The 57,671-nt window shown below is 68.4% G+C and carries 43 protein-coding genes, 1 tRNA gene and 1 pseudogene (1 of these 45 running past the window's edge); 17 read left to right on the top strand and 28 right to left on the bottom strand.

All coding sequences use genetic code 11. The features are described from left to right. From G4D83_RS22835 to G4D83_RS22820, 4 genes are all read right to left on the bottom strand, one after another. A protein-coding gene (locus tag G4D83_RS22835; protein ID WP_163866929.1) for an RHS repeat-associated core domain-containing protein crosses the window boundary here: on the bottom strand, positions 1 to 507 show its start. The gene continues 14,952 nt to the left of window position 1, outside the view; only the first 507 of its 15,459 coding nucleotides appear in the window; it begins with the start codon at positions 505 to 507; its stop codon lies beyond the left edge, outside the window. 114 nt (positions 508 to 621) lie between these two features. After that, positions 622 to 1,461, bottom strand: a complete 840-nt coding sequence (locus G4D83_RS22830) for a peptidylprolyl isomerase (RefSeq protein ID WP_163866928.1) — start codon at positions 1,459 to 1,461, stop codon at positions 622 to 624. A gap of 155 nt (positions 1,462 to 1,616) precedes the next feature. Beyond that, positions 1,617 to 2,516 (bottom strand): peptidylprolyl isomerase, encoded by a 900-nt coding sequence (locus tag G4D83_RS22825; protein ID WP_163866927.1) that lies wholly within the window; start codon positions 2,514 to 2,516, stop codon positions 1,617 to 1,619. A 381-nt stretch (positions 2,517 to 2,897) separates the two neighbouring features. Further along, positions 2,898 to 4,100, bottom strand: a complete 1,203-nt coding sequence (locus G4D83_RS22820) for an aminotransferase-like domain-containing protein (RefSeq protein ID WP_163866926.1) — start codon at positions 4,098 to 4,100, stop codon at positions 2,898 to 2,900. Between the two features lie 225 nt (positions 4,101 to 4,325). On the opposite strand from G4D83_RS22820, the gene G4D83_RS22815 reads away from it, so the two are divergent. Then, the gene (locus tag G4D83_RS22815; protein WP_163866925.1) at positions 4,326 to 5,912 is read left to right on the top strand and encodes an MBL fold metallo-hydrolase; all 1,587 of its coding nucleotides are present in this window, start codon (positions 4,326 to 4,328) and stop codon (positions 5,910 to 5,912) included. Here G4D83_RS22815 and cysC read toward each other — a convergent pair. The 3 genes from cysC to cysD are packed head-to-tail and all read right to left on the bottom strand — an operon-like array spanning position 5,909 to position 8,635. Continuing rightward, complete coding sequence (gene cysC / locus G4D83_RS22810) at positions 5,909 to 6,466, bottom strand: adenylyl-sulfate kinase (RefSeq protein WP_163866924.1); 558 nt, start codon at positions 6,464 to 6,466, stop codon at positions 5,909 to 5,911. The genes G4D83_RS22815 and cysC overlap by 4 nt on opposite strands. A 7-nt stretch (positions 6,467 to 6,473) precedes the next feature. Further along, positions 6,474 to 7,730 carry a sulfate adenylyltransferase subunit 1 gene (locus G4D83_RS22805; RefSeq protein ID WP_163866923.1) on the bottom strand — a complete coding sequence of 419 codons (1,257 nt, stop codon included), beginning with the start codon at positions 7,728 to 7,730 and terminating at the stop codon, positions 6,474 to 6,476. Next, entirely contained in the window at positions 7,730 to 8,635 is a 906-nt protein-coding gene (gene cysD, locus G4D83_RS22800) for a sulfate adenylyltransferase subunit CysD (RefSeq protein WP_163866922.1), read from the bottom strand. The genes G4D83_RS22805 and cysD overlap by 1 nt, the downstream gene beginning before the upstream one ends. A 163-nt stretch (positions 8,636 to 8,798) precedes the next feature. Here cysD and G4D83_RS22795 point away from each other — a divergent pair, with 163 nt between their 5' ends. Then, positions 8,799 to 9,584 (top strand): thioesterase II family protein, encoded by a 786-nt coding sequence (locus G4D83_RS22795; RefSeq protein WP_163866921.1) that lies wholly within the window; start codon positions 8,799 to 8,801, stop codon positions 9,582 to 9,584. Between the two features lie 3 nt (positions 9,585 to 9,587). Here the strand turns inward: G4D83_RS22795 and G4D83_RS22790 are convergent, their stop codons facing one another. Further along, a complete protein-coding gene (locus G4D83_RS22790; RefSeq protein ID WP_163866920.1) occupies positions 9,588 to 10,364 on the bottom strand; it encodes a 4'-phosphopantetheinyl transferase family protein in 777 nt (258 codons plus the stop codon). A gap of 83 nt (positions 10,365 to 10,447) precedes the next feature. Between G4D83_RS22790 and G4D83_RS22785 the strand changes: the two genes are divergently transcribed. The 8 genes from G4D83_RS22785 (at position 10,448) to G4D83_RS22750 (ending at position 19,124) form a co-directional block, all read left to right on the top strand. Then, the gene (locus G4D83_RS22785) at positions 10,448 to 11,662 is read left to right on the top strand and encodes a phosphatase domain-containing protein (RefSeq protein WP_163866919.1); all 1,215 of its coding nucleotides are present in this window, start codon (positions 10,448 to 10,450) and stop codon (positions 11,660 to 11,662) included. 239 nt (positions 11,663 to 11,901) lie between these two features. After that, complete coding sequence (locus G4D83_RS22780) at positions 11,902 to 13,152, top strand: glycosyltransferase family 2 protein (RefSeq protein WP_163866918.1); 1,251 nt, start codon at positions 11,902 to 11,904, stop codon at positions 13,150 to 13,152. Next, on the top strand, positions 13,149 to 14,249 hold the full coding sequence (locus G4D83_RS22775; protein ID WP_163866917.1) for a coiled-coil domain-containing protein: 1,101 nt from the start codon (positions 13,149 to 13,151) through the stop codon (positions 14,247 to 14,249). The genes G4D83_RS22780 and G4D83_RS22775 overlap by 4 nt, the downstream gene beginning before the upstream one ends. A gap of 33 nt (positions 14,250 to 14,282) precedes the next feature. Beyond that, a complete protein-coding gene (locus G4D83_RS22770; RefSeq protein WP_163866916.1) occupies positions 14,283 to 15,413 on the top strand; it encodes a hypothetical protein in 1,131 nt (376 codons plus the stop codon). Positions 15,414 to 15,511: 98 nt separating this feature from the next. Then, the gene (locus G4D83_RS22765; protein WP_240356507.1) at positions 15,512 to 16,090 is read left to right on the top strand and encodes a hypothetical protein; all 579 of its coding nucleotides are present in this window, start codon (positions 15,512 to 15,514) and stop codon (positions 16,088 to 16,090) included. A gap of 85 nt (positions 16,091 to 16,175) precedes the next feature. Next, complete coding sequence (locus G4D83_RS22760) at positions 16,176 to 18,056, top strand: Vps62-related protein (RefSeq protein WP_163866914.1); 1,881 nt, start codon at positions 16,176 to 16,178, stop codon at positions 18,054 to 18,056. Between the two features lie 431 nt (positions 18,057 to 18,487). Continuing rightward, a complete protein-coding gene (locus G4D83_RS22755) occupies positions 18,488 to 18,766 on the top strand; it encodes a hypothetical protein (protein ID WP_240356506.1) in 279 nt (92 codons plus the stop codon). Positions 18,767 to 18,794: 28 nt separating this feature from the next. Next, positions 18,795 to 19,124, top strand: a complete 330-nt coding sequence (locus tag G4D83_RS22750; RefSeq protein WP_163866912.1) for a hypothetical protein — start codon at positions 18,795 to 18,797, stop codon at positions 19,122 to 19,124. On the opposite strand, the gene G4D83_RS22745 is transcribed toward G4D83_RS22750, so the two are convergent. Continuing rightward, complete coding sequence (locus G4D83_RS22745) at positions 19,125 to 20,270, bottom strand: mannosyltransferase family protein (protein WP_163866911.1); 1,146 nt, start codon at positions 20,268 to 20,270, stop codon at positions 19,125 to 19,127. It abuts the gene before it with no gap. 197 nt (positions 20,271 to 20,467) lie between these two features. Between G4D83_RS22745 and G4D83_RS22740 the strand changes: the two genes are divergently transcribed. Further along, positions 20,468 to 22,051, top strand: coding sequence for a carboxypeptidase regulatory-like domain-containing protein (locus tag G4D83_RS22740; protein WP_163866910.1), 1,584 nt, complete (start codon positions 20,468 to 20,470; stop codon positions 22,049 to 22,051). Between the two features lie 68 nt (positions 22,052 to 22,119). Here the strand turns inward: G4D83_RS22740 and G4D83_RS22735 are convergent, their stop codons facing one another. The 3 genes from G4D83_RS22735 to G4D83_RS46920 form a co-directional block, all read right to left on the bottom strand. Then, on the bottom strand, positions 22,120 to 22,710 hold the full coding sequence (locus G4D83_RS22735) for a hypothetical protein (RefSeq protein WP_163866909.1): 591 nt from the start codon (positions 22,708 to 22,710) through the stop codon (positions 22,120 to 22,122). 360 nt (positions 22,711 to 23,070) lie between these two features. After that, positions 23,071 to 24,324 carry a carboxypeptidase-like regulatory domain-containing protein gene (locus G4D83_RS22730; RefSeq protein WP_163866908.1) on the bottom strand — a complete coding sequence of 418 codons (1,254 nt, stop codon included), beginning with the start codon at positions 24,322 to 24,324 and terminating at the stop codon, positions 23,071 to 23,073. A gap of 376 nt (positions 24,325 to 24,700) precedes the next feature. Further along, positions 24,701 to 25,975: an ankyrin repeat domain-containing protein gene (locus G4D83_RS46920; RefSeq protein WP_275902389.1), complete on the bottom strand. Its 1,275-nt coding sequence runs from the start codon at positions 25,973 to 25,975 to the stop codon at positions 24,701 to 24,703. 181 nt (positions 25,976 to 26,156) lie between these two features. Between G4D83_RS46920 and G4D83_RS22720 the strand changes: the two genes are divergently transcribed. Next, positions 26,157 to 29,321 (top strand): LamG domain-containing protein, encoded by a 3,165-nt coding sequence (locus G4D83_RS22720; protein WP_163866907.1) that lies wholly within the window; start codon positions 26,157 to 26,159, stop codon positions 29,319 to 29,321. 1 nt (position 29,322) lies between these two features. Here G4D83_RS22720 and G4D83_RS22715 read toward each other — a convergent pair whose 3' ends face one another. Beyond that, positions 29,323 to 30,939 carry a Rieske 2Fe-2S domain-containing protein gene (locus G4D83_RS22715; protein ID WP_163866906.1) on the bottom strand — a complete coding sequence of 539 codons (1,617 nt, stop codon included), beginning with the start codon at positions 30,937 to 30,939 and terminating at the stop codon, positions 29,323 to 29,325. A 240-nt stretch (positions 30,940 to 31,179) separates the two neighbouring features. Continuing rightward, on the bottom strand, positions 31,180 to 32,217 hold the full coding sequence (locus G4D83_RS22710) for a carbohydrate-binding protein (RefSeq protein ID WP_163866905.1): 1,038 nt from the start codon (positions 32,215 to 32,217) through the stop codon (positions 31,180 to 31,182). Positions 32,218 to 32,569: 352 nt separating this feature from the next. Between G4D83_RS22710 and G4D83_RS22705 the strand changes: the two genes are divergently transcribed. Next, positions 32,570 to 33,556, top strand: a complete 987-nt coding sequence (locus G4D83_RS22705; RefSeq protein WP_163866904.1) for a TerC family protein — start codon at positions 32,570 to 32,572, stop codon at positions 33,554 to 33,556. A 141-nt stretch (positions 33,557 to 33,697) separates the two neighbouring features. Here G4D83_RS22705 and G4D83_RS22700 read toward each other — a convergent pair. The 6 genes from G4D83_RS22700 to G4D83_RS22675 form a co-directional block, all read right to left on the bottom strand. Continuing rightward, a tRNA-Val gene (locus G4D83_RS22700) sits at positions 33,698 to 33,769 on the bottom strand. Between the two features lie 74 nt (positions 33,770 to 33,843). Then, positions 33,844 to 34,113, bottom strand: a complete 270-nt coding sequence (locus G4D83_RS22695; protein ID WP_163866903.1) for a hypothetical protein — start codon at positions 34,111 to 34,113, stop codon at positions 33,844 to 33,846. Positions 34,114 to 34,129: 16 nt separating this feature from the next. Next, positions 34,130 to 34,555 (bottom strand): SCP2 sterol-binding domain-containing protein, encoded by a 426-nt coding sequence (locus G4D83_RS22690; RefSeq protein WP_163866902.1) that lies wholly within the window; start codon positions 34,553 to 34,555, stop codon positions 34,130 to 34,132. Positions 34,556 to 34,561: 6 nt separating this feature from the next. After that, the gene (locus G4D83_RS22685; protein WP_163866901.1) at positions 34,562 to 36,184 is read right to left on the bottom strand and encodes an Hsp70 family protein; all 1,623 of its coding nucleotides are present in this window, start codon (positions 36,182 to 36,184) and stop codon (positions 34,562 to 34,564) included. Positions 36,185 to 36,274: 90 nt separating this feature from the next. Then, entirely contained in the window at positions 36,275 to 38,356 is a 2,082-nt protein-coding gene (locus G4D83_RS22680; RefSeq protein WP_163866900.1) for an ATP-dependent helicase, read from the bottom strand. A 53-nt stretch (positions 38,357 to 38,409) separates the two neighbouring features. Next, positions 38,410 to 40,104, bottom strand: coding sequence for a HEAT repeat domain-containing protein (locus G4D83_RS22675; RefSeq protein ID WP_163866899.1), 1,695 nt, complete (start codon positions 40,102 to 40,104; stop codon positions 38,410 to 38,412). A gap of 136 nt (positions 40,105 to 40,240) precedes the next feature. Between G4D83_RS22675 and G4D83_RS22670 the strand changes: the two genes are divergently transcribed. Further along, a complete protein-coding gene (locus tag G4D83_RS22670; protein WP_163866898.1) occupies positions 40,241 to 41,116 on the top strand; it encodes a CHAP domain-containing protein in 876 nt (291 codons plus the stop codon). 75 nt (positions 41,117 to 41,191) lie between these two features. Here the strand turns inward: G4D83_RS22670 and G4D83_RS22665 are convergent, their stop codons facing one another. The 5 genes and pseudogenes from G4D83_RS22665 to G4D83_RS22650 form a co-directional block, all read right to left on the bottom strand. Next, the gene (locus G4D83_RS22665) at positions 41,192 to 42,376 is read right to left on the bottom strand and encodes a glycosyltransferase family 2 protein (protein ID WP_163866897.1); all 1,185 of its coding nucleotides are present in this window, start codon (positions 42,374 to 42,376) and stop codon (positions 41,192 to 41,194) included. Positions 42,377 to 42,544: 168 nt separating this feature from the next. Then, positions 42,545 to 44,557, bottom strand: coding sequence for a hypothetical protein (locus G4D83_RS22660; RefSeq protein ID WP_240356505.1), 2,013 nt, complete (start codon positions 44,555 to 44,557; stop codon positions 42,545 to 42,547). A gap of 210 nt (positions 44,558 to 44,767) precedes the next feature. After that, positions 44,768 to 44,866 (bottom strand): annotated as a pseudogene (locus G4D83_RS47265) (zinc-ribbon domain-containing protein); the annotation flags it as partial. 9 nt (positions 44,867 to 44,875) lie between these two features. Further along, on the bottom strand, positions 44,876 to 45,295 hold the full coding sequence (locus G4D83_RS46915) for a ComEA family DNA-binding protein (RefSeq protein WP_275902388.1): 420 nt from the start codon (positions 45,293 to 45,295) through the stop codon (positions 44,876 to 44,878). A 4-nt stretch (positions 45,296 to 45,299) separates the two neighbouring features. Next, positions 45,300 to 46,577 carry an aspartate kinase gene (locus G4D83_RS22650; protein ID WP_163866895.1) on the bottom strand — a complete coding sequence of 426 codons (1,278 nt, stop codon included), beginning with the start codon at positions 46,575 to 46,577 and terminating at the stop codon, positions 45,300 to 45,302. Between the two features lie 110 nt (positions 46,578 to 46,687). Here G4D83_RS22650 and hutH point away from each other — a divergent pair, with 110 nt between their 5' ends. Next, on the top strand, positions 46,688 to 48,214 hold the full coding sequence (gene hutH / locus G4D83_RS22645; protein WP_163866894.1) for a histidine ammonia-lyase: 1,527 nt from the start codon (positions 46,688 to 46,690) through the stop codon (positions 48,212 to 48,214). 87 nt (positions 48,215 to 48,301) lie between these two features. Here the strand turns inward: hutH and G4D83_RS22640 are convergent, their stop codons facing one another. The 3 genes from G4D83_RS22640 to G4D83_RS22630 all read right to left on the bottom strand — a co-directional run bounded on the left by G4D83_RS22640 (position 48,302) and on the right by G4D83_RS22630 (position 52,009). Then, the gene (locus G4D83_RS22640) at positions 48,302 to 48,577 is read right to left on the bottom strand and encodes a hypothetical protein (protein ID WP_163866893.1); all 276 of its coding nucleotides are present in this window, start codon (positions 48,575 to 48,577) and stop codon (positions 48,302 to 48,304) included. Between the two features lie 456 nt (positions 48,578 to 49,033). Then, complete coding sequence (locus tag G4D83_RS22635; protein ID WP_163866892.1) at positions 49,034 to 50,785, bottom strand: alpha-keto acid decarboxylase family protein; 1,752 nt, start codon at positions 50,783 to 50,785, stop codon at positions 49,034 to 49,036. A gap of 276 nt (positions 50,786 to 51,061) precedes the next feature. After that, complete coding sequence (locus G4D83_RS22630) at positions 51,062 to 52,009, bottom strand: pirin family protein (protein WP_240356504.1); 948 nt, start codon at positions 52,007 to 52,009, stop codon at positions 51,062 to 51,064. Positions 52,010 to 52,327: 318 nt separating this feature from the next. Between G4D83_RS22630 and G4D83_RS22625 the strand changes: the two genes are divergently transcribed. After that, entirely contained in the window at positions 52,328 to 55,066 is a 2,739-nt protein-coding gene (locus G4D83_RS22625) for a hypothetical protein (protein WP_420826653.1), read from the top strand. 179 nt (positions 55,067 to 55,245) lie between these two features. Continuing rightward, on the top strand, positions 55,246 to 57,671 hold a 2,426-nt coding region (locus G4D83_RS22620), incomplete at its 3' end, for a non-ribosomal peptide synthetase (RefSeq protein ID WP_163866890.1).

Genomic DNA, 57,671 nt, shown 5'->3' with positions numbered 1-57,671 from the left:
GTAGCCCGTATCCGCCATCACGCAGGGAAGCGTGCCCAGCTCCGCGACGGAGACACGAACCCGCCCAGCTCCCTGCGCCTCGACAGAAAGCTGATTGGTCGCGGAGAGCGTGACGCGGGAGACGCTCAATCTCTGGCCCGTGGAGAGGCCTCCCGCCGCCATCCCATTGAGCGATACGGTCGCGGACTGGGCCTCGCCCGTCCCCCGCCCATCGCCGTTCTGGATGACGAGGAGCGCGTCCGAGTCATTCGAGGCAGCGAAGGTCTCGGTGTGCGTCGCGCCTCCAGCCACCGAGAGCCCTCCCAGCCGCCAGGCCGAATTGACCGTCTCGGGCAACACGCCATTGCAGGCGGGCGCGAGGTCCTCCACGGGGAGCCTCGCGCGTGACGAGCCCAGCGACTCACCCGGAGCCTTCGACGCCTGCTCTTGCGGCTCCGACTTCGTCCGACAACCCGCGATGGTCGCGACGACCATGAGCGCGAGGAGCTGTCTCGACCAGATTCTCATGACTCCCCCACGCATCCCTCAACCCCGCGACATCCAGTTGCATCCACGACCAACCCCCCGAGGGAACCACGCCATTCGGGAAAGCGACTCACGGGAACACACTCCTCTGGCGACTCATGGATGCGGCCCCTGGTCCAGCCGTCCCGCCCCACCACCCACGGAGGCCCCCGTCTCAAGATGCTCCGGGTAGGTCTTCACGGGGATCTGCTCACGCAGCTCCTTCATCAACCCCGCCTGCGCCTCGCGATGAGCCTCCGCCTCCAACTTCCCGCGCGCCTCCTCGAAGGTCGGCACCACGGTCTTCACCCCATCCACCGCCTCCACCAGATGCAAGCCGTAGGGCGTCGCGAACGGACGCGAGCGCTCCCCCTTGGTGAGCCGCGCGGATTCCGTGAAGAAGACGTCGTCGACCTGCCCTTCCAGCACCGGCCCCAGGTCACCACCGCGCGCCGCGCTGATGGGTTCCTCCGAGCCCTCCCGCGCGACCTTCTCGAACGGCTCGCCACCCGCCAGCCGCGCGAACAGCCCGTTCATGCGTGACTGCGCCTGGGCCCGCGCCTGCTCATCGGCTCCAGGGGGGAGACGGATCAGGATCTGCCGGACATGGACCTCGCGCCGCCCCAGGGACTCGCGAGCCGCATCGTAGCGCTCGCGCAGCTTCGCGCCCGAGGTCGCCTCCGACAGTCGCTGATCCAGGAGCGCTTGGGCCAACAGCTCTCGCTCCGCCGCCCTCAGCCGCGACTGGACCGCCGGGTTCTGGTCCAGCCCCGCGCGACGGGCCTCCTCCGCGAGCAAGCTCCGTCCCACCAACACGTCCAGTGCCTCCATGGAGGTCGGTCGCTCCCGTGAGCTGCGCGCCGCGATGAAGGCCGTGACGTCCTCTTTCAGCACCTTCCGCTTCCCAACCTCGGCCACCACGCCGTCATCGCGACATGCGACGAGTGTCAGTGACATCAAGACCAGGGCCAGCGGCGCGGGAATGAGCCGAGCGACCAGGCGTTGTCCAAACACCTCCCCTGGAACAACGCCGCCCCTCGAACACACGACTCCAGCCACGGCACGCGCGCCATTCAAGCCACTGAGCTGCACGACCCCTCCCGACTCCGCCCTCAGGGCGTTCCCGGCACGTCGATTCCCACCGAGCCCGCTTCACGTAGCCGGGCCAACAAACTTTCGAGGACCTTCCTCTTCCACTGCGGTAGCGCGCGGCCTTCCACTTCCGCCCGCACCTCCTCAAACGCAGGAACCCTCGAATCCTTGCGCTCCAGCAACCGCAGCACCGAATACCCGCGCGCCTCCGCCACGACTCCGCTCGTGTCTCCTGCCTTGTTCAACCCAAAGGCCGCCGCTTCCAGCTCGCGGTCCGGAAGGTCTCCACGCGCCACCCAGCCAAGCTCTCCACCCCGCCCGTGCTCCGCCCCATCCCCCTCCGCCGCCACCTTCGCCAGGGCCTCTCCTGCCTTGAGCCTCTGCGCCAGCCGCTCCGCCCGCTGCTTCGCCTGGGCTCGCTGCGCCGCCGTCGCCCCTGTTTGAACGGAGACGTGCACCCGCGAGAGTCGCAAGCGCTCCGGCTGAGTGAAATCCGCCCGATGCTGCCCGTAGTACTCGCGCAGCTCCGCCTCGCCAGGCCGCCCCGCCGCCTTCTCCTCGGCGGCCAGCAGTTCCTGGATGACCAGCCGTTCCTCCAGCGCCCGCACCTGTTTCTGGATATCCGCCTGCTGGTGGAGTCCTCGAGACAGGCCTTCCTGGACCAACAGTCGCTTGTCAATCATTGACCGCACGAACTCGCGCTGTCCCGCGGGTCGTTCGAACTGCTCTCTCAAGGGTGATGGCAGCCTGGCGGACTCCTCGATGAGTTCCGCCTCCGTGATGACCCCACCGTCATAGCGACCTACCACCCGACCGCTACCCGGGGACGCCACCCCAGCCGGGGTCTCCTGCGCGGGCTTCGTGCAGCCACACCAGAGCACCCACGCAACCAGCGCGGCGCTTCCGCTCCCAATCTTCATTTGAGGACGACTCCCCCTCTGCACATCAAACCTGGTGAGCTGCACTTCGAGACGCTCACCATGCGTCATGTCGAATACTGGATTCAAGGGCACTTTTAGTTGCCACTGCATTCATTGACTGCCGCAACGACCGCCAGCAGCTCGCATCCATCCAGGAGAGCTTTCGGCTCGTACATCTGGTGAAAAGCACGAGATTGTCGAGCATGCGAGTCCGGTCAAACCCAGGCACAGTCTCATTGAACCACCGACGAGGGAGCCGTCGACGGGGCTGGGACATGGCCCCTGAAATCATGGGAAAAAATAAAGAAAGGACAAACATGCAATGCGCACACGGGTGAGCTGACAGAGCACCACCCATGACGAGACGTTGGGCTCGCTGACTCAACCCGCCCGGAGCACCGTGCCCAGCCGGCGCACGGCTTCCTGGATGCGCGCAGGCTCGCAGTGGGAGAAGTTCAGACGCAGGCCATGTGACGCCGAGCGCCCACCGCTCACCGCGAAAGCCTGCCCTGGCAGGAACGCCACCTGCTGCGTCTCCAGCGCCCGAGCCAGCAACACCGTGGTGTCGAACCGCTCCGGCAGCTCCACCCAGACGAACATCCCACTCGTGGGCTTCGTCCACGAAGCCCCTTCCGGCAGATGCTCCTCCAGCGCGCGCAGCAACGTATCCCGCCGCAGCCGGTACTCCCCGCGCAGCCGATCCAGATGCGCGTCCAACCTCCCCGACTCCAGGAACGCGAGCACCATCCGCTGCGTGAACGTCGCCGTGTCGATGTCGCTCGACTCCTTCACCGTCGCCAGCCGGAACACCATCGACTCCGGCACCACCACCCAGCCCACCCTCAGCGCCGGCGCCAGAATCTTCGAGAACGACCCGACGTAGTACACCCACTGCGCATCCAACGAGCGCAGCGGAGGCAGCGCCCCACCCTGCTCGTAGTGCAGGAAGCCGTACGCATCATCCTCGATGATGGGCATGCGGTACTCCCGCGCCAGTTCCACCAGGCGCTCCCGCTCCGCCATCGCGAGACTGGTCCCGAGCGGATTGTGCCCGTCGCTCATCGTGTACAGGAACGCCGGCCGCTCCCCCGACTTGAGCAGCGACGCCATCCCCTCCAGGTCCAACCCCGTCCGCCCATCCCGCTTCACCGTGAGCCGCCGCGCCTGGAACGGGTCCAACACCTGCTGGAACCCCGAATACACTCGGTCCTCCAGCAGCACCGCCTGCCCCGGCTCCAGCAAGAGCCGCGTCAGCAGATTCATCCCCTGCTGCGCCCCCGTCGTCAGGAACACCTGGCTCGTCGAGCACCGCACCCCGCGCTTCGCCATCAGCGCCACCACCTGCTCGCGCAGCGGCTCCAGCGTCGCCGAGTACTGCAACGCCCCCACCTGCTCCGCCAGCACCCGCGCCGCCGCCTCCGCCATGCCCTGCGTGGGAAACAGCTCCGCGGCGGGAAGCCCCAGCGCCAGCGAGAACACGCCGGGCCGGGTGATTTTCTGCAACATGTCCTGGATGGCCGAGGGCGCCAGGCGCCGGGCCCAGGACGCCAGCGGCAACTCGGAGGAGGTCGAAGAGGCCGTCACGGGGAGATACCTCCGGAATTCGACGCGCAAAACATGCGCACCCTTGAAAGTCCGACGCAATCGTAGCGCAGGAGAAAGCCCCGAGGGTGAAAAGCCGGGAGAGGGAGAGACTCCCCGTGTGGACCGAGGGACCTGCCCCACGCCTCCAGCAGGCAGGCGATCGTCAACAGGGGCTTCCCTGTCTCCACGTCGTCCCAGATAATCGACGCTCGCCTGGAGAACCCGATGCTGGACCGACCGATGTACCTCAAGCCCAACGTGGCGCTCGAGCCACTGTACAACCAGTGGTACGCCTGGTGGTACCTGCTGTCTCCCGCCACCGCGCCGCTGTTCGTGACGAACCTGCACCAGAAGCTGATGCAGTCCTTCGTCGCCAACCCCGACGTGCACGTGGCCGCGCTGAAGAACCCGATGTTGATGGGTGGCCCGTTCATCAACCACCCCACCGCGCGCGCGGGCAAGGTGAAGGAGCTGCTGGAGCGGAACCAGAAGGAACAGGCGCACATGCTCGCGTACACCAAGGCGGTGGCCGAGCTGGAGCAGCTGATGGCTCCGAACAACGGCGGCTCCCTGGAGGCCCTCTACCCCAAGGTCCCGGACCTGCTGCGCGGCTACGTGGAGCTCACGTATGACCTCAGCAACCGCGCCAGCGCGCGCTTCATCGAGCCGCTCCTGTACAAGAGCCGCTTCTATCAAGAGTCCTCGCAGAGCGTGACGCTGATGCAGGTGGACGGCGACTGGCGCCCGTACATCTTCAGCACGCCGCGCCTCGAGGAGGACATGCCCGTCCACCTCAAGGTCCCCTACCGCCACGAGGGCCTGGACGCGCTGTTCCGCATGCGCCACACCCCGGGCTCACCGGGCCAGGTGGCGGAGATGCTCGGCGTGCCGTCCACCGCCGCCGCCGCGTTCGCCGACCTGTTCACCGACGTCGTGCCTCGCAAGGCGCCTCGCTATGACGGCGAGGGCGTGCGGGTGCGCTACTTCGGCCACGCCTGCGTGCTGCTGGAGACGAAGGAGGTCAGCATCCTCACCGACCCCGTCATCAGCTACGAGTTCCCCACGGACCTGCCGCGCTACACGCACGCGGACCTGCCCGACCACGTGGACTACGTCGTCCTCACCCACGGCCACGCCGACCACCTGATGATGGAGACGCTGCTCCAGCTGCGTCACCGCGTGGGCACCATCATCGTCCCGCGCAACAACGGCAACTCGCTGGCGGACCCGTCCCTGCGGCTGATGCTCCACCACACGGGCTTCAAGAACGTGGTGGAGATCGACGACCTCCAGGAGATCGCCATCCCCGGCGGCTCCATCACCGGCCTGCCCTTCCTCGGCGAGCACAGTGACCTGGCCATCCAGGCCAAGACGGCCCACCTGGTGCGCGTGGGTGGCAAGTCCATCCTGATGGCGGCGGACTCCAACGCGATTGAGCCGCGCATGTATCAGCACCTGCGCGACATCATCGGCTCCATCGACATCCTGTTCCTCGGCATGGAGTGCGAGGGCGGCCCGATGAGCTGGATGTACGGACCGCTGCTGTCCAACCCGCTGCCTCGGAAGATGGACCAGGCGCGGCGCCTCAACGGCTCCGACTGCAACCGCGCCATGGAGATAACGAACCACCTGACGCCCAAGGAGGTCTACGTCTACGCCATGGGCCAGGAGCCGTGGCTGCGCCACGTGATGATCCTCGTCTACAACGAGACGACTCCGCAGCTCATCGAGTCGAACAAGTTCATCGAGCACTGCCGCTCCAAGGGCATGCATGCCGAGCGGCCCTACGTGCGCATGGAGCGGGTGCTCTAGGCGGCGCGCGGCGCCACGAGGCCCCGGGCCTGGAGCGCGGCCAGCACGCGCTCCAGCCCCACCTCCACCGCCTCCGAGTCCGAGCGCACCGTGACTTCGGGGGCCTCGGGGGCCTCGTACGGGTCCGACACGCCGGTGAAGTGTGGCAGCTCCCCCGCCAGCGCCTTCTTGTAGAGCCCCTTCACGTCGCGAGCGATGAGCGCGTCCAGCGGCGCCTCGATGTAGACCTCCACGAAGGGCAGCCCCACCTCCTCGGCCAGCCCGCGCACCTCCGCCCGGGAGCTCCGGTAGGGCGAAATCGCCGCGACGATGACGCCCACGCCGTGCCGGGCCAACAGCCGCGCCACGTGGCCGATTCTCCGGACGTTCTCCTCGCGGTCCTCGCGCGTGAAGCCCAGGCCGCGCGTCAGCCAGGTGCGCACCTCATCACCGTCCATCACCTCCACCGGACGCAGCGGCTCCAGCTTCGAGCGCAGCGCCCGCGAGAGCGTGCTCTTGCCCGCGCCCGACATGCCCGTCAGCCAGAGGATGAACCCGGAGCCTTGCCGATTCATGCGCACCTCAGACAGCGGGGCCGTTGATCATCCCGGCCCCCACCGTCGCGTTCGTGGCTTCGTCAATGAGGATGAAGCTGCCCGTGTGGCGGTTGCGGCGGTACTCGTCGAAGAAGAGCGGCACCGTGGTGCGCAACGTCACCCGGCCAATCTCGTTGAGCCCGAGCCGGGGACTCGTCTCGTCCCGGCTCAGCGTGTTGACGTCCAGCCGGTAGTGCAGCTGCTTCACCTGGGCCCGCGCCGAGCGCGTGGTGTGCTTGAGCGCGAACCGGGCCCCCGGCAGGAGTGACACCCCCTCCGCCAGCCAGCACACCATGGCATCCAGATCCTGCCCCACCAGGGGCGGATTGCCCGGCCGGCACAACATGTCGCCCCGGCTGATATCCAGCTCGTCCGCCAGCGAGACATTCACCGACATGGGCGGGAACGCCTGCGCCACCGGCCGCCCCGCCAGGTCCAGTTCGCGGATGCGCGTGGTGAAGCCGGAGGGGAGCGCCATGACCTCGTCACCCGGCCGCAGCACGCCGCCCAACACCTGCCCCGCGTACGCGCGGTAGTCCGGGAACTTCGACGACATGGGCCGGATGACACTCTGCACGGGGAAGCGCACGTGGATGAGGTTGCGGTCCGAGGCGATGTGCACGTTCTCCAGGTGGTGCAACAGCGTGGACCCCTGGTACCAGGGCATCCGCTCCGAGCGCGTCACCACGTTGTCCCCACCCAGCGCGGAGATGGGGATGAACGACAGGTCCGCCACGTCGAGCTTCATGGAGAACTGGCGGAACTCCTCGCGGATGCGCTCGAAGACGGCCACGTCGAAGCCCACCAGGTCCATCTTGTTCACGCACAGCACCAGGTGCGGCACGCGCAGCAGCGAGGCCAGGAACGCATGGCGCCGCGTCTGCTCCAGCACGCCCTTGCGCGCGTCCACCAGGATGAGCGCCAGGTCCGCCGTGGACGCGCCCGTCACCATGTTGCGCGTGTACTGGAGGTGCCCCGGCGTGTCCGCGATGATGAACTTGCGCTGCGCCGTGGCGAAGTACCGGTACGCCACGTCAATGGTGATGCCCTGCTCGCGCTCGGCCTTCAGGCCGTCCAGGAGGAGCGCCAGGTTGACGTACTCGTCCCCTCGCGCGCGGCTGGTGCGCTCCACCGCGGCGAGCTGGTCCTCCAGAATCGAGCGGGTGTCATGCAGCAACCTGCCGATGAGCGTGCTCTTCCCGTCGTCGACCGAGCCCGCGGTCGCGAAACGAAGCAGTTCCACTAGAAGTACCCCTCGCGCTTGCGGTCTTCCATCGCCGTCTCGCTGAACTTGTCATCCGCGCGGCTCGCGCCCCGCTCGGTGACTCGCGAGGCGACAATCTCGGTGATGACCTCCGACACCGTGACGGCGCCGGACTCCACGCAGGCGGTGCACGTCATGTCGCCCACCGTGCGAAAGCGCACCGACGCCGTGGTGACCTCCTCGCCCGGCAACAGCGGCAGGTAGGGCGACCACGCCATCAGCATGCCGTCCCGACGGAACACCTCGCGCCTGTGGCTGAAGTAGATGGAGGGCAACGCCACGCCTTCCCGCGCGATGTACTGCCACACGTCCAGCTCCGTCCAGTTCGACAGCGGGAAGACGCGCAGGTGCTCCCCCCGGCGGTGACGGCCGTTGTAGAGGTTCCACAGCTCCGGGCGCTGGTTCTTCGGGTCCCACTGGCCGAACTCGTCGCGGAACGAGAACACCCGCTCCTTCGCGCGCGCCTTCTCCTCGTCGCGGCGCGCCCCACCGAAGACGGCGTTGAAGCGGTGCTTCTCAATCGCCTCCAGCAGCGGCACCGTCTGCGCGCGGTTGCGCGAGGCGCGCGGGCCCTTCTCCTCCGCAACCCGACCTTGGTCGATGGCCTCCTGCACGGACGCCACGTGCAGCCGCGCGCCCAGCTCCGCCACTCGCTCATCGCGGTACTGGAGCACCTCCGGGAAGTTGTGCCCCGTGTCCACGTGCATCAACGGGAAGGGCAGCGGCGCGGGCGCGAAGGCCTTCACCGCCAGGTGCAGCATCACCGCGGAGTCCTTGCCTCCGGAGAACAGCAGCACCGGGCTGTCCAGCTCGGCGACCACCTCCCGGATGATGAAGACCGACTCCGCCTCCAGGGCGTCCAGGTGCGACAGCTCGTAGCTCACCCGAAAACGCTAGCACGCCTCGACAGGAGCCCCGCCAGTCCACTCATCCAAGAATACCGGGCGCTGACAGTCATCCCTGTATGATGGGTGGAAGTCTTCAACCTGCTCGAAGCGCCGGGGCCTTGACCCGTTTTCCTCGGCTGTGCGACAGAACCATACCGCCATGCCCAGTGCTCCCACCTCGAACCCGAACTCCCCCGAACGTTGGTTTCCTTCCCGGAAGGCGCTGCCGGACCCGCGCCTGCGGCTGTTCTGCCTGCCCTTCGCCGGGGGAAGCGCCTCCATCTACAGCGCCTGGCAGGGAGGCCTGCCGCCGGGCGTGGAGCTGTGCGCGGTGCAGCTCCCTGGCCGTGAGCGGAGGTTGATGGAGAAGCCCTTCGACAGCCTGCCCACGCTGATGGACGCGCTGCTGCCGGTGCTCGCTCCGCTGCTGGACAAGCCGTTCGCCTTCTTTGGCTACAGCATGGGCTCGCGCATCTCCCTGGAGCTGACCCGCCGGCTGCAGGCGCGCAACGGGCCGCTGCCCCGAGGCCTCGTGCTGGCCGCGTCCGGCGCGCCTCGCGAGTCGGACCGCAAGCCCATCCACCACCTGCCGCAGGAGCAGTTCATCGCCGAGCTGCGGCGCTACGACGGCACGCCCGAAGAGATTCTCCAGCACCGCGAGCTGCTGGAGCTCCTGGTGCCCACCCTGCGCGCGGACTTCGCGCTGGCGTGGTGGGAGAACGGCCCGGTGCCCGTGAAGCTCGACGTGCCCATCTCCGTCATGGGCGGCACCGAGGACAAGCACGTGTCCCTGGCGCGCCTGGAGACGTGGCGCGAGGAGACGCGCAACCCCGACTTCCGCATCCGCCACTTCGAGGGAGGCCACTTCTTCCTGCGCAAGCAGCAGGACGCCATGCTCGCCGCCCTGCGCGAGGACCTCACCCGGTGGATGGCCGCGCCGGCCTGAGGCTCAGGCATCCTCGACGCGAGGCGGCCCGTCCGACTCCAGCGGCACGGTGAACCGCCAGCTCACGCGGAAGGGCCTGTCCCGGGCCCCCCGCATGGCCACGGCGGCCTGGTGCCGCGTGGACGGGCGCAGCTGCATGAAGCGCCACGTCTCCGGCGTGTCCACCATCCGCGCATCGAAGGAGATGCGCGGCTCCTTGCCGGCCTCCAGGTGGAAGGCGAACTGGTCCAACGGCAGGGACAGGCCCGCGCCGCGCGCCTTGATGTAGGACTCCTTGAGCGTCCAGTACTCGAAGAAGCGCCCACGCTGCTCGGCCGCGGGCAGGGCCCGGAGCGCGGCGACCTCTGGCTTCGCGAAGAAGTGGTCGGCGATCTCCACCGTCTCGCCGTGTCGCTCCGCGTCCTCCACGTCCGCGCCCAGCTCCGCGTCCAGGCCCACCGCCACCAGCGCCATGCCGTCGGTGTGCGACAGGTTGAAGCGCAGGTGCGCGCCCCACTCGCCCTTCACCTCCGGCCTCCCGTAGGCGTTGGTCGAGAAGCTCCACGCCGAGGGCGCCACCGGCGCGTAACGCGACAGCGTCAGTCGCACCAGCGCGTGACTCACCAGGTATTGCTTCTGGTGACGCTCGAAGCGGAAGCGCTTCTGCTTCGCGCGCTCATCCGCGTCCAAGAGCCCCCAGTAGGCATCCAGGAGCTTCGGTTCCAGGATGCGCTCGGGCTCGACAATCCATACATGGACTTCGTCCGGACGAAGCTCCAGCGGACCCGCGACAGTCGACATGCCTCTCCTCTACCACGGCGGACCGCACCCCGCGTAGGCTCGGACGTCCAAGTCCGGCCCCGCGCCGGGATGGGGGGAGCAACATGGATCCGCACGCCGCGACGAAGAAGCTGGAGACGCTGCGCACGCTCATGGCCGGCCACACCGACACCAGCGAGGAGCGCCGCATCCTGGACCTCCTGCGGGACGCCACCGCCTCCGAGCTGAACTACCTCCTGGCCAATGTCGACCTCGAGTCCCTGCTCGGGGACATGGACGACCGCATCTTCGGGCCAGACCACCATACCGCCCTCTTGACGATGCTCTGTCGGGAGCGTGCCCCGCAGCTCGCCCTGCCGGTGCGCGCCAGCCTGGTGACGGCGCTCCAGCGAGGAGGGACTCCGGCCACCGCCGAGCGGGCCCTGCGCGACATGTTCCTGAGCGTGAAGGGCCGCGAGCTGACCGCCTTCAAGAACCTCCTCGACGCGGGCAACAACCACCAGGACCTGGAGAAGCTCCTCTTCGACGACGTGGACGACCCGGCGCTGCGGGAAGAGATTCTCGCGCACATCCTCCGCGAGGGAGAGGCAGCGCCCAGCGGAGAGAACAAGGTCCTCAGCGACATCGACGACACCTTCTTCGCCAACCTCAAGGACACGCGCTACCCGTCCAAGACGGTGTACCCGGGTGTGCTCGCCTTCTACGCGGAGCTGGACCGCGGGCCCGGCATCATCCCCGGCCGCGAGGGCGACCTCACGTTCGTCACCGCGCGCCCCATGGACCCGCTGGGCGCGGTGGAGAACATGACGTTCGACACCTTGAAGAAGCACGGCGTCCCCGCGCATGCCGTGCTCTCCGGCAGCCTCACCCACCTGCTGGGCAACTCCCGCATCGCCGCGAAGAAGTTCGACAACTTCCAGCGCTACGTGCGCGTGTTCCCGGAGTACGGCTTCGTCTTCGTCGGCGACAGCGGCCAGGGCGACGTGGAGTTCGGCGACAAGATGCTCACCGCCGCCCCGCAGGCCGTCCACGCCGTGTTCATCCATGACGTGGTGGATACGCCAGAGACGACCCGCCGCGCCTGGCGAGAGAAGCGCATCCACTTCTTCGACACCTACGTGGGCGCCGCGGTGGAGGCCTTCGCGCTGGGCCTCATCTCCCGCGACGGGTTGGCGCGGGTGGCCATCGGCGCGCGCGAGTCGATGGAGGGCATCGCCTTCACCTCCGCGGCCCAGCGAGATGCCCGCAAGGCGGAGCTGCTCAGGGACCTCCAGCGCGCGGATGCGCTGACATCGCCGTCGCCTCCCGCCGCGCACTGAGCCCACGGGCGTCGAGCGCGAGAAGTCGAGGGTGCCCTCCGGGCCCTGGGGCTGACGTGTTCCGGACGGCACCCGTCGCGCGATGACGCCTGGGTGAGCAATCCCCTTCCACCGTCCCTCGGGGCAGTTGGCGCGAGCCCATTCCCCGCCAACTTTCCCACCGCTCCCTCACGGGAGAATGGGGGCGGCGTCGGGGCCGTCAGGGGAAGGGGTGGCGGCGTGAGCGGGGACGGGACCTGATGGAGCTGTTTCCCATCCATCTGCTGTTCATCGTCGTGTTGATGAACCGCTACATCCTCGGTCCGTTCCTGCGGCGCCTGCGAGGGCCCAGCATCGACCGCGCGGACGACACGTACCGGCCTCGTGTCGCCATCGTCATCCCCCTCTTCAACGAGGGGAAGGGCATCTTCCACGCCATCCGCAGCCTGCTGGAGCAGGACTACCCCAGCGAGCTGCTGCAAATCGTGGTGGTGGACGACTGCTCCAAGGATGACAGCTACGCGTGGGCGATGAAGGCCGCGGAGGGCCACGCCAACGTCCTCGTCATGCGCAACCCGGAGAACCTGGGCAAGCGCAAGGGCATCAACCGAGGCGTCCAGGCCGCGGTCGACGCGGAAATCATCGTCTCGGTGGACTCGGACGTCATCGTGGATAAGAGCGCGGTGCGCAACCTCGTCCGCCGATTCGTCAGTCCGCGCATCGCCGCCGTGGGTGGTCGCACCTTCGTGACGAACCGCCACCAGAACTGGCTGACGCGCATGGTGGAGATCAAATTCCACTTCGCCCAGCAGTGGCTGAAGGATTTGGAGCGCAGCTTCCGACAGGTGATGTGCCTGTCCGGCTGCCTCACCGCGTATCGCCGCCACGTGCTCCTGGAGCTGGAGCCCATCCTGGAGGCGCGCTCCATCGCCGGCATCCCCATCAAGTACGGCGAGGACCGGTTCCTCACGCGGCAGATCGTCAAGCACGACTATGAAACCGTCTACACGCTGGACGCGTTCTGCTTCACCGCCGCGCCCGCGACCCTGGCCGGCTACTTCTCCCAGCAGCTGCGGTGGCGGCGCTCCAACCTGGTGGACCTGCTCGGCGGCCTGTCCCACGCGTGGCGCCTGCATCCGGTCATCACCGTCCACTACGTGTCCCAGCTCGCGCTGCTGCTCGCCTACCCCGTCGTCATCGTCCACAACGTCCTCACCGGGGAGTTCCTGGACATCCTCTCGTTCCACTTCCTCGTCATCGGCCTCCTGGGAATCATCTACCGGATGGAGACCCGGCACCTGCCCGAGGACCGGCGGGTGCATGGGGCGTGCTTCCTGCCCATGGCCCTGCTGATGCCGGTGACGTACGCGCTGTTCACACCGCTGGCGCTGCTGACGCTGGACTCCGGCAGTTGGGAGACCCGGGGCAGTCCCAGCGCCGCCCCGGCACCTTCCACCGCGGACAACCGCGGTGGGCTGCCGCCCAACCCCGCCGGAGAGGGTTCTCCATGAACCAACGCGTCGCGAACCGCATCAACGCCATCGCCGTGTCCACGTACAAGCTCCTGGGCTCGGTGCTCCTGGGGCTCATCCTGGCGGCGCTGGTGTCCTTCCTGTCGGTCCAGGGCTTCTTCCTCTTGAGCCACGGCTGGGTGACGCCCACGGTGGTGTCTCCCACGGACCCTCAAATCCTCTCGTTGAACACGCAGCTGGCGGCGCAGACGTCCTCCAGGGACCACGTCGTCGCCGAGCGGCGCTCGGTGGAGAATCGCATCGAGGACGCCGAGCGCACCGTGTCCTCGGAGCACGCGTTCCAACAGCGCTTCCTCGTGGCCTTGCGAAGTGAGCGCGCGTCCAAGGACCGCGTCGCGAAGCGGCTGGCCTCCCTGCGCCAGGAGTACAGCCGGGCGCGCGCCGAGATTCTCCAATCCAACCGCGCCTACGCGGGGCTGTCGCGCGCGCGCACGGATGCCATGTACGGCGCACGGCTGCTCCAGCAGGAGGACAAGCTCACCATCAACCACCACCTGGCGCAGCTGGCGCAGAGCAACCTGTCGCTCGCGCAGACCACCGTGGATCTAGAGACGCGAGTGGATTCGCTGCACCGGGAGCTCGCGGGGCTGACGGCGGTGCAGGACGGGATGGGCAAGGACGGCACGCCGGCGGGAATCACCCCGGACGTGCTCCTCCTGGAGCGCGAGTACACGCACTCGGTGCTGGAGCAGGCGCGCGCGGAGGCGACGCTGCGCAGCCTGGAGCAGGACCTGAAGGCGCTCGAGGACGTGGCCCAGCGCTACGAGGCGCTCATCGCGTCGCTGCGGGCCTCACCCTATCTGCGCGCCATCGAGAAGGACCTGACGGTGGCCTTCGTGCCGTACGAGAACCTGAACAACGCGGCGGTGGGCACGCCCCTCTTCGCGTGCGCCGCGAAGGTCGTCTGGTGCCGCGAGGTGGGCGTGGTGGGCCGCGTGCTGGAGGGCGAGGTCTCCATCAAGCACCCCATCCGTCAGCACATGCTGCGCGGGGTGATGGTGGAGGTGAAGCTCACGGACTCCGCGTCGGCTCGCGAGGACCTGCTGCACCTGGGCCGCGCGCCCCTGGTGCTGTGAGTGCAGGCGCCCATGAAGACGTGGAGAAGCCCCATGCGGAAGACCCTCACTTGCGGCGTGCTGCTGTGCCTCGCCGCGCGAACCCCGGCGGCCCTCGCGGCGCCACCCGACGCCCCCTCTCCTCCCGATGCACGCGTTGAAGGGCGCGCCGCGGGCTACTGCGACTGGGTGCGGGGCCTGGGCGAGGCGGAGGCCGCGCTGGAGCTGGCCCCGGAGGTGTTCGGCGCGTTCGGCGCGGTGAACACCGGTGAGGCCGAAGGTGGCACCGCCCTGGGCAAGCCCAAGCTGCGCGTGACGGCGGGCCTCAGCTACGACTTCGTCGGCCTGTACCGGGGACACAAGATCCACCGCCGCGCCGCGGCCGAATGCCGGCGTCACCAAGCCCTCTCCTCGCTCCAGGCCGCCGTCCGACAGGGCACGGGGCTGGGCGAGGACTCCGCGCTGGAGGCTCGGGCGCGCGTGCTCCAGGACGCCCTGCCCCGCGCTGAGGCGCTCGTCACCGCCCTGCGCGCGGACCTCAAGGATGGCCGGGCGACGCTGGAAGAACTCAACGCGGTGCAGGTGCGCTTGGACAACCTGCGCTCGCTGAACACGGACACGACGCTGGCGCGCGAGCGGCTCGCCTCGCGTCCCGCCTTCCCCCAGGGCCAGCGGTTGGAATCACTGCTGGAGGAGCTGCGCGCGGCGGATGACGCGGTGGAGGTCGCCACCGGGAGCCTGCGCCGGGCCAAGGCCTGGGAGCTGAGCGTTCGCGGAGGCTATGACGAGGTCTTCGACCTGGACCAGGACGTCCCCCTCTTCGGGCAGGTCATGTTGACGTATGACCTGGGGCACCTGTGGCAGGGCAAGGCGAATGCCCGGGCGCGCGAGGGACGCCGCCGCTCGACGCTGCACGAGGTGGAGGGCGTGCACCAGGAGGTCTCCGAGCTGCTGGTGGAGCTGCGCTCGCGACACCGCACGGAGGAGGCCCGGCTGCGGGAGGTGTCCGCGCTCGTGTCGGACCTGGAGGGCCAGCTCAAGGAAGTGGAGGCGCTCCAGACGCGAGAGATTCGCCGGTTCCGGGACTACCTCCTGCTGGAGCTGGCTCGGCTGCGCGCGGAACAGGCCTACCTGACGGCCCACCTGGAGGCGCTCACGGCCTTCCTCGGGACGCCCCGTCCCTGATGTCCACCATGGCCCGGAGTCGAGTCCTCGTGGCCTGTCTGGGCCTGGGCGCGCTCTTGGGCCTCGGGTGGGGGCGACCTCCTCCGGCGAGGAAACCCATGACGACGCTCGCCCCGGTGCCCTTGTCGAAGCTGAAGGTGACGCAGGGCGCGCTGCGCGAGCGGCCCGATGGGTGGCTCGACGTGGATGGAGCGCGACTGCGAGCCTTCGTGCCCGGCACGGACATCGCGGCCCGCGCCGAGCTGCGCTTCCTGCCTCGAGCGCCCACCGACGAGCAGCGGGCCTTGCAGTCCGGTGAGCAGCGTCAGCAGGTGGGTCTCAAGCTGCGCGCGCGGGACGGCTGCAACGTGTTGTATGTGATGTGGCGCTTCGCTCCGAAGGCAGGCGTCGTCGTCAACTACAAGCGCAATCCCGACCAGGACAAGAGCAGCGACTGTGGCAACCGGGGCTATGTCACCGTCCCCCCCTTTCGACGCGGCGCGGTGAGCGCGCCCTCCTGGGGCAAGGAGCACACCCTGCGCACGGAGTTGCGAGGCGTGACGTTGCGCGTGTGGACGGATGACGCGCTGACGTGGGAGGGCGACCTTCCCCCGGAGGCCCTCGCGCTCGAAGGCCCCTTGGGACTGCGCTCGGACAATGTGCGGTTGACGTTCCAGCTCGCGGTTCCGCCGTCGTGACGCATTCCTTCCAGACGCCAGACTGGTGTCTTGAAGAGACTTGAGGGCATCCTGCGCGTCCACGCAGGGACATGAAGAGGCCCGTATGCTCGCTGGACGTCTGGGTTCACTCCGCTGGCTCGTGTTGTCATCGCTGGGGGTGGGCGCTCTGGGATGTGGTGGTTCGTTGGAGGCCGTGGAGGACACGGCGCTCCGCGACACGGAAGCGTCCCTCGCGGGGCTCCAGGGCAACACCGTGTATGGGCGCTGGCTCGGCTCGGGCGGCCGGAGTCCCACGCACCCCGGCAATCGCACGTTCATCGTCGACCACGCGGGCCCCACCGCGACGGTGACGTTCACCCTCACCTCGACCGTGGATGCCTATCTCTATCTGCTCGACGCGAGCGGCAACGTGCTCGCCGAGGACGACAACAGCGCGGGCAACCTGGGCGCGCGGCTCTCCGTCTCGCTGGCTCCCGGCACGTACAAGCTCGTCGCGGCGACGGCCTCACCGGGACAGAGCGCGGACCTCACCCTCGTCTCCGACAGGGCGCCGCTGCGCTTCAGCCAGCGACTGCTCGTCAAGCCCGTGTCCACGTTCCAGTGGGTCTACGACGACAGCGGCACGGGCTCGAACGACGACGTCTCCATCTGGCGCCCCAACCTTGCCCAGTCGCCGGGCTATTACTCCCTGGGCGATGTCGCGATGCCCAACGGCGGAGGAGGCCCCGCGCCCTCGACGGCGCTGGTGGTTCAGGGCGAGGGGGACCTGCTCGCGCGGCCCGTGGACTACGTCTGGGTGTGGGACGACAAGGGCTCGGGCGGAACGCACGATGGCTCGTTCTGGGAACCCGTCGCGCCCGCGGGCTACACCTGCCTGGGCGCGGTGGGCGTGCTGGGTTACGGCAAGCCCTCCACGGACCTCATCCGCTGCGTCAAGAATGAGTATTTGGTGGCAGCCAACCCGAGCGCGCTGTGGAATGACAGCGGCTCCGGCGCGAACAACGACGTGGGCCTCTGGCAGCCGCTGGTTCGAGATCATCGGGGACTTCCCGCCACCACCTTCGTCGCGCGCCCCAGTCACTCCGACACGGGAGGCAGCCGCTACTGGGCCATCAACAAGAGCGCGACGGCGAACCCCGAGCTTCAGGGGCTGCCCGTGAGCGCCGCCACGGCCGCCGCCTTCGCTCCTCGCGTGTGGATGCACCCGGGCGAGGCCTACTTCCCCTCATCCACCGAGTTCCACCTCGCCAACGTGCACGTGGAGGGCGGTCATCAGGTGACGAACCAGGCGCTGGGCTGTGACTCCTGCACGGACCCGCAGTTCCTGGATGGGCAGCGGCCGAACCAGACGCCGGTGCCTGTCTATGCGGAGCTCATCACGCGCACGGCGAACGGGCAGCCCACGTCGACGACGGACGTGGTGTATTGGATGTTCTATCCGTACAACAATGGCAAGCGCGTCTGCATCGGCTGGTACTCGCCCTGGGGCTGCGTGGGTGGGTACTCCACCTTTGGCAATCACGTGGGGGACTGGGAGCACGCCACGGTGCGCTTCGTGGAGGGCCGTCCGTCGCAGGTCTATTTGAGCCAGCACGCCAGCGGGCAGACGTTCACCTATGGCGACAAGGGCATGGGCCTTTTGGGTTGGCGACCGGAGCTCTTCTCCGCCCAGGGCTCGCACGGCGTCTACGCGGATGCCGCACGGCACATCTACCAGAACCTCCCCAACGGCGACTTCCTGGCGGATGACACCGGACGCGGCATCGCCTGGGACACGTGGAGCGCGCTGGTGCCCTTCGACTGGCGCACGCCGGGCACCTTCACGGGAAGCCTGTCCTGGCTGAACCGCACCGAGCGCTGGGGCAACCCGAAGTCGGGCTGCGAAGTCTCCGAGCCCATCGCTGGCGAGTGCATCCTCAACGACGGGCCCACCGGGCCCATGTCGAAGAGCGCGTCCCAGCCGGACTTCCTGCCCCTCGATTGACCTGCCGGTGCACCACAGGCGGTCCAAGCTGCGCTTGAACTGGACGCAGGCCGCGTCCGGCAACTGGCGCAGCGTCACGATGGGCGACGACGAGCGACTCTAGAAGCGTCTTCGCTCGCGTCTCTGGCGCTCCAGGGCATGCTTCCGACAACCTTGGAACATCCTGCGCGATTGCCATTCCCAACATCTACCATTCAATCAATCGCGCCATCCGTTCCGCACATGCGTCTGACTCTTTTCCCACGCCACACAGTCACGACTGTCCAACCCGCACACAAAACACGCAAATCAAGCTAGACCATAATAACCAAGATGAAGATAAACCCTCTGGGAGACACCGGCTCGCGGTCTCCGCATCGACCCCCAGAGCCTTCGAAGAGGTCCCCATGAAGAACAGTCTCAGAGGTCTGTGCCTGCTTGCATTTGGAGCAATGCTTGCCGTGGGTTGTGGTGGCGCTCCCCAGGAAGAGACGCAGCCCCAGGACAGCGACTCGTCGGTGGCCATCCCTTCTGAGTACCTCGGCACCGAGGACGAAGAGGCGGTCCAGGGGGAGGTGGGAAGTAGTGCCATCTGCTGCAACATCAAGTGTTCAAATAACTGGTATGGCCCCTACCCGTCCGTCCAATACAACAATTGCGCTGAGTACGGAAGGTACAAGTGCAAGCAAAAGGGACTCACCTATCAGACCTACGCATGGAAGAACTGCTAGTCATCTTCAATCACTCAAGGACACACCCATGAAGACTCGATTCAAGAACGCATGGCTGCTTTCCCTGGCTGCCACCCTCCTCCTGGCCTGTGGTGGCAGCGCGAACGAGCCGCTCGATGGCGACAGCCCTGCGCCAACCGCCATTCCCGAGGAGTATATCGGACAGGACGAAACTGTCTTCAACGAAGACATCCCCGTGGGAGAGTTCAAGGCCTGCTGCTACGCCATCTGCGCGACCGACACGGTGTGGAGGGGTCCCTTCCCGAACGTCGCGGCTGGCAACTGCACGAACTACGGGAAATACTACTGCAAGCAGCGTCGTCTGGCCTTCGTGGGCGCGAAGTGGGATAACTGCTAATCAATTGATAGGGTATGCGTGGACGAAGAGGAAGACAAGCATGCCCTGGAACAACGCACAGCCGAGCACCACGGGGCCTCGCAGCGCGGGGTGCCGGCTGAGCCAGGCGCCCAGGGGCAGGAAGGCGGGCCACACGGCCGCGCTGTAGCGTCCCAGGCCCACCAGCCCCACCGTCCACAACACGAGCATCAACGGCAGGCCAAAGACAGCCAGCGTCCACCAGCGCCTCCGCGTCGTGAGAAGGAGCGCGCCCACGCCGGGGATGAAGGAGAGCGCCACGTAGAGGCTGACCTCGGGCGCCCAGTCGCCCTTCCACCAGGTCGCCAGCCCCGCCCAGGCACCGGCCCACTCGCCCCCGCGCACCTTCCACCAGATCTGCGGGTCTCCGAACTTCCGCCAGAGGAAGACGAAGTAGAGCGACGTCATCACCAACGGAATCGCCAGCGCGAGGATGTCGCGGTGGAACCACGCCTTCAGCCCCCCTCCGCGCGAGCGAAGCTGCTGGAACAACAGGGACAGGCCCGCCACCAGTGACAGGTGGCGCGCCAGCCCTCCGAAGCCCAGCGCGAGCGCCGCCCACCAGTGCCGCCCTCGCACGCTCAAGAGCAGCGCGAGCGCGGTGAGGAACACCATCCAGGACTCGGGGTAGCCCGCGGACTGGAAGAAGGCGAAGGGATACGCGGTGAAGAGCAGCAGTGAAACACGCGCCGTGTCCTCGCCCTCCAACATGCGAAACAGCCGATACAGGACGATGAGCCCCAGCAGCCCCGCGATATTCGCCACCAGCACCAGTGAGACCTGGATGCTCAGGCCCGTGGTCTCTTGCACCAGGCGTCCCAACACCGGTAGGAGCGGGAAGAAGTTGGTGGCCTGCGGCCGCGCGTAGCCCTGCTGGGCAATCTCCGTGTACCAACCACAGTCCCACCGGCAAAACGCATCCAACCCCGCGAGGCTCGTCTGCTGGAAGGGCGCACGGTGGAGCCTGTTGTCGAACACCAGCGACACGCGCGCGAGCAGGAACAGCGCCAGCCGACTGATGAAGAAGAGCCCCACGGGAAACGCCAGCTCCGCCCCCAGCGCGCGCAGCCGCGCCCCCAGCGATGGCGGCGACTGGGTCTCTCCTGAAACAGGAACATCGGTGGACATGCGGTGGCTGAATCCAGAGGTGCGAGAAGGGCGGACACCCTACCCTACTCCCGCGTCCTTCACAGCGAGGAAGGGGTGCTCGCGACCACTCGGGCCCGTCTGAACGGAAACCCGCCCTGACCCGTCCCGAGCTGGAATGCTAATCTCCATCCTCTCGCCCAGACCTCGTGGCGCGAGGCCCCAGGGAGGTCCACACCATGCGAGCAGGAGCTGGATGGGTCGCAACCGCGGGAGTCGTCCTCGGTCTCGGCGCGCTGCTGCGCCAGCAATTGATGGCACCGCGGACCGTCATCGCGGGCCCCTCTCCCGCCATCCTCCTGTCCCCCGCCCCGAGCGAGCCCGTGCCTCAAGCTCCCGCGCCTCCGCCTCCCGCGCCAAAGCCACGCATGCCCACGGGGCCGCCCACCCTCCATGGGACAGGCCTCGCCGAGGTCCACGTCGTCTCCGCCCAGGACCAACGTCCCCTCGCCGGAGTCATGGTCGCCATCATTCGAAAGACCCTCGACCTGGCTCAGCCCCTGGAATCCGCGACGACAGATGCGCGGGGCGTCGCCCTCTTTCCCACCGCGGGCCCGGGCCGCTTCTATCTGTGCGCGCGCGGCGCGGGCCATGGTGAGAGCTGCTCGCTGGACCTTGGGCTCGTCGCCGGAGGCACCATCACCGCGACGCTGTCGCTGCCTCCCGGCGCCGTCGTCACCGGCACGGTCCTCCAGCACGATGGGACTCCCGCCCAGGGGGTCCGCCTGATGGCCTCCTCACACCGCGCGATGCCCACCCAGGCAATCACTGACGCCCAGGGCCACTACGTGCTGGATGGGGTGTCACCGGGGTCCAATGAAATCCATCCCTTCACGTCCGAGGGACGGGGAGCGACTCGCACCGTCGACGTCCGGCAAGGCGAAGAAGCCCGGCTGGACATCCAGCTCGCGGGCTTCACACACGTGACGGTCCAACCGCTCCGCGACCGCCATCGACGGGGGGCCCGGATCAAGAAGTCCCGCGACAAGGACCTCATGGACTTTGTCGTCGTCTCCCTCCCACTGCGCCGGCAGGAGAATGGGACCTGGACCGGGACGGTCGAAGCGGGAAGCCGCACCGCCTCCGTGTCTGGCCTCAATGGCCGGACCTCGCTCTATGGAGAGGTGGAGGTGGAGCTGTCTCCCGGCGTCCCCGCGTTCATCAAGGTGCCCTACGACACGGACGAGGAAGACATCATCGTCGAACCGCCCCGACGCGAGGAGCGTGAGCCCTTCGAGGTCGCTGGCCATGTCTTTCTGCCCGATGGGACTCCCGCTCCCGGCGCTCGAATCGCCCTGGTGAGGCCCTCGCGGTACTGGCAGTGGTGCGGCAACGGCCCCGTTGACTACGACCACATCCGATTCGAGGGTTCGGCCTTCGTGGTGAATCTCCCGGAGGGCACGGGGACCATCCAGGCCTGGCTGGAGGACGGCCGCGCCGGCGAAGTCACCGTCACGGGCACAAAGGGTCAGCGTGTGGTCGCCGACATCCACCTGGAGGAGACCGGCGCCGTCGTGGGCCGCATCGATGTCACCTCGAAGGGCGGCCAGGGCGAGGGGATGCCGTTCACTATCGACAAACGGATCTACCACCCCTTGAGCATCCGCGAGCCGGATGGTCACTTCATCGTCGCGGGACTGACGCCGGGCGAGCACGTCCTGAGAATGGATGGCCACTACGGCCAGCACCGCTTCGTCATCAAACCCGGGGCACTCACGGACCTGGGACTCCTCAACGAGCTGGTGCTGACGCAGCCCCCCTGACGGGCCACCGCTCCAGGGCAAGTCGCGGGGCCACCCGGCCCCGCGCGGCCCACACCCGGTGCGCCCTGTCAGAGCACCGTTCGAATCGTCCGGTCGCCCGCGATGTATTGGTTCAGCGTGTAGCCGGAGTCCGAGGTGCAGCCGGAGGAACCCGTCTTCACCATCAGCGCGTACAGCGCGCGCACCACCGGGACGGCCTCGAGGACGGAGCGCACGCTGAGATGCTCTTCGTGGGAGGTGATCTTGAGGTCCTCGTCGAGGACGAGCTTGTGCACCGCTCGATAGGTGAAGGAGTCCCCGACCAGCAGCTGCCAGGGGCGCCACGCGAGGAAGTGCTTGAAGACCAGCGTGCACGTCACGTCGGCCAGCACGACGTGCGAGCCATCCGGGCGGACGGTCTCCGCCACATCACCGAACTCGATGCGACACCCGGACAGCAAGGCCCGGCCGACGTAGATGACCCGCCTGATGCGCTCCACGCCTTGCACGGCGATGAACGGGTCCTGGAAGGTGGCCTCGGGATGGTAGTGCTTCGTCGCGGCGGCCCGGGGTGAGCGCTCGTCGACGCCGTAGAGGATGGGCAGGATGCTCCGGACGAGCTCCGCGGCACTGCCACGAGACATCTGGAGAGACAGGGGGGACTGCGCGACATCCCTCATACGGGCGACCTCCAACGGGGGTGGTGAAGCTGCGTCGAGTCCGGACCGTCATGCGGTCCGGCAAGAAGAGCCACGCGGGACTCCAGCCGCGAAGGAAGAGCACGAAGCCCCTGGCCAGCGTGCCCGCGCCAATGACAGTCGGGCGGCAGCGGCGGACGGGGGTTCGCCCTTTTTGAAATGGCATGCATTCGGAGGCCGCGATGGTCTCCGGTCAAGCGGGGCCTCGTAATCGCCTGTCAGTCGCGGATGGGTGTCGGAAGTTGGACGACGACGACCCCGTGTCCGGGAGCGGACGAACATGAGCCCGCAATGACAGGACTCCGGCGCGAGAGCACGCCGGAGTCCCTTGTCACGCTCGAATCAGGGCAGCGGCGGCAGCGTCAGCACGCCATTGCACTGGCCGGGGCTCGAGGGCACGCCGGTGCCGCCCCACGGAGCTCCCGTGTTCACCGTCACGCTGGTGCTGGGCGGCGGCGGGCAGCCAAAGCCAGAGGCCTGGCGGACGGTGAGGTTGACGTTGGCCGGAATGTTGTAGAGGACATCCGTGCCAGCGCCCACGCACAGGTTGCGCGTCTGGGTACCGCCCGAGGGAATCGGAATCTCGATCTCCAGGCAGATGGGCAGCACGGTGCCGGGCGGCAGCGCCGCGGCATTCACCACGACCTGGAGGCAGCCGGGGTTGGTCTTCTCGATGTCCGCGTTGACGAAGCCAATCTCGCTGGTGTTGCCCGCGAAGCCGCTGGTGGAGATGCGGGCACAGTCGTTCGGATCACACGTCATCGTCTCGCGCACGGAGCACTGCACCGGGTTGGGCGCGCGCGTGGCGGTGGCGGCCTGCTGGTTCCACACGTTGGAGCCCGCGCCCATGGACCACAGCGCGATGCTGCCCGGGGCCGTGCCAGCCATGTCATTGGTGAGCGGGATGAAGACCCGGGCCGTCGCGCCGGGGCGCAGCGTGAGCACGGTGCCCTTGGAGTCACGAACCTCCGTGTAGATGGCGCCACGCGACTCCAGGAAGACGGCCTGGCCCGAGCGGTTGATGGCGGCATCCGCGCCCGGCATCGCCAAGAGGCCCGTGTCGATGTAGCGCACGCCCACCGTGAACGGCGGCAGGGGCTGCGCACCGCCCGGGCCCTGGAGCGCGCCCAGGTTCACCTGGATGGAGGCGCCGCTGCGCGGGTCCACCACGTTGGCGACGCCCTGGGTGAAGGACTGCGTGTGGAGCGTATGGAGCACGAACCGGGCCCCGAGCACGTTGCGCGTGACGGCGCCCACGTGCGGCATGTACCCCGGAGAGGTGATGCTCAGCGCGGAGCCCATGGGGACCGCCGCGGAGACGGCGAACGAGCCATCCGCGCCCGTCGTCGTCACGGTGCCACGCAGGTCCACGCGCGCCCCCCCGACGGGCGAGCCCGTCGCCGTCGTGACGACGCCACAGATGGTGATACCAGTCGAAGTCGGATTACACGTGGCGAGCGGCCGCGACTGCTCCACGGAGGGCTGAGGCTCGACCTCGGTGTCAGGGGCGCCACAGCCGCCACCGAGCGCCACCGCGCCTCCGAGAAGTCCGCACAACCACAGCCACTGCTTTCCAGCGATTCTCGACAGAGACATCACGCACCTCAAAGGAAGAAGAGAGTGGTGACATCGGGACCGATGGCACCGCGCACATGGTATGTGATTCGTCTGACGTTTCCAGGGCCGACACCAGTGTTTCAGTCCCGGCGTCAATATCCATTCAAACACAAACACGTCACCAGCGACCCAAGGCTGACGGGACCTCGCACGTGACATGAAGCGCTACAAAACAATGCCTCATGACTGGGTATTGTGACCAGGAATGTCACAAGTCTCGGTCTGGAGCCCGGCGCCTACGGGAATCCCGTAGGGGCCAGGGGAGGCTCCACCCATGCGGGCGAACCGCGTCAGCGCGAGCCTCCCACCACGAGCAGGTCCTCCGCCCCGCGTTGGGAAGACCCCCCTTCCACCGTCAGGTTCCCCGTCGCCAGCCCAGCAGTTCGGCGAGGTGCGGGTTCTCGTGGCTCAGCGCCTCCTCGGCCGGGGTCTTGTTCCCCGCGTCCTTCCGGGTGACGTCCGCGCCGGCGCGAAGGAGGACCTCGATGACCGGGCCCCGCTCCTTGAAGCACACGTGCTGATGCAGCGGCGTCCAGCCGTCGCCCGCGTTGGGGTCGGCGCCCGCGTCGAGCAGTGCCTGCACCACGTCTGGTGACTGCGCGTTGAAGAGAGCAGTCCGGCCATTCTCGTCGAGCGCATCGATGAGGGCGCCACCCTCGACGAGCACGGGAATGCAGGAGACCGCGCCGTGGTCGGCGGCCAGGTGCAGCGGCGTGGCTGACTCGCCGTCGACCTCCGAGGTGGAGAGCCCCAGGTCGAGCAGCGTTTTCACCAGCAGCGCGTCATCCACCATGGCGGCCAGGTGGAGCAGCCCTCGTTCATCATCGTTCCGGGCCTCCAGGTCCGCCCCCAGCGCACGCAAGGCCAGCACCCGGCCCACCCGCCCTCCTCCGAAACCCGGGCCGAAGAACGGGGCGGTGTCCTGTCCCGCCGCGAGCAGGACTCCAGCGTCGAGTGCCTTGGCCTTCTTCCCCTTGGGACGCGCCGCTGGCTTCTGCTTCCGCAGCCACGCCACGAAACCCTCGTCGGAGAATGCGCCCTGCAGGCCGCTGAAGCACTCCGGGCCGTCGTCCTCCACGTCGAGGAAGCCCTGCTCGGGCGACGCCTCCACCTGGGCGAGCAGCACCGGGTAGCCCTCCTTCCCGGGGCCCTGTCGCACGGCGCGCCAGGCCTCGAGCCCCCGACGGGCGCGGCCGTGGTCGGGCAGCGGGCGAAGTCCCTCCGCCTCCTCCAGCGCGGCCTCCACGGCGTCGAGTCGGGCGTCCGTGGGAGCGCCGAGGATGACCTCCTCCGCCCAGAGGCTCAGGGCCAGGGAGCGCGCCCGCTGGGCATCACTCAACTTTCCTCCGGGGCGGGTGCCTCGCGTCAGCTCGAGGATGCGGTCCCTGGCCTTCCAGTGCTCCGCCTTCAGCTCCCGCTCCCAGTGATGAGGGGCCGCGCGGCGCGAGGCATCCAGCGCCCAGCTCAGCGAATGCAGCGCCATCAGCCGCTCCGGCTCCGCCTCCAGCACCTGGCGCAGGAGGGGAATCGCGTCATCCAATCGAGGCGGTGACTCATCGAGCAGCGCGTCCACCTTCTTCATCAATCGGGTGACGTCCACTTTCTTCGGGGGCTGAGGGGCACGAGACATGTCGGCCCGAAGGTATCGCCCACACAGCGCCAGGTCTCCGCATTCTTCAGCCTGGGCCCTTGAGAATTCCGCCGGCTTCCGCGAATCCCCGGCTCCATTCCGAGACATAGACAGACATCCCTTGCGAGCCCTCCCGAACATGGAATTCCTGTTTTCTGGAAAGAAAGGCTAGCATCGGGCCATGCGCCCTTTCTTGTCCTTCGGTGTGACGCCGGTCTCCGGATGCCTGGCCGCCGTGCTGCTCCTGAGTCCGGTCTGGTGGTCCTGCTCGGACTCCGGACGCACCGCCGAATCGCTCGCGACTCCGCGGGTCTCCACGGAGTCGAGTGAGTGCGGGCCCCCGACCGTGGGACTGCGCTTGTGGCTCAGCGCCGGTCAGCTCACCCATGCGGAGGGAGCCCCGCTGGCGAGCTGGGCGGATATCTCCGGACAAGGCCTTCATGCCGTCCAGACGGCGGCGGGCCTGCGACCCGTGGTGCGTCACGGCGCGATTGGCGGGCGGGCCGCCATCGAGTTCGACGGCGTCGATGACCGGCTGGACCTGACCCACAATCTCTTCGCCGGCAACGCGCCGCTCACGGTGCTCGCGGTGGTCCAGACGAATGACACGCAGGCCCACCTGGCGGGCACCGGCTCGTCCAGCGCGGGGTTCCTGACCACCTACGGCAAGGGCGTCACGCTGGTCGCGGGCCAGCCCACGGTGAAGGCCAACTCGAATGGCAGCGGCCTTCTGCTGAGCAGCCCCGGCTCCATCGCGGACGGGCAGCCACGGCTCCTCTCCACCGTCCTGCAAGGCGGGAGCACCACCCTCTTCGTCAATGGACAGGCCATGGGCGCGTCGAGCGCGGCACTCAACACCTACGCCTATGGCAAGGCCACGTTGGGCGCCAGCGACGGTGCCAGCAGCAACGCCTCGCGCGATGCCTTCGCGGGTCGACTGGCGGAGCTGCTCGTCTATGACAGAGTGCTGGGCGACGCGGAGCGCAACGCCTTGGAGCTGTGCCTGGGGAGCCAGTATCAGCTCACCATCACCCTGCCCCCGGGTTGTGACGGCGTGCCAGGCAGTCACGCCATCGTCGATGCGTGTGGCGTGTGCGGAGGTGACAACAGCACCTGCGCCGACGAAGCCGTCATCGCCAGCGGTCGCGCCCTGTGGCTGCGCGCGGATGACCTGGACGGGACGGAGGGCTCGGCCGTGGCGAGCTGGCGGGATGCCTCCGGACTGGGCAACCACGCCCTCCAGGGCGTCGCCGGTGCCCGCCCCGTGGTGAGGCGGAACCAGCTCTCCGGCCACGCGGTGCTCCAGTTCGACGGGGTCAATGACCGACTCGACCTGACCACGAATGTCTTCGCGCCCGGTCAGTTTCCCCTCACCGTCTTCGCGGTGCTCCGGACCACCGACGCGAACGCCCATCTGGTGGGGACGGGCTCCTCATCCGCGGGCTTCCTCACCACCTACGGTGGAGGCCTTGCCCTGGCGGCCGGGAAGCCCACGCTCAAGGCCAACTCGAACAGCGCGGGCCTGCTCCTCCAAGGCCCCGTCATCCACGATGGACAGCCCCGCGTGCTCTCCGCCGTGGCACACGGAGGCCCCAGCAGCCTGTTCGTCAATGGGCAGGTCGCGGGGCTGTCGTATACGGCGCTCGGAGCGTACGCCTATGGAAAGTCCACGCTCGGCGCCAGCGACGGCGGCAACACCTCCGCGTCCCAGGACCCCTTCGCCGGTGAGCTGGCCGAGGTCATCGTCTACCAGCGCGCGCTCAGCGAGTTCGAGCGGCTCCACATCGAGCAATACCTCGGCGCGAAGTATGGCGTGGGCCTCTCCCTTCCTCCGGGCTGTGATGGCGTGCCAGGCAGCGGCGCCGTCATCGATGCATGCGGCGTGTGCGGAGGTGACAACAGCACCTGCGCCGACGAGGCCGTCATCACCAGCGGACGCGCGCTGTGGCTGCGCGCGGATGACCTGCAGGGGGCGAATGGCGCGACGGTGGGCCTGTGGCCGGACACCTCCGGCCAGACGAACCATGCCACCCAGGCTGCCCCTGCCCTCCAGCCCGTGCTGCGACGCTCCGCCCTCGCGGGCCACTCGGCCGTCGAGTTCGACGGCGCCAATGACCGGCTCGACCTGACCGCCAATACCTTCGCCACTGGCGACTTCCCCGTCACCGTCTTCGCCGTGCTCCAGACGAACGACACCGAGGGCCACGTGCTGGGCACCGGCTCCTCCTCCGCGGGCTTCCTCACCACCTACGGCGGCGCCCTGGCCTTCGTCGGAGGGAAGCCCACGGTGAAGGCCAACTCGAACGGCAGCGGCCTGTACCTGTCCTCCCCTACGACGGCTCACGACGGAGCGCTCCGCGTGCTGAGCGCGGTGGCTCAATCCAGCAACAGCCGGCTGTTCGTCAACTGCGCCGCGAAGGGCTCCTCCACCGCCACGACGAACGCCTACGCCTACGGGAGGTCCACGCTGGGCGCGAGCGACGGCGCCCAGAGCGACCAGTCCAGAGATCCGTTCGCGGGGCTCATCTCGGAGGTCATCGTCTACCACCGCGCGCTTGCGCCCTCGGAGCGGGAGGCCATCGAGGACTACCTCGCGGCCAAGTACGGGTTGACCTCGTGCGTCCGCGTCCCCGTGGACCCGGCGACCTCGCTGGCCGAGTCCGCGGTGATGTTCTTCAAGCTGGAGGAGACGGGCACCGAGGACCGCGTCGACGCGGCGAGCGGCATGGATGTGGGCCCCTTCCCCGAGGACGCGGTCGGAATCACGCGCGTGCCCGCCATCCAGGGCATGGGACAGCAGATCAACGGCCCCAACGGCTACCACTTCTGGCGACCCAACGTCTCCACCATGAGCCACGGCCGAGGCAGCTTCACGTGGGCGGGCTGGATGCGGATGTCTTCGTTCTACGACAACCAGACCCTCGTCGGTAAATGGAACAACGAGGCCGGCGGACGCGAGTACCGCGTCTGGTACAACGCCGCGCTTCAGCACTTCGAATTCCAGGTGTCGAGCACCGGAGACGCGGGCCCTGGAGAGCTGGGCGGCGTCATCCACCCCGCGCCCGTGAGCCTGGACACGTTCTACTTCCTGGAGGCCTGGCACGACGCGCTCGCGGGAAGCATCCACCTGCGCGTGGGGACGACGGCGGACCGTGGGACGGTGGTGTCCGCCCCCTGGTCCACGGGCGTCCAGGTGACATCCGGCGATCTGAACCTGGGCGCCCACAACACCTGCGAGGACGCCCACCTGCACGGCACGCTGGATGCCGTCGGCTACTGGAAGCGCGTGCTGACCGAGGCCGAGAGCCAGCGCCTGTGGAACGGTGGCGCGGGCTTCGAGCCCTGAGCTACGCGCGTGGCTCGATGACCGTCGCGGGGGCGGAGGGCTTCTCCGTCTCCTCGGGCACGGTATCGGTGACAGGCTCCGCGCAGAGCGTGGAGCCGTTCACCGGGCAGCGCCCACCGTCTTCCAGATCAAACTGCCAGCGGTGGCGAGGGCAGACGAGGTAGCGCCCCTCCTCCACCCAGCCTTCCGCCAGGTCCGCGCCCTGGTGCGGACAGAAGCGCTGCACGGAGAAGCGCTTCTGTCCCACCGTCACCACGGTCCGCTCGCGCTGGGACTCCGTGGAGCGCACGCCCTCGCAGAAGGCGCGCATGTCTTCAATCTCCACGCCCAGGAAGCCGTGGAGGATGGGCTCGTAGACGTCCGGAGACCGGCTCAGCCGCAACCGGAAGGACAGCAGGAAGTCCTCCCACGTCAGCTTCCGGTCCAACACCCGAACGATGTCAGCCGCGGACACCTTCATCGCGTAGCGCGTCGTCTCGCGGACCTCCGTGACTTCGTCCACGCGCCGGCCCTTGAAGTCCACCCGCAGCAGCCGCTCTGGAAGCTCCGTCAGCTCCACGTACAGCGGCATGCCCACGCGCTCGTGCAGGTCCAAAAGGTCCAGCTTGCGTTGCAGCTCCACGCGCAGCCGCGCATGAATCTCATCCGCCTCCGCGCGCAGCATGTTGCGGCGCCGCTCCCGGAACAGCGGCGCCATGTCCGCCGCGTACGTCCGGAGGTACGCCTCCATGCCCTCCGCCGTCACCCGCTCCGCCTCGAGCGAGACGAAGTCCAGCGAGCCCACGTCCAGCACGTCTCCCGGCATCGGCTCCAGGTACTTCGACGCGGCCCCCGGCAGGCGCTGCTCCAGGAAGCGGAACAGCGTGGTCGCGTTGGGGAAGATGTTCACCTTCTCGAAGTTGAGGTGGAACAGGGACGGGTCCAGGAAACACGCGGGCCCCGCTGACGCGAGGTATGCCCGCGGCTTCACCACCTCCAGCGCCCGCGCCACCGCCTCGAACTTGCTCTCCCGCTTCTTCAGGGAGATGGCCGCGTAGGTCTCCGGCGAGTACTCGTAACAGGTGGGGTGCCAGATGGCGCCGGAGAACTGGGCCGTGAAGATGTCGATGGGCCCCTCTTCCTCGGTGATGCGCGCCAGGCGGTCATGCAGCTTGCAGTCGTTGAGGTTGATGAAGCACTGGCCGTCTCCTCGCACCATGATGGCCGAGTCCCGGTTGGTGCCCTGCTCCGACACGAAGAGCTTGAGGTAGCCGCCCTTGAAGGGGACCTCGCGTCCGTCCTCGCAGGCGATGACGCGCTTGCAGCCGTACTTCGCGAAGATGTCCTGCAGCTCCGAGCGCAGGAAGCGCGGAATCACCACCGTGAAGTCGCGCCGCTGGAGCGTGGCCAGGAACTCCGGGTCGAAGTGGTCCTTGTGCTCGTGGCTGACGTAGAGGAAGCGCTCCCGGCCCGGCGTCTCCAGCAGCTCCCGCACGCGCGGGGCCACGTGGTGGTTGCGCGGAAGCTGCATCCACGCCGAGTCGAAGGCTCCCCGCTCGGTGAGCCACGGGTCCATGACGACGACGCTCCGCTCGGTCTCCACCGCGAAACCCGCATGGCCCAGGAAGGTGATTCGCATCAACGCCGCCCTTCGCCCGAAGCAGGCCAGCGACGCGCCGCGCCCACATGCTCGGATGTGCCTCCCGCTCCCGCAGGGGTGCGAAGAAGGCTGCGCGCTCCCGGACACTCCGGCCACCTGCCTCGGAGTCCCCCTCCTCGTTCGCGTGGCGACACGAGCCCGCGCCCGGCGCACGAAAAAGGGCGCGGAAGGCCTCTGCCCTCCGCGCCCCGGCACACACGGTCCGCGACTCAGCCCCGACTACGGCTGGATTTCACGAACGGTCAGCCACTTGAAGTCCACGTCCTCCGCGTTGTCCCAGCGGAACGTGGCGATGGGGCCGCCCCACGTAATCGGCATGGCACCGACAGTTCCGCCGCAGTGCTGCGCGTCACCGCCCCAGTCCCCCGCGTCGACCATGTCGTGGACCTTCTTCCACGTCACCTTGTCCGCGTTCTCGTTGACGTACAGCTCCAGCTTCACGGCTTCCTTGCCGCTCACGGGGGTGTTGCGCATCACCGCCTTGAAGCCCACCCAGCGGCCCTTCAACGGGGACGTGGCCGGCTTGTACGGCGCCTGCTCGTAGGACACGTGCCACGTCTCCTTCTGCCAGCGCGCGCGGCCGTCGTAGTGCAAGCCACCCTTGTAGCTGCTGCCCTCGCAGCCGGAGCTGCTGTCGTTGTGCTTGCCGCCGCGCGCGTACCAGTCGAAGTTGTCGGAGCCGTCCGACGCGGAGTTGAGCTTCACGAAGCCCGTCATCTCCACGTTGCGCCAGTCATTGGCCGCCTGCATGTAGCCCCGGCTCGCCAGCACATCCCTGTCATAGGTGGGAATCTTCGCCGCCGAGTACCCCGTCGACGTGCTGACGCCCATGCGCACCTGACCGCTCTTCATCTTCCAGGAGCCATCCGCGTTGCGGGTGATGGTGCCCTGCGGATCGAACCGCGAGTCGGAGGTGGGGTTGTCCGCCAGCGCCCAGGCCTCGCCCCCTGACTTGGAGGGATGGAGCATCGTCACGCCAAACTTGTCGACGCCCGGCTGCTCGGGAGTGGGCGTGGGGTCCGGCGTGGGCGTGGGCGTCGGGTCTGGCGTCGGCACCGGCGTGGGGTCAGGCGTGGGAGTCGGCACCGGCGTGGGCGTCGGGTCTGGCGTTGGCACCGGCGTGGGGACCTGGGGCTGCTCGGAAGGCGGCTCGGTGCCACCGGGAGACGTCGTGCCAGAGGAGTCCGCGCCACAGCCCGTGGCGGTCAGGGCCAACAGCGCCCCGCAAATCGAGGAGAGAAGACGGTTCCGGGTCAAAAAGGCGGTCCTTCTTCGAGGGGCCACTCGAGTGACAGGAGCCGCGGACGCCGATCGCCCTGCGAGCCCTCGCCGCGCCCACCGCCCCGGAGGCCAGGAATGCCTCCGAGCGCCGACGCCTGGTTGGTCTCAGTGGCCCGGTGACTGTCGAGTTCCAACCGGACGGGCCGAAACCCACCACGTCCCGCAACCCTTCCCCAGCCAGTGTCGCCCGCACCAGCCCCCCTCGGGCTGGCCCCTCCCGGGACAGGCCTCCATCCGCTCCCGCGGCTTCACTTCGGTTTTCTGGATGGAGAGCAGCCGTAATCCCTATTTGTCGAAGAGAGTGGGCGCTCTTATCTGAAATCCACCTATGGAACCCTTACAAACCGTCGGCAGTCCCGTCCTGTGGGGCGGCTTCATTGCCTTCGTCATCGCCATGCTCGCCCTGGACCTGGGCGTCTTCCACCGGAAGGCCCACGCGGTCGGCTTCAAGGAGGCCCTGGGCTGGAGCTCGGTGTGGATCAGCCTGGCGCTCGTGTTCAACGCGGGGCTGTGGTGGAAGTTCGGCGGAGGTCCGGCGGTGGAGTTCCTCACCGGCTACCTCATCGAGAAGTCGCTCTCCGTCGACAACATCTTCGTCTTCGTCGTCATCTTCTCCGCGCTGCGCATCCCCGCGCTGTACCAGCACCGGGTGCTCTTCTGGGGCATCCTCAGCGCGCTGGTGCTGCGGGCCATCATGATCTTCGCCGGCGTGGCCATGCTGGAGCGCTTCCACTGGCTCATCTACGTCTTCGGCGCGTTCCTCATCCTCACGGGCCTGAAGCTCTTCTTCCAGCGCAACAAGGAGGACCATCCGGAGGACGGGTGGATGATGAGGATGGCCCGCAAGAGCATCCCCTCCACCACGCGCTTCGACGGGCACCACTTCTTCACCATGGAGAACGGCCGCAAGCTGGCCACGCCGCTGCTCATGGCGCTCATCCTGGTGGAGGCGTCGGACATCCTCTTCGCGCTCGACTCCATCCCCGCAATCTTCGCCGTCACGCGGGATCCATTCATCGTCTTCACGTCCAACATCTTCGCCATCCTCGGCCTGCGCTCGCTGTTCTTCCTCCTGGCCGGCGCGGTGGAGAAGTTCAGCTACCTGAAGGTGGGCCTGGCGGGCGTGCTCATCTTCGTGGGCACGAAGATGGCCATCATCGACTTCGTGAAGATCCACCCCGCGGTGTCCCTGGGCGTCATCGCCGGCCTGCTGGGGGCCAGCATCATCGCGTCGCTCATCAAGTCGCGACACACGCCGCCGCACGCGCCCGTGGCGCCCGGCGCCGAGCCGCTCGCCAAGCCGTCGGAGAGCTGAAGCCCGCCTCGCGGCGCGCCTGGGAGTCGCCTCCAGGCGCGCCGAACCGACGCTCCGAAGAGACCTCCGGCACTGCCTGAGCCGAAAAGCGAAGAGGCCGTGAACCCTTGGGTTTCCCCTTGGATTCACGGCCTCTTCTGTTGGGCGCAGCAGGGCTTGAACCTGCGACCCCTGCCGTGTGAAGGCAGTGCTCTACCACTGAGCTATGCGCCCGCGCTTCGTGTGCGACCGAGACGCGACGAGGGGGTAAATGCCATCTGCCCCCGTGGGTGTCAACGCAATTTCAACTACAAGCCATCCAGCTTTTCTTCCAGTTCACGCAGTCGACGCTTGAGGCCGGAGAGCTGCTTGCCCACGGCCTTGAACTCGCTGCGCGGCGCGAAGTGGAACGCCTTCATCAGGCCCTCCTGGCCCTTGTCCAGCGCCTGCTTCCCGCGCTGAGCCTTGCCAATGGCGTTGGCGATGGCCATGGCCCGCTTCTCGTCGGCCATCAGCTTCTCCACCGCCTTGCTGGAGAGCTCCAACGCCTGCTTCTTCAAGTCGTCGCGGATACCCATGATTGTCCCCCCGGCCTTACGGCTCGTCGACGAACTGCGTCTGCAGCTTCGCGAAGACGCGGTCCGCGATGCCCTTGTACTTCATGCGCTCGATGAGCGGCTGCAGGTCGCCCTTCATGGAGATGCGGCGCTTGAGCACCGCCTCCACCGGATCCAACGTGCCCAGGAGCAGCTGCTTCCAGACGGTGTACGGCGCACGCGCCAGGTACACCGGCTCCAGTTCGTCCAGGTCATCCGGGTCCGCGAGCACGCGCGCCTTCTCGATGCGGCAGTCACCGGGGACGACGTGGATGACGAACGACTTCGCCAGCTTTCCGGGCTCGGCGTCGATGATGGCCCCGAAGTCGCCCTTCCAGCCTCGGCCGGCCACGGCGCACTCGGGATCTTCGTTCGTGAGCCGGACCGCTTCGTCCAGCCACTCCTTCGACGGGAACTTCGCCATGACCAACTACCCTCTCCGGAAGATGCTCTTGATGCTGGAGAAGAGGCCCCGGTCATCGCTGGTGCCGCTGGAGCTGGCCACCGGCTGATTCTCGCGCTTGATGACGACCTCCTGGAGCGCCTTCTTGAGCTGCTCCGGGGTGTCTCGCGTGGCCAGGTCCACCTTCCGCGGCACGCCGCTGGCCTCTTCAACCTCCACCTGGAGCAGACACTCCTCGGTGAGGCGGAAGTCGATCTTCCGCCCGGCGGCGGCGGAAGGAACACGCACGGTGCCCAGGTACTCGTTGTCCACCATCAGGTCGCTGTCACCCTGGAAGATGTCCAGCTCGATGAACTGCGCGCTCGGCTCCTTGGGCGGAGGCAGGCGGAAGCTCTTCACCATGGGGATGAGCGAGTTCTTCTCGATGATGCGCTTCACGCGGCCGTTGGGCAGCGCGTAGCCGATGGGCATGGACAGCGCGTCCAGCAGCGTCACCGCGTCGATGCTGCCCAGCGAGTCGCCCAAGAGCGCCGCGCCCAGGGCCACGCACTCGTCGGGGTGCACGCCCTTGCGGGGCGGCTTGCCGAAGTGCGCCTGGATCTTCTGCTGCACCAGCGGCATCCGGCTCTGTCCGCCGACGAGGATGATCTCGTCGATCTCCGAGCGGGCGATGCCCTTCTCCGCCAGGACGCGATCACAGATTTCGAACGTCCGGTCCACCAGGTCGCCGGTGAGGCTGTTGAGGAACTCGCGCGTCAGCGGGATGCGCAGGTCCAACGGCTTGCCCTTGCGCTCGTCGATGAAGGGCAGGTCGATGACGACGTTGGGGATGAGCGTCAGGTCGATCTTCGCCGCCTCGGCGGCGTTCTTGATGCGCTGGAGCGCGATGGTGTTCTCGGCGAGGTCGATCTTCGCCTCCTCGCGGAACCGCTCCAGCACGTACTCCATGATGCGGTTGTCGAAGTCCGCGCCACCCAGGAAGGAGTCGCCACCCGTGGCGAGCACCTCGAAGACGTTGCCGGACAGGTGCAGCACGGACACGTCGAAGGTGCCGCCGCCCAGGTCATAGACGAGGATCTTCTGGTCCAGGCCCCGGTTGAAGCCGTAGGCCAGCGCCGCCGCCGTCGGCTCGTTGACGATGCGCTTGACGTCGAAGCCGGCCAGCCGGCCCGCCTCCTTCACCGCCTGGCGCTGGTTGTCGTTGTAGTAGGCCGGGACGGAGATGACGGCCGCGTCGATGGGGCCGCCCAGGAACTGCTCGGCGATGGTCTTCAGCTGGGACAGCACGAAGCTGGAGACCTGGGGCAGCGAGTAGAGCTTGCCGCCCATCATCACCGCGGCGTCGCCACCGGGGCCCTCGACGATGTCGTACGGGAAGGCACCGCGGAGGTCTTCCACGGATTTGGAATGGTACTTCCGTCCGATGAGCCGCTTGGTCCCCCACAGCGTATTGCGGGGGTTGGTGACCATCTGGTCCTTGGCCACGCCTCCCACCAGCAGGTCGCCCTTGGACGACAGGGCGACGACGGAGGGGAGGATGAGATTGCCGCGATCCGTGGGGACAATCTTCGGGATGCGGTTGCGCACGGACGCCACCAGCGTGTTGGTGGTGCCCAGGTCAATCCCGACGATGCGAGGTCTGTCCGCCATGAAGTTCACAGGCGCGGGTCACAAGACGCACGCCCTCGTCCCACTCTGTATCACGTCGCGACTTCGCGCGCGCGTTTCTGGGCGTCCGACTCAGTCCCCTGATTCGGACCCCGTCGGCCCCGGGCCAGGCGACCCCAGGGGGAGTCCGCCCAGGACCCCCTCGGCGGACGCCAGGACCAGCCGATCATAGGGAGCCCCCTCCCCGGCTGGCAGCTCTTCCAGGAACCGGGACGGCCTCAAGAGGATGCGGTCTCCCTCCCGGGGCAGCACGGACAGGGGGTACACCAGCGCCAGGGAGTCCCGCGCCCGGGTGGTGGCGACATAGAAGAGGCGCCGCTCCTCCTCTTCCTCCTCCACCGAGCGAGCGGCCTGGGACATGGGGAAGCGCCCGTCCACCAGCCAGAGGACGAAGACAGCGCGCCACTCCAGCCCCTTGGCCTGATGGACGGTGGTGAGTGTCAGGACGTCCCCGGCGGCCTCGGCCCCCAGGGCCTCCTTCGCGGCGAACTCCGCGACCAGGGCCAGCTCCGACAGGAAGCGGGGCAGGTCCTCGAACCGGCGCGCGTACTCGGCGAGCTGGCGCAGGTCATCCTCCCGGCCCTCCTCGGGGGAGGACTCCGCCGCGAGCACCTCCGCGTACCCGCCCTCCAACACGTCCTCGATGAGGCGACCCGGGTCGGCGGCGGCCTCGGGACGTCCGAGCAGACCCATCAACTTCGCGAAGCGCTCGAAGCCCGGCTTCGACTTGCGCGACAGGTGGGTGCGGACCTCGTCGCGCTCCAGGCCCTCCGCCAGGGACAACCCCTCCGGCAGCGCCCGCAGGGACGTCCACAGGTGCTCCGCCGTCATCGGCCCCACCCCGGGCACCGCGCGCACCACCCGCTTGAAGGCGAGCTCGTCGCCGGGGTTGTTCACCAGTCGCAGGTGCGCCAGCACATCCTTGACATGGGGCTGCTCGAAGAAGCGCACCCCGGAGCGCACGCGGAACGGCAGGCCCCGGCGCGTCAGCTCCAGTTGCAGCTCCAGCGAGTGGTTGTGCGCGCGATAGAGGACGGCCATCGACTCCAGCGGCAGGCCTCCGTCGCGCAGTTCCTGGATGCGGCTCGCCACCCAGTGGGCCTGGTCGGCGGCGTCGAGCGCGGGGACGACGACGGGGCGCGCACCGGGGGGACGCTCCGCGACGAGCGCCTTGGGGAACTGCCGCTCGTTCCGGGCGATGGCCGCGTTGGCGAGCTGGAGGACCTCCGGGGTGGAGCGGTAGTTGCGCGTGAGCGTGAAGACAGCGCAGCCGGGATGGCGTTCGGGGAAGCCGATGATGTTGGAGAAGTCCGCGCCCCGGAAGCTGTAGATGGACTGGCAGTCGTCCCCCACCACCGTCAAGTCACGGCGCTCTCCGGCGAGCAGATCGACAATCTCTCCCTGGAGCTTGTTGGTGTCCTGGTACTCGTCCACGAGGACGGTGTGGAAGCGTTCGGTGAGCTGCTCACGCACCGCGGAGTGCTCGGTGAGCAGCCGCTTCAGGTTGAGCAGCAGGTCATCGAAGTCCATCAGGTGCAGCTGCGCCTTGCGCTGCCGGTAGCGCGCCGCCGTCGCGAGAATCTCCGGGGCCAGGGGCAGGAACTGGGGCCTCCGGTCGAAGAGCACCTCGGAGACGGCCTGCTGGAGGTTGGTGGCCAGCGACACCAGCTCCAACACCAGCTCCGGCCGGGGGAAGCGCTTGTCGCTCTTGAGCTTGCGCTCGGCCAGGCAGGTGACCATCAAGTCCCGGGCGTCCTCCCGGTCCAACACCGTGAAGCGGTCCGAGTAGCCCAGCACTCCCGCATGCTGGCGCAGGAGCAGGTGCGCCGCGTGGTGGAAGGTCCCACCGAGGATGCGCCGCACGTCCGCGAAGGAGCCCGCCAGGTCCGCCACGCGCCGGGTCATCTCCCGCGCGGCCTTGTTGGTGAAGGTCAGCAGCAGGAGGTTTTCCGGCGCGACGCCCCGCTCCAGCAGGCGGGCCACCCGGAAGGTGAGCGTGCGCGTCTTGCCGGAGCCCGCCCCGGCGATGACCAGCACGGGCCCGGCCTCCGCCTCCACCGCCCGGAGCTGCTCCTCGTTGAGCAGGCCGGCGTAGTCGATGCGCGACGAGGCGCTCGTCGGAGCGACTGTCCGAGGGATGGGGAGGGAGGCCATGGGGCGGCGAACTCTAACCGCCCCGCCCTCCAGGGACGAACGGATCAGTCGCTTCAGGGCACGGGCTTGAGCGCCGTCAGCCGCGCGGAGGCGGCCTCGCGGACCTGGGGCGAGGGGTCTCTCTCCCGCGCCAGCTCCAGGAGCAGCCGCCCCAGCTGCGGCAGCTTCGTGCCCACCGACGCCAGCGCGGCGGTGCGATCCTTCACCCCACCCTCCAGCCGCTCGGCGACGCCCCGGTCCGAGCAGGTGCGGATGCCCGGGCTCTGCTCGCGCAGCATCAGCTCCGCGTCCGCCAGCCGCGCCTCGGTCAGCCTCCGCGCCTCCTCGGCCCGGCGCTCGAACTCGGCCAGGTCCTCGGGGAACTCGCTGGACGCCGCGCGGGCCCGGGCGATGACTCCGGCGGCGAAGCGCGCGTTGACGGCCGCCGCGCAGAGCTGCCGCGCGGACGCCAGGGGCACGCGGCCCTCGGCCGTCACCGTCTCCTCGCGCGCCACGCCCAGCGCCCATACCGCGAGCTGCCGCGCGGCCACCGCCGCGGAGAAGGGCTGCTTGCGCGCCTCGCGGATGTCCGCCCAGCGCCTCAGGACGACGGGGTCCGGCACGCCGGAGTCGAAGGCGCGCTGGTACTCGGTGGACGCCTGACCGAGCTGACCGGAGAGGTCCAGCAGCACCGCCACCGTGAGGTACATCTCCGCGCTGCTGGCCCGCTCACGCAGGGCATCCAGGCGCGAGGCCACCTCGTACTCGGCCACCGGACGCGGCAGAGAGGAGAGCACCGTGCGCAGCGACTCCAGCGCGTTCTGGCGGATGAGCGGATTGCGCGCGGAGCGCAGCGCGTCCAGCAACGGGTCCAACGCGCGCACCGACACGTGCTGGCCCATCTCCTCCGCGGCCTGCCACCGGTCCAACGCATCCGGCGCCACCATCGCGCGCTTCAGGTCCTCCAAATCCCGCAGGTAGTGCCCCACGTACGACGCCTGCACCAGCGGCTCCGGCTGGGCCAGCGCCGCCCGCTCCGTCCGGGCGCGAGCCAGCCGCGCCGGGAAGCCGGTGAGCTTGGGCCCCAGGGGATGCGCCTTCACCCGCGCCTCCGCCTCGTCCACGAGCCCCGAGACGAGCAGCCCTTCGACCTCCAGCTCCAGCAGGAGGGTGCGCGCCTCCTCGCGGTGCGCGCCGGCCGCGAAGTCCTTGAGGTACGCGAACAGCTTCGCCGCGCCGCCGGCCTTGGCCTGCTCGAAGGCCTGTCCGTCCAGCCGCGACTCCACTTCCAGGCGGCGCGGATCATCCGGCTTCTCGCGCAGGTACTCGGCCAGGCGCCGAGGGTCCTGCGTCGTCGCCAGCTCCTGCGTCTCCACCTCCGCCATCAGCCGCCGCGCCTCGTCGCGCTGCAGGCCATCCGGGTGCTCCTGGAGGAACTGGCGCCACGCGGCCACCGTGGCGGCCTCCTTCGCGGCGTTGAAGCGCAGGCCCTCCAGCAGCGTCTTCGCGGTGCGCGTATGCGGCGCGTCCGGATACACCTCCAGGAAGCGCTTGTAGGCGAGCACCGTGTGCAGCTTCTTCGCGTCCTCGAACTCCAGCTCCTCCAGCCGTGACTCGGCGGCGTCCGCGTCCGGGTGGGTCGGGTTGTCACGCAGGAAGGCGCGGTAGCCCTCCACGGTGTCAGTCCTTGCGGCGCGGTCATACGGCGACGGCAGACAGCCAGCAGCGGCCAGCAGGAGGACGGCGAGGGCTCGGCGAAGGGCGACCATTCTCCTCGCAGCAATACCGCACCCCGGCCCCCCCGGAAACCCGAGCCGCCACGGACGGCTGCCTGGGTAGGTTTTTTGACGACACAAACCACCGGGGCGAGCATGGGTGCCTCAGGACGCTACAGGGAGGTCGCGCATGCGGTGGCTCACGCTGATGGGAATGCTCGCGATGGCGGCGACGGGCTGCGCCACCCCGTCGAACCGGCTGGAGCCGTGGCTGGACTCCTACGCCGTGCGCTACCGCTCCGCGTCCCCGCCCGCGTTTCCCCGGGAGTCGCTCTCCAGCCCCGTGGCGCCCAAGGCCCAGACAGCCGAGCGCAAGGCCACCCCCGCGAAGCGCACGCCCCCGCGCGCCACCGCCGCGCGTCCGTCGAAGGACAAGCCGGGCAAGCCCGCCACCACGCAGGCGAGCACCCACGCCAGGCCCGTCTCCGCGGATGCGCGCGCGAAGGTGCTCGCCGCGGCCCGCTCGCTGGTGGGCAAGCCGCAGGTGACGCTCGACGGGCGCAAGTACCCGGCGGACTGCACGGGACTCATCGAGGGCGTCCATGCCCAGGCGGGGCTGTCCTTCCGGGGGACGCTCAAGCCCGGCGACAACGGCGTCACCGCCCTCTACCGCTACGCCCGCGCGAATGGCCGCGTGTACACGGAGGGGCGCCCGGTGCCTGGAGACCTGGTCTTCTTCAACGAGACGTATGACCAGAACCGCGACGGCCGCCGCAACGACGGCCTCACGCACGTGGGCATCGTCGACTCGGTGGACGCCCAGGGCACCGTCACCGTCATCCACCGCGTGCGCCGGGGCGTCGTGCGCTACCGGATGAACCTGGCCCGCCCCCACCTGCCGAGAGATCCGAAGACGGGGGAGGTGCTCAATGACTTGCTTCGCCACGCCGGCCCGAACAAGGACCCGGTCCTCACCGGTCAGCTCTTCGCCTCGTTCGGCAGCGTGCTGCCCCCAAGCCCGGCGGCGAAGAAGGCCGCGCCCGTCCCCGTCGCTTCTCTTCGGTAGACGGCAGGCGGTGGAAAGAAGAAGCGCCCGGCCCCCAGAGGGACCGAGCGCCGGGACGCACGACGTGCGCGTGACTCAGGACGCGCGAGCGGTGCGGTCCCACGCGGCGCGCTGCGAGTTGCGCAGGAAGCGCCAGAAGCCCACGACGATGGCCAGGTTCATGGTGGTGAAGTAGTAGGCCACGGAGGCGACCCGCTTCACCGCGCCACGCTTCAGCACCCCCACCTTCCCCAGGTACGCCAGGGCGTAGAACAGCCCCTGCCCCAGGAGGGTGAAGCGGTAGAACACGCTGTCGAGCAGGAACAGGTTGGCAATCAAAGCCAGTCCCATCAGCGCGGGCGCGCACCAGCGCAAGAGCTTGTGGGACCAGAACGCGAACGCGGGGAAGCCCGCGGTGGGCAGCAGCAGGCCCGGCACCATGCGGAGGCTCTGGAAGTTGCCCGCGGCGATTCGCGCGCGGCGGCCGAACTCCTTGCCGTAGTCCTCCGTCGTCTCCTCGTGGGCGACGGCCTCTTCCTCGTACGAGACCTTGTAGCCCTTCTCCAGGATGCGCAGCGGGATGACGAAGTCGTCGACGATGGTGGACGCGGGCAGCTCCGTGAACAGCGTGCGACGGATGGCGTACAGGCCACCGTTGGCCCCCACCACCGCGCCCCGGCGCCCCTCGTACATCTTGATGAGGGACTCGTAGCTCCAGTACGCGCTCTCCTCGTAGTCCTGCTTCGTCGGATTGTAGAGCCGCAGCTTGCCGCAGACGGCGCCGACCTCTGGATCCTCGAAGTGGCGCACCAGCTTCTGGATGGCCTCCGGCTCAATCATCGTGTTCGCGTCCGAGAGGACCACGATGTCGCCCTTCGCCGTCGGGATGCAGCGGTTGAGCACCGTCGTCTTGCCCGCGCGCGGCGCCGGCGACAACCGCACCCGCTCATCATGGCACTGGAGCACCCGCTCGTTGGTTCCATCCGTGGAGCCGTCCGAGCCAATCACCACCTCGAAGCGGTCCGCCGGATAGTCGAGCGCGAGGCTGTTCTCCAGCTTCTGCTCGATGCAGGTCACCTCGTTGTACGCGGCCACGACGAGGCTCACCGAGGGAGCCGGCCCTCGAGCGGCCGCAAGGCTCCGACGAGGCTCCCCTCCCCGCATCGACCGGACGTTGCGCGCCACCTGCGCGGCGCCATCCAGCACGAACAGGCTCAATGGGTAGAGAAAGTACGTGTGCGCCAGCAGCAGCGCGGAACACCAGAAGAAGACCTCCGCCATCGACCATGCCTCCCAAGACCCAGTCCCCGACTCCGCCCGGGTGACAGCAAGAGGCATGCCCCGCGCACCGCCGCGCGTTCCGCCCGTGGAAACCCGGCGGGATGAGGATCAACGCCACGGTGGGACTGGACTTTCTCCAGCCTCACGGTGGACACGACGGACGTCGTTTCAGGGCTGGAAGCCGCCCTTGTCGAGCTGCTCGAGCAGCTTGCGCGCCAGCTCATGGTTCGGGTTGAGGGCCCGCACTTCGTCCAGCAGTGAACGCGCCATCTTCGGGTCCTTCATGCGCAGGGCCAGGCGAGCCCCGAGGACGTGGGCGCGCAGGAGCGTGCCGTCCGCCTGGCGCAGCCTCTCCAGCTCGTTCGCGGACTGCGCCACGGAGTCCGGAGGAGAACCGGAGCTGAGCACGTACTCGGCCCGTGCCACCGTGCTCCAGATTTTCGGAGCGCTCTCCACGTTGCGCAGGCGCTCCGCCAGGGCCAGGGCGTCCGGCGCCGCCGTCACGCCCGCGTGCAGGGCCAGGGCCTTCACCCGGGCGGCCAGGGCTGGAGCGGGCTCCACCTCCGGCGCGGCTTTCAGCGCGGCGGCGAGGACGTCCAGCTCCTTGCGGAGCTTGTCGACCTCCGTCCTCAGCGGGGCGCTGACACGAGCGAGGCCGTCGCTCTCCTCCTGGAGCACGTTGACCCGACTGGGCCAGTCCACCGGCAGCTGGTTCTTCTGGTAGGCGGAGATCTCCCGCTGGACGTGTTCGTTCCGCATGCGCAGGCGATCCGCCTCCGCCTGGAGTTCACCCAGGCGCAGGGACAGCGCGCCGACGAGCTCGGCCTGCGCCTCGGTGTACTTGGGATGCGTCGCCGTCAGGGCCCTGAGGCTCGCGATGGCCTGGTCCCTTGAGACCGCATCATCCTTGCGGAGCGACGCCACCGCGCGGTCCTTGTCGGCCACCGCCGCCGCGGGCATGTTCGCGTCGCGGTCCCTCCATGCCGGATAGGCGAGCACGCCCGCCAGGAGCACTCCCGCCCCCACCAGCAGGCCGATCCACAGACGGGAGGCGCTGCTCGAGGGCTCCAACCCGGGAGACTCGGGGCGGTCTCGGCCCGCCGCGAGCAGCTCGGGAGGAAGGGAGACGCTGGGCCGTCGCGGCGACGGCGAGGCGGAGGAACCCGAGGGCCCTTGCGCTCCGAAGGCACCGATTCCGGGAAGCTCCTCTGGGGGCAACCGCACGCCTCCGTCGGAATCCTGGGGAGCCCCATACAGCGACGTCTTGCGAGCCACCGGTGACGCGTCGGAGTCGACGGCCCCGAAGCTCTGGGTGCCGCCCGCCGAGCCCGCTCCGTAGACACGGGTCTGGGTCTCGCCGGGGAACGCGGACGCGTCACCCGTGGGGGCGGACTGCTCGGCCACCGCGCCGAAGGTCAGCGTCCGGCCCAGGGGCGCGAGGCCTTCGGTGGCACCGACAGGCTGCTTCAGGCTCCCCGTCACCGGAGCAATCGTGGGCGGCACGGAGCTGCCCTGGCTCGTGTTTCCGAAGACCTGGAAGGACTGCGTCGTGTTCGGCACCACGCCCTGTGAGCCCGAATCGGACCGCACGGGAGGCACCGCGCCGAACGTCTGCGTTGTGTTCGGCACCGCGCCTTGTGGGCCGGAATCCGTCCGCACGCGAGGCACCGCGCCGAAGGTCTGCGTCGTGTTCGGCACCGCGCCTTGCGAGCCCGAACCGGACCGCACCGGAGGCACCGCGCCAAATGTCTGCGTCGTGTTCGGCACCGCGCCCTGCGAGCCCGCACTGGAGCGCACCGGAGGCACCGCGCCGAACGTCTGCGTCGTGTTCGGCACCGCGCCCTGCGGCCCTGAACCCGAGGCGACCGGCGGCACCGCGCCGAACGTCTGCGTCGTATTCGGCACCACACCGTGCCGCCCTGAACCCGAGGCGACCGGAGGCACCGCGCCAAACGTCTGCGTTGTATTCGGCACCGCGCCGTGCGGCCCTGAATCCGAGGCGACCGGAGGTACCGCGCCAAACGTCTGCGTCGTATTCGGCACCGCGCCCTGAGCGCTCGCCCCCTGGCCCACCGGAGGCACCGCTCCGAACGTCTGCGTCGTATCGGGAACAGCGGTGTACGTACTCGAACCCTGGCGCACCGGCGGCACCGCGCCGAACGTCTGCGTCGTATTCGGCACCCCGCCCCGCGGACCCTCGCCCGTGCGAGCCCCGCCCTCAACGGGCGGCACCGCTCCACTGGACGCACCGGCACCGAAGATCTGCGTGCGCAGCATGCTCGAGGCCGCGGGTGTCGGGGCGGAGGGCCACGAGCCGCTCGGCGTGCGTGGCCCACCGGGTTCCGCGAGTGAAGGACGCGGAGCCTCCGCCTGCGGCGACGCCATGAACACATGGCCACAGCGCGTGCACTGGACCGAAGCCCCTCCTGGCGGCAGCAGGCGGGGGTCGAGGACATACTGCATCGAGCACTGAGGGCAGGCGATCTGCACGCCGCGTGCTTACCACACGGGCCCGGCATCCGGAGCCGGCCCCAACACCGTGGCCGCCTGGAGGGTCTTCAACCGGGCAGCACCCACCCCAGGCACCTCGTCCACGGCGTCCCAGTTCGCGAAGCCGCCCGCCGCCTCGCGGGCCTCCACCAGCCCCCGTGCCAGGGACTTGCCCACTCCCGGCAACAGCGCCAGCTCCTCCTCCGTCGCGGCGTTCAAGTCCAGCCGCCGCCCCAGCGCCAACGCCGTGGCCCCCGTGGGCACCTCGCCCTCACCACACGTGGCCACACCGTCGGAGCGGAGCCGCACGGCCTCCGGAGGACAATCCAGCGCTGGCTCGGAATCCGGCCAACGCCAGCGAGCCATCGCCCCCAACCCGATGACACACAGGGCGACGACGGCGAGCGCCGCGGTGCGCCCCGCAGCCACCCGCTCAGACCTTCTCGCCCTTGAGCGCGGCCGTCTCGGACACGGTCGCCACGCCCTCGGGGGGCAGCGGCTGATCCAGCCCGAACGCCGTGTGCAGCGCCCGCACCGCCAGCTCCGTGTACTTGGCGTGGACCACGCAGGACACCTTGATCTCCGAGGTGGAGATGATCTGGATGTTGATGCCCTCGGACGACAACGCCGTGAACATCCGCGCCGCCACGCCCGAGTGGTTGCGCATGCCCACGCCGACGATGGACACCTTGGCGATGTTCTCGTCCGTCTCGATGCCGGCGGCGTGAATCTCCTTCACCGCCTCGCGCACGACCTCCTGCGCCTTGAGGAAGTCCGACTTGCCCACCGTGAAGGTCAGGTCCGTGCGCCCATCCCGCGACGGGTTCTGGACGATGAGGTCCACCACGATGTTCTTCTCGTCGAGCGGCCCGAAGATCTTCGCGGCGACACCCGGCACGTCCGGCACGCCACACACGGTGATCTTCGCCTCGTTCCGGTCATACGCCACGCCGCGGACCAGCACGTCCTCCATGGACTTGTCCTCCTCACACACGAGTGTGCCCGGGTCCTGGGAGAAGGACGACTTCACCCAGAGCGGCACCTTGTACTTCATGGCGAATTCGACCGAGCGGATCTGCAACACCTTCGCGCCCACGCTCGCCAGCTCCAGCATCTCCTCGTAGGAGATGCGGTCCAGCTTGCGCGCGGCGGGGACCATGTTCGGGTCCGTGGTGTAGACGCCGTCGACGTCCGTATAGATTTCACAGGCATCCGCCTGGAGCGCCGCCGCCACCGCCACCGCCGTGGTGTCCGAGCCGCCGCGTCCCAGCGTCGTGACGCTGCCCGCATCGTCCACGCCCTGGAAGCCCGCCACCACCACGATGTGGCCCTTGGACAGGGCCGCGCGGATGGGCTGCGCGTCGATGCTCTTGATTCGCGCCTTGGAGAAGGTGCTGTCGGTGACGATGCGCACCTGATGCCCCAGGAAGCTCGTCGCTTTACCGCCCTGCGCATGGATGGCCATGGCGACGAGGCCGATGGTGACCTGCTCGCCGGTGGCCACCACCACGTCCTGCTCCCGCTCGTCTGGCCGGTCGGTGATCTGCGCCACGAGCTTGAGCAACCGGTTGGTCTCTCCCGACATCGCGGAGACGACCACCACCACGTCATGCCCCGCACCCTGCGCGGCCAGACAGCGGCGAGCGACGTTCTTCATCCGCTCGGTGTCACCCACGGAGGTACCGCCATACTTCTGGACGATCAGCGCCACGGAGTCCGTGACCTCCCTCTTCAGTCGGCGGAGCTATACGAGCACGGCTCCCGGGTGTAAAGCCCCGCTGCGGAAGACTCCTGAATCCGCCACCCCTTGTTGGAGCCCCAATGTCGCGCCCCCGCATCCTCATCGACGGAGACACCCTGACGCTGGAGCAGATTCTCCAGGTCGCTCGGAACGAGGTCACCGTGGAGCTGGCCCCCGAGGCCGCCACCCGAGTCCGAGCCGCCCGCGCGCTCGTGGACCGGGTCGCCGCCGGAGACACGCCCTCCTACGGCATCAACACCGGCTTCGGCACCCTCGCCGAGGTCCGCATCGACAAGAAGGACCTGCGCGACCTCCAGCGCAACCTCATCCTCTCCCACGCCTGTGGCGTCGGCACGCCCCTGCCCCTCCCCGAGGCCCGCGCGCTGCTGCTGCTGCGCTGCAACGTGCTGGCGAAGGGATACTCCGGCATCCGCTCGGAGACACTGACGCTGGCGCTGGAGATGCTCAACCGGGGCGTCATCCCCGTCGTCCCCGAGCGCGGCAGCGTGGGCGCCTCCGGTGACCTGGCCCCGCTGGCGCACCTGGCGCTCGTCTTCATCGGCGAGGGTGAGGCCTTCCACCAGGGGCAGCGGCTGCCCGCGCGCAAGGCGCTGGAGATGGCCGGACTCCAGCCCGTCGTCCTCGAGGCCAAGGAGGGCCTGGCGCTGGTGAACGGCACCCAGGCCATGTGCGCGGTGGGCACCCTCCTGCAGCTTCGCGCCGAGTCCCTCGCGGAGCTGGCCGACGTCGCGGGCGCGATGACGCTGGAAGGGCTGCTCGGCAGCCACAAGCCGTTCATCCCGGAGATTCACGACGTGCGGGCCCATCCGGGCCAGAAGGCCTGTGCGGCGCACCTGCGGCGCATCCTGGTCAACAGCGAGCTGGTGGAGACGCACGTCAACTGCAGCAAGGTGCAGGACCCCTACTCGCTGCGCTGCATGCCCCAGGTGCACGGCTCGGCGCGCGAGGGCCTGTCCTTCGCCCGGCGCATCCTCGAGGTGGAGGTCAACAGCGCCACGGACAACCCGCTCGTCTTCACCGAGACGGAGCGCATCGTCTCCGGCGGCAACTTCCACGGCCAGCCCATCTCCCTGGCGATGGACGTGGTGGCGATGGCGCTCACGCAGCTGTCCTCCATCAGCGAGCGGCGCGTGGAGCAGTTGGTGAACCCGTCCTTGTCGGGTCTGCCCGCGTTCCTGGCGAAGAACTCCGGGCTCAACTCGGGCTTCATGATTGCCCAGGTGACGAGCGCGGCGCTGGTGGCCGAGTCGCGCGTGCTCAGCCACCCCGCGTCGGTGGACTCGATTCCGTCCTCGGCGGGCCGCGAGGACCACGTGTCCATGGGCATGACGGCGGCGCTCAAGGGCCGGCAGGTGAGTGACTTCACCCGCTCGTGTCTGGCCATCGAGTTGCTGGTCGCCGCGCAGGCCCTGGACTTCCGCCTGCCTGGGAAGCCCGGCAAGGGCGCGCTGGCGGCCTACGAGCTCATCCGCACGAAGGTGCCGCACATGGACAGGGACCGGGAGCTGCATAAGGACATCGAGGCGGTCAGCCAGTTGGTCGACTCTGGCGAGCTGCTCGCGGCCGTGCGCTCCGCCACCGCCTGAGCACAATGCCTGACTGAAGTGCGACGGCCCGCTCCCGGGAGTACTCCGGGGCGGGCCGTCTTCATTCAACGTGATGCGGAGCGCGTGCTACCGACAGGTCCCGAAGTAGGACTGGCGGAACGCCGTAGTCCGACCCCAGGTCGCCCAGTTGAGACAGTCACAGTCCCGCGTGCCCACGATCGTGGTGTACGTCGCGTCGCTGTAATACGTGTGCTCGTAGTACACCCCATCGCAGTTGGGGATGGAGTCCTCTCGCGAGGTGAGATCTTGTGCCTCGGTGTCCTCCACCACGGGGCCACCGCAGCCAGCCAGCATCAACCCCACCGCGAGCAACGCACCGCTGATGAATCTTCCAGCCTGCATTCATGCCTCCAGGGACTGCCTATGGGTTGTACGACTCTTCCAGACGACGTCTGCCCATTCAGGCCTCGGGAGTCTGCGGCGGGACACACAGATCCGTAACGATGGAGTACTGGGTCGACTGGCCCCATCTCGTCCAACGCCCGCAACCGCAGCCGCTGTATCCCACGATCTGCGTGTACTGAGCGTTGGAGTAGGAGATGAACCCCTCGGTGGTGTCTGAACAGTTGGGAACCAGGGCCTCACGCGAGGTCAGGTCCTGTGCCCCAGTGTCTTCCACCGTGGGACCACCGCAACCAACCAACATCAACCCCACTGCAAGCAACGCACCGCTGACGAAATTTCCAGCCTGCATTCATGCCTCCAGGGACTGCCTATGGGTTGCACGGCCTTCCCAGGTTAGCACACTGAGATTGATTTACCCATTCCACCATTCCTGAGAGGGGATGAAGCAGGGCGTCAGAAACGAGGCAGTCCGCTGTCCTCCCGGTATGACAAAGAAAAGACGGAGGCTCCCATCTGGGCCATCCCAGCGGGGGCATCCAGTGGAGCCAGTCGAACCTCCACGAACACCAATCGTCCGTCACGCTGGGCCCGCACCGCTTCGGCCAGCACAGGCCCAAGCTGCTCCGGCTTCTCGATGAGCAAGGTCAACGACTGCCCCGGCACGCCCAGGGCATCGCAGACGGCCGGGTAGTTCCACCGGGGGATGTCGTTGTAGACGGACTCCGGCCCCATGATGAGTCGTTCGATGGTGTAGCCCGCGTTGTTGATGAGGAACACGAGGGGCTTGAGCTTCAGGTGAAGCAGCGTGGACAGCTCCTGCGCCGTCATGAGGAAGGAACCGTCTCCGATGAAGAGCAGGTGGCGCCGCTCCGGGACCGTCGCCAGACTGGTCCCCAGCACCGCCGGAAGTGTGTAGCCGATGGAGCACCACAGCGGCTGGGCCACCCAGCTCACGCCTCGGGGCAGCTGCGCGGACGCGAAGCCCACCATGGGGCTGCCCGCCTCGACGAGCAGGACATCCTCCGGCTCCAGCAACCCCGCCAGCGCGGGCCAGAGCTGCGAGTGCGTGAGCGACGTCCCGGCCTTGGTGATGGGCACCGGCGCCCGGGCCGCCGCCATGGCTCGCAACCGCGCCGAGCGCGGAACAAAGTCCTGGGCCCTCCGTTCGCCCAGCGCCTCCTTCAGCGCCTCCAGCACCTCGCTCAACACCAGGCCGCTATACAGCGAGGGCGGCACGCCCTGGGTGCCCTGCCCGAGCGCGGCGCTGGAGAGCTGAAGGTCCACCAGTCGCGACGGCTCCAGGCGAAGCGTAAACGAGTTCGTGTTCAGGTCCGTGAAGCGCGCGCCCAGCCCCACCACGCAGTCGGCGCCGTCCACCCAGTCCCGCACGTATGGGTCAGCCAGACGCCCGCCATAGAAGCCGAGGAACGCCGGATGTCCCTCGTCCACCAGGCCCCGCGCGGAGCTGAGCAGGGCGATGGGAAGACTGGCGGCCTCCGCCAACGCGAGCACCTTCGGCGCGAGGCCAAAGCGCTGGATGTCGCTGTCCACCAGCAGCGCGCAGCGACGGGCACCTCGCAACCTGGGCACCAGCTCCGCCAGGAGCAGCCGGAGACTGTCCGGATCACTCCGAGGCTCCTCCCGCACCAGCCGTCCCTCGGGCGCGGGGACGTGCTGGAACGTCACGTCGGTGGGGAGCTGGAGATACACGGGCCGCCGCTCCCGGAGGCACGTGCGTAGCACCCGATCTATCTCATGGGGCGCATTCGCCTGCGTCAGCACCGCATGCGCCACGGTGAAGGGCGCCATGCTCGCCAGCGTGTTGCCGAAGTCCCCATCCCCCAGGCTGTGGTGGAGCGCCGAGCGCTTCTGGAGATGGGACAGCGGCGGCGCCCCGGTGATGGCCACCACCGGCACGCGCTCCGCATATGCGCCCGCGATGCCATTGACGGTGCTCAGCTCCCCCACGCCATACGCGGTGAGCAGCGCGGCAGCCCCTCTCATGCGGGCATACCCATCCGCGGCGTAGGCGGCATTGAGCTCGTTGCAGCACCCCACCCACCGCAGCTCCGGATGCTTGAGCAACTGCTCCAGCACACCCAGGTTGAAGTCCCCCGGCACCCCGAAGACATGACGGATGCCCAGCTCGCACAGGCGGAACAGCAGATAGTCTCCGACGGAGACCGACGCTCCACTCGACTTCATGAAAACATGACTCACGGCAATTCCTTCCCCGCACAGCGGATACAGCCGGGCATCCCCAGACGCCCTGGATTGATACGAAAGGAATTGCATGAAAAATCCCGACGACTCAATCCGGGGAACCCCTGCCCTCCCCCGCCCGTCAGCTTCCCATCAATCCGAGCGACACGTGCTCGAGCGATAGCACCTTCGTACAAGTGATTGGGCGCCTCGGGCAATCACAGACACACCCCGCAGACGGGCCTTCTGCGGGGCTGTCTCACCTCACCTGCGGGCGTGTCAGGGATAGCGGGGCACGTTCGGCTCGGGCTCGGGGAGCGGAATGAACTCCGTCTCACCGGGAACCTGGCCGATGCGCCCCGCCTTCCAGTCTTCCTTGGCCTGCTCGATGCGCTCCTTCGAGCTGGAGACGAAGTTCCACCAGATGTGCCGAGGCGCATCCATGGGCTCGCCGCCAAAGAGCAACAGGCGGGATTGCGCGGCCCCGCCGCCCCGGGCGACGACTTCCGCGCCCGGACGCAGCACCAGGAGCTGACCTGGGCCGAAGCTCTCCCCGCCGACCTCCACCTGGCCCTCCGCGATGAACAGGCCACGCTCCTCGTGCACGGTGGGCACGGGCAGCCGGGCGCCCACGGCGAGCTTCACGTCCGCGTAGAACAGCGGCGACTGGGTGCGCGCCGGAGACTTCTCCCCGAACAGCTCCCCGGCGATGAGCCGCAGCTCCAGGCCATGGTCCTTGATGACGGGCAGCGCCTCCGCGGGCGTGTGCTCGAAGGACGGAGCGACTTCTTCATGCGAGCCGGGCAGCGCCACCCAGAACTGGATGCCGAACAACCGGTTCGCCTTCACGCGCGCGTCCGGCGGCGTGCGCTCCGAATGGACGATGCCGCGCCCCGCCACCATCCAGTTCACCGCGCCAGGACGAATGGTCTGCACCACGCCCAGCGAGTCCCGGTGCAGGACCTCTCCGTCGAACAGATACGTCACCGTCGCCAGACCGATGTGCGGATGGGGGCGCACGTCGAGCCCCTTGCCCGCCTGGAGCACGGAAGGGCCCATCTGGTCCAGGAAGATGAACGGGCCCACCATCCGCCGCCGCGACGACGGCAGCGCCCGGCGCACCTCGAAGCCATCCCCCAGGTCCCGCGTGCGCGGAACGATGACGGTCTCCAGCGCGGAGCCAGGCTCCGCGTCTACATAGGGTTCCTCGGGCATCTTCCAGGCCATCCGTACACACTCCTGTAAAAATACGACGCGTCGGCAAATGCCATGGGCAGGCCCAGACTCTCCAGCTCCATGCGCCCTGCTTCCCTTCAGGCCGGAAGAAAGGCGTTGTCAAGCTCAGCCCCTCATCACGACTGGCATTTCCAGAAAAGGAGATGCCAGCATTTACGGCTAACACCGTATCCACGGATGATTCCGCATTCCCTTCTTTCCGTCACTCCCTCGACGGGAGGAGGGAACTGTCCCAATCCCCTGGAGGACGTTGTGAAAGCCTCGTGCACGGCTGTTCGAGCTGCTGCGGTGAGATGCGTTGTCCTGACCTTGCTACTGGCTGGAGTCCTGGCGGGCCGCGAAGCGTCCGCGGCGCCCTTCACCCTCTTCGAGAGCGGACAGGTGCGCCCCCTGGCCCTCTCCCCCGATGGCAGGTTGCTGTTCGCAGTCAACACGCCGGACAACCGGCTGGAGATCTTCCGCATCGGCAACAGCGGGCTCAGCCACCGGGGCTCGGTGCCCGTGGGCCTGGAGCCCGTGGCGGTCGCCGCGCGGACGAACGACGAGGTCTGGGTCGTCAACCATCTGTCCGACAGCGTCAGCATCGTGCGCGTGGACGCGGAGGGCCAGGGCGGCATCGTGACTCGCACGCTGCTCGTGGGTGACGAGCCCAGGGACCTGGTCTTCGCGGGCCATGGCCGTCGGCGCGCGTTCATCACCGCGGCGCATCGCGGACAGAACGCGCCGTTCGACCCCCAGCTCACCACGCCGGGCGTGGGCCGGGCCGACGTCTGGGTCTTCGACTCGGAGCAATTGGGCAGCTCGCTGGGCGGCACGCCGCTCACCATCCTGTCGCTGTTCGCGGACACGCCCCGGGCCCTCGCGACGACGCCCGACGGCTCGCGGGTGTACGCGGCGGCCTTCCACTCGGGCAATCGCACCACGGTGCTGCACGAGTTGGCCGTACCCAACGGTGGCGAGGCCGCGGGCGGCGTTCCGGGCCCCAACACCAACTTCGCGGGAGTCCCCGCCCCGGAGGTCTCCGTCCTCGTCAAGTACAACGGGCAGGACTGGGTGGACGTGCTGAACCGCTCATGGACGTCGCAGGTCCGCCTCTCGCTGCCGGACAAGGACGTCTTCACCATCGACGCCACCTCCAACCCACCCGCGCCGCTCACCGGCGGCGGGAGCGTCTACGCGGGCGTGGGCACCATCCTGTTCAACATGGTGGTCAACCCGGCCAACGGGAAGGTGTACGTCAGCAACACCGAGGCCCGGAATGACCTGCGCTTCGAGGGCCCCGGCTCGTTCGCCAACACCACGCTGCGCGGCCACATCCACGAGAGCCGCATCACCGTGCTCGGCCCCACCAGCGTCACGCCGCGCCACCTCAACAAGCACATCGACTACGGCACCTGCTGCGCGCCCACGCCCAATCCGGAGAGCGAGAAGAGCCTGGCGCAGCCGCTGGGCATGGCGGTGACGTCCGACGGCGCCACGCTGTTCGTCGCGGCCTTCGGCTCCTCGAAGCTGGGCGTCTACTCCACCGCCGCGCTGGAGGCGGATACGTTCGTGCCGAGCGCTTCGAATCAGATTCAGCTCACCGGCGGCGGGCCCACGGGCCTGGTGCTGGACGAGGCACGGCGGCGGCTCTACGTGCTCACCCGCTTCGACAACGCCATCTCCGTCATCAACACGACGACGCGCCAGGAGATTGCCCACCAGCCCATGTACAACCCGGAGCCCGCGAGCGTGGTGGAGGGCCGTCCGTTCCTCTACGACGCGCGCAACAGCTCCAGCCACGGTGACTCGTCCTGCGCCAGCTGCCACATCTTCGGCGACTTCGACAGCCTGGCCTGGGACCTGGGCAACCCGGACGGCGCGGTGAAGAGCAACCCCATTCCCGTGGTCCCCATCATGCCCGAGTTCGGGAGTGATCCGACGTTCGGTCAGAGCACGGCCTTCCACCCGCTGAAGGGCCCCATGGCGACGCAGAGCCTCCGGGGCATGGCCAACCACGGCCCCATGCACTGGCGAGGAGATCGCAACGGCGGCGACAGCGCGGCGAACGCCCAGCCCAACAGCGGCACGTTCAACGAGTCGGCGGCCTTCAAGCAGTTCAACCCGGCCTTCATGGACCTCTTGGGACGCAGCTCGCAGCTCACGCCCCAGCAGCTCCAGAAGTTCACCGACTTCGCGCTGCAGGTCGTCTATCCGCCCAACCCCATCCGCAAGCTGGACAACTCCCTCACGCCCTCGCAGCAGGCGGGCCGGGACTTCTTCCTGAACACGACGACGTTCTTCCACGGTCCCTGCGGCTCATGCCACACGCTCGACCCCAACGCGAACCCTGGCGAAGGCGTCTTCAAGGGCTTCTTCGGCACGGACGGACGGTCCTCGTTCGACGTGGTGCCGCAGTTCCCCAAGGTGCCGCACATGCGCAACCTGTACCAGAAGGTCGGAATGTTCGGCGCGCCCTTCGCCACCGGCAACCTGCCCGTGGACCCCTTCCTCGGGGACCAGGTGCGCGGCTTCGGCTTCAACAGCGACGGCACCGTGCCCACCCTCTTCGCCTTCAACAGCGGCTTCGACTTCCACCCCATCTTCAACGCGGTGGGCATCCCCGACACGCCCGAGGGAATCGCCGCGAAGCGGAACATGGAGCAGTTCATGTTCGTCTTCGACAGCAACCTGGCGCCCATCGTCGGGCAGCAGGTGACGCTGACGGCCGCTCGGGCCAGCGTGGTGGCACCGCGCATCAACCTGCTGGTGGCGCGAGCGAACGCGGGTGAGTGCGAGCTGGTGGCCAAGGGCCGGGTTGGCCCGCACGATGCGGGCTTCCTCTACGTGGGAGGAGGTCAGTTCATCGTCGACCGACACGGTGTGCCAGGCGTGTCGGATGCGAACCTCCGCGCGGCCGTCACCGCGAGCAACGGCGTGCTGACGTACACGTGCGTGCCCCAGGGCTCGGGGACGCGCATCGGCATCGACCGGGACCTCGACGGCTTCCTCGATGGTGACGAGCGGGCGGCAGGCACGAATCCAGCGAACCCGGCGAGTCACCCGTAATCAACTGAAACACAGCTCATGGGGATCCGCCTCATCAGGGCGGGGAGGTCCAGCCAATCTTGCCATGTCTAGGCAAGCCTCCTAGATATGCCTCACGCGTTCCGCCCCGTCTCATCGGCTGCCGTGCCCCCGCGCGGCAGCCGTGTCGCTTCCTCATCCTGTGAGGGCGACGCGTTGACATGCTCGACACCCCCTCCTTGTCGGCTCCCTCTCCGGCTTCTTTTCCTTCCAGCATCGCGGATGCATTCGAAGCCCAGGTGGCGCTGCGTCCACACGCCGTCGCGGTCAGCAGCGACGGCGTGTGCTTGACGTATGAGCGGCTCGACGCGCGGGCGAATCAGCTCGCGTGGCGTTTGCGAGCCATGGGCGTCGGCCGGGAGCATCCGCGGGTGGGTGTCTGTCTGCCTCGCTCCGCGGACCTGCTCGTCACCCTTGTGGCCATTCTCAAGGCGGGCGGTGCCTACGTTCCGCTGGATCCAGACTATCCGTCCGAGCGACTGCAACTGATGGCGGAGGACGCGGGCGTCCACGTCATCGTCACCCAGACACGCCTGCGCTCCCGACTGCCCACGGACGGTGCGCCCACGCTGAGCCTGGATGTGATGGAAGCGGAGCTGGACGCGCTTCCTTCGCATCCACCCTCGCGAGCGGTCTGCCCGGACGACCTGGCCTATGTCGTCTTCACATCGGGCTCCACGGGCAAGCCCAAGGGCGTCTGTGTTCCCCACCGGGGCGTGCTGCGACTGGTGCTGGGCGCCAACTACGTGGACGTGGGCCCCGACGACGTACTGCTCCAGCTCGCGCCCGTGGCCTTCGACGCGTCGACGTTCGAAATCTGGGGCTCGCTTCTCAACGGCGCGAGGCTCGCGGTGTTCACCCAGGGCGCGGCGGGGCTCGACGAGCTGGGGCCCTTCCTGGAAGCCCAGGGCGTGACGGTGGTGTGGGTGACGACGGGCCTCTTCCATCAGCTCGTCGAGTTGGGCCTGCCCGGAATGGGCCGCGTGCGCGAGCTGCTCACGGGAGGCGAGGTCCTCTCCGTGCCCCATGCGCGCAAGGCGCTGGAGCAGCTTCCGCACGTTCGCTTCGTCAACTTCTACGGCCCCACCGAGAACACGACCTTCACCAGCTTCCATCCCATGCGAGGAGCACTGGAGGCGGAGGACACCACGGCCGTCGCCATCGGCCGCGCCATCTCCGGGACGCGGATGTATGTGCTGGACGAGGCGATGCGGCCTGTTCCCACGGGAGCGGTGGGCGAGCTGTACACGGGCGGCCAGGGCCTCGCGTGGGGCTATTGGGAGCGCGCGGACCTGACGGGTGAGTGCTTCCTGCCGGACCCGTGGAGCGAGACGCCCGGTGGCCGCATGTATCGCACCGGAGACCTGGTGCGGGAGCGCGCCGATGGGGCCATCGCGTTCATCGGCCGTCGCGACCATCAGGTGAAGCTCCGAGGCTTCCGCATCGAGTTGGGGGAAGTGGAGAGCGCGCTGCGCCAGCATCCCTCGGTGTTGGAGACCCTCGCGCTCGTGCGCGAGGACTCGCCGGGAGACCGGAGGTTGGTCGCGTACGTCGTCGCGCGAGCGACCTCCATCGAGCTGCGCGAACACCTGCAGCGCCTGCTCCCCCATCACATGGTGCCGGCCGCCATCGTGGTGATGGACGCACTGCCACTCACGCCCAACGGCAAGGTGGACCGCGCGTTGCTGCCCGCGCCCCAGTCGCGCTCCGAGGACTTCGTCGCACCGGAGTCGGCCCTGGAGACAGCGGTCGCGCGCATCTGGGAGGAGGTGCTGGGCGTGGGAGCGGTGAGCGCCACCGCGAACTTCTTCGACCTGGGGGGCCACTCACTGCTCGCCACGCAGGTCATCACCCGGATGCGCGAGGTGACCCGCCTCCACCTTCCGCTGCGCGCCCTCTTCGACAGGCCCGTCCTTCGCGAGCTGTGCGCCAGTCTCCAGGAGAGCGATAGCGCGTTCGCCGAAGACGTCATCCGGCCAGCGCGGGGCGAGGCTCGGCTGAGTCCATCGTTCGCGCAGCAGCGACTGTGGTTCCTGGACCGGTGGATGCCTGACACGGCCGTGTACTCGCTGCCCATGGCGTTCCGCTTGGAAGGGACACTCGATATCGCGGCCCTTGAGCAGAGCCTCCAGGCCCTGGTCGACCGTCACGAGTCCTTGCGCACGACGTTCCCGGGTGACGGCGCTCCCGTGCAACACGTGGCTGAGTCGGTGTCTGTGAGGCTGGAGCTGAGGACCGCGACATCACTCGAACAGGCCCAGGCCCTGCTGCGTGCGGCGGCGGAACGGCCGTTCGACCTGGCTCGCGGCCCTCTCTTTCGCGCGCTGTTGGTGACGACCTCGGAGCATGAGCATCTGCTTTTGCTCAACCTCCACCACATCGTCTCCGACGGCTGGTCCTTCGGCGTCCTCTACCAGGAACTCTCCGCCGAATACCTCTCACGGCTCCAGAGTGTTCCTTCTCCCCTGGCCCCGCTCTCCATCCAGTACGCCGACTTCTCCTCCTGGCAGCGCACCTGGCTCTCCGGCGACACCCTCTCCTCCCAACTCGACTTCTGGACCCGCCTCCTCGACGGCGTCCCTCACGT

Origin of the sequence: Myxococcus eversor (assembly GCF_010894455.1) — a bacterium.
Classification (GTDB): Bacteria; Myxococcota; Myxococcia; order Myxococcales; family Myxococcaceae; genus Myxococcus; species Myxococcus eversor.
The sequence above is the reverse complement of the archived record's forward strand: the minus strand, read 5'-3'. Positions and strand labels throughout refer to the sequence as shown.

Excerpts from the sequence above, each read along its gene's own strand:
- G4D83_RS22795 (WP_163866921.1), top strand. The coding sequence starts at position 8,799 with ATGCCCAGTGCTCCCACCTCGAACCCGAACTCCCCCGAACGTTGGTTT.
- G4D83_RS22755 (WP_240356506.1), top strand. The coding sequence starts at position 18,488 with ATGCTTGCCGTGGGTTGTGGTGGCGCTCCCCAGGAAGAGACGCAGCCC.
- G4D83_RS22680 (WP_163866900.1), bottom strand. The coding sequence starts at position 38,356 with ATGGCCTCCCTCCCCATCCCTCGGACAGTCGCTCCGACGAGCGCCTCG.
- G4D83_RS22815 (WP_163866925.1), top strand. The coding sequence starts at position 4,326 with ATGCTGGACCGACCGATGTACCTCAAGCCCAACGTGGCGCTCGAGCCA.
- G4D83_RS22730 (WP_163866908.1), bottom strand. The coding sequence starts at position 24,324 with ATGTCTCTGTCGAGAATCGCTGGAAAGCAGTGGCTGTGGTTGTGCGGA.
- G4D83_RS22750 (WP_163866912.1), top strand. The coding sequence starts at position 18,795 with ATGAAGACTCGATTCAAGAACGCATGGCTGCTTTCCCTGGCTGCCACC.
- G4D83_RS22790 (WP_163866920.1), bottom strand. The coding sequence starts at position 10,364 with ATGTCGACTGTCGCGGGTCCGCTGGAGCTTCGTCCGGACGAAGTCCAT.
- G4D83_RS22740 (WP_163866910.1), top strand. The coding sequence starts at position 20,468 with ATGCGAGCAGGAGCTGGATGGGTCGCAACCGCGGGAGTCGTCCTCGGT.
- G4D83_RS22785 (WP_163866919.1), top strand. The coding sequence starts at position 10,448 with ATGGATCCGCACGCCGCGACGAAGAAGCTGGAGACGCTGCGCACGCTC.
- G4D83_RS46920 (WP_275902389.1), bottom strand. The coding sequence starts at position 25,975 with ATGTCTCGTGCCCCTCAGCCCCCGAAGAAAGTGGACGTCACCCGATTG.
- G4D83_RS22780 (WP_163866918.1), top strand. The coding sequence starts at position 11,902 with ATGGAGCTGTTTCCCATCCATCTGCTGTTCATCGTCGTGTTGATGAAC.
- G4D83_RS22715 (WP_163866906.1), bottom strand. The coding sequence starts at position 30,939 with ATGCGAATCACCTTCCTGGGCCATGCGGGTTTCGCGGTGGAGACCGAG.
- G4D83_RS22675 (WP_163866899.1), bottom strand. The coding sequence starts at position 40,104 with ATGGTCGCCCTTCGCCGAGCCCTCGCCGTCCTCCTGCTGGCCGCTGCT.
- G4D83_RS22735 (WP_163866909.1), bottom strand. The coding sequence starts at position 22,710 with ATGAGGGATGTCGCGCAGTCCCCCCTGTCTCTCCAGATGTCTCGTGGC.
- G4D83_RS22770 (WP_163866916.1), top strand. The coding sequence starts at position 14,283 with ATGCGGAAGACCCTCACTTGCGGCGTGCTGCTGTGCCTCGCCGCGCGA.
- G4D83_RS22705 (WP_163866904.1), top strand. The coding sequence starts at position 32,570 with ATGGAACCCTTACAAACCGTCGGCAGTCCCGTCCTGTGGGGCGGCTTC.
- G4D83_RS22695 (WP_163866903.1), bottom strand. The coding sequence starts at position 34,113 with ATGGGTATCCGCGACGACTTGAAGAAGCAGGCGTTGGAGCTCTCCAGC.
- G4D83_RS22745 (WP_163866911.1), bottom strand. The coding sequence starts at position 20,270 with ATGTCCACCGATGTTCCTGTTTCAGGAGAGACCCAGTCGCCGCCATCG.
- G4D83_RS22775 (WP_163866917.1), top strand. The coding sequence starts at position 13,149 with ATGAACCAACGCGTCGCGAACCGCATCAACGCCATCGCCGTGTCCACG.
- G4D83_RS22630 (WP_240356504.1), bottom strand. The coding sequence starts at position 52,009 with ATGGCCTGGAAGATGCCCGAGGAACCCTATGTAGACGCGGAGCCTGGC.
- G4D83_RS22685 (WP_163866901.1), bottom strand. The coding sequence starts at position 36,184 with ATGGCGGACAGACCTCGCATCGTCGGGATTGACCTGGGCACCACCAAC.
- G4D83_RS22760 (WP_163866914.1), top strand. The coding sequence starts at position 16,176 with ATGCTCGCTGGACGTCTGGGTTCACTCCGCTGGCTCGTGTTGTCATCG.
- G4D83_RS22690 (WP_163866902.1), bottom strand. The coding sequence starts at position 34,555 with ATGGCGAAGTTCCCGTCGAAGGAGTGGCTGGACGAAGCGGTCCGGCTC.
- G4D83_RS22825 (WP_163866927.1), bottom strand. The coding sequence starts at position 2,516 with ATGAAGATTGGGAGCGGAAGCGCCGCGCTGGTTGCGTGGGTGCTCTGG.
- G4D83_RS22720 (WP_163866907.1), top strand. The coding sequence starts at position 26,157 with ATGCGCCCTTTCTTGTCCTTCGGTGTGACGCCGGTCTCCGGATGCCTG.
- G4D83_RS22640 (WP_163866893.1), bottom strand. The coding sequence starts at position 48,577 with ATGCAGGCTGGAAGATTCATCAGCGGTGCGTTGCTCGCGGTGGGGTTG.
- G4D83_RS22635 (WP_163866892.1), bottom strand. The coding sequence starts at position 50,785 with ATGAAGTCGAGTGGAGCGTCGGTCTCCGTCGGAGACTATCTGCTGTTC.
- hutH (WP_163866894.1), top strand. The coding sequence starts at position 46,688 with ATGTCGCGCCCCCGCATCCTCATCGACGGAGACACCCTGACGCTGGAG.
- G4D83_RS22670 (WP_163866898.1), top strand. The coding sequence starts at position 40,241 with ATGCGGTGGCTCACGCTGATGGGAATGCTCGCGATGGCGGCGACGGGC.
- G4D83_RS22765 (WP_240356507.1), top strand. The coding sequence starts at position 15,512 with ATGACGACGCTCGCCCCGGTGCCCTTGTCGAAGCTGAAGGTGACGCAG.
- cysC (WP_163866924.1), bottom strand. The coding sequence starts at position 6,466 with ATGAATCGGCAAGGCTCCGGGTTCATCCTCTGGCTGACGGGCATGTCG.
- G4D83_RS22830 (WP_163866928.1), bottom strand. The coding sequence starts at position 1,461 with ATGTCACTGACACTCGTCGCATGTCGCGATGACGGCGTGGTGGCCGAG.
- G4D83_RS22665 (WP_163866897.1), bottom strand. The coding sequence starts at position 42,376 with ATGGCGGAGGTCTTCTTCTGGTGTTCCGCGCTGCTGCTGGCGCACACG.